The 57,671-nt window shown below is 54.1% G+C and carries 45 protein-coding genes and 3 pseudogenes (1 of these 48 running past the window's edge); 21 read left to right on the plus strand and 27 right to left on the minus strand.

Annotation, left to right across the window (positions count from 1 at the left end; genetic code table 11):
- A partial coding sequence (locus ACMZ66_RS00675; protein ID WP_416934588.1) for an FAD-dependent monooxygenase occupies nt 1-131 on the minus strand: 131 nt, incomplete at its 3' end.
- A 584-nt stretch (nt 132-715) separates the two neighbouring features.
- On the opposite strand from ACMZ66_RS00675, the gene ACMZ66_RS00680 reads away from it, so the two are divergent.
- The 6 genes from ACMZ66_RS00680 (at nt 716) to ACMZ66_RS00705 (ending at nt 9,865) form a co-directional block, all read left to right on the plus strand.
- On the plus strand, nt 716-1,054 hold the full coding sequence (locus ACMZ66_RS00680) for a P-II family nitrogen regulator (protein WP_007088725.1): 339 nt from the start codon (nt 716-718) through the stop codon (nt 1,052-1,054).
- A gap of 23 nt (nt 1,055-1,077) precedes the next feature.
- Nucleotides 1,078-2,406, plus strand: coding sequence for an ammonium transporter (locus tag ACMZ66_RS00685; RefSeq protein ID WP_416933467.1), 1,329 nt, complete (start codon nt 1,078-1,080; stop codon nt 2,404-2,406).
- Between the two features lie 337 nt (nt 2,407-2,743).
- Nucleotides 2,744-3,982 carry an ammonium transporter gene (locus ACMZ66_RS00690; protein WP_416933469.1) on the plus strand — a complete coding sequence of 413 codons (1,239 nt, stop codon included), beginning with the start codon at nt 2,744-2,746 and terminating at the stop codon, nt 3,980-3,982.
- 189 nt (nt 3,983-4,171) lie between these two features.
- The gene (locus ACMZ66_RS00695; protein WP_416933471.1) at nt 4,172-5,374 is read left to right on the plus strand and encodes an aminotransferase class I/II-fold pyridoxal phosphate-dependent enzyme; all 1,203 of its coding nucleotides are present in this window, start codon (nt 4,172-4,174) and stop codon (nt 5,372-5,374) included.
- A 56-nt stretch (nt 5,375-5,430) separates the two neighbouring features.
- A complete protein-coding gene (locus ACMZ66_RS00700; protein ID WP_416933473.1) occupies nt 5,431-7,893 on the plus strand; it encodes a DNA translocase FtsK in 2,463 nt (820 codons plus the stop codon).
- A 286-nt stretch (nt 7,894-8,179) separates the two neighbouring features.
- Nucleotides 8,180-9,865: a methyl-accepting chemotaxis protein gene (locus ACMZ66_RS00705; protein WP_416933475.1), complete on the plus strand. Its 1,686-nt coding sequence runs from the start codon at nt 8,180-8,182 to the stop codon at nt 9,863-9,865.
- Between the two features lie 73 nt (nt 9,866-9,938).
- Here ACMZ66_RS00705 and trxA read toward each other — a convergent pair whose 3' ends face one another.
- The 6 genes from trxA to tsaE form a co-directional block, all read right to left on the minus strand.
- Nucleotides 9,939-10,259 carry a thioredoxin TrxA gene (gene trxA, locus ACMZ66_RS00710; protein WP_008888557.1) on the minus strand — a complete coding sequence of 107 codons (321 nt, stop codon included), beginning with the start codon at nt 10,257-10,259 and terminating at the stop codon, nt 9,939-9,941.
- A 162-nt stretch (nt 10,260-10,421) separates the two neighbouring features.
- Entirely contained in the window at nt 10,422-13,886 is a 3,465-nt protein-coding gene (gene addA / locus ACMZ66_RS00715; protein WP_416933477.1) for a double-strand break repair helicase AddA, read from the minus strand.
- Nucleotides 13,883-17,032, minus strand: a complete 3,150-nt coding sequence (gene addB / locus ACMZ66_RS00720; RefSeq protein ID WP_416933479.1) for a double-strand break repair protein AddB — start codon at nt 17,030-17,032, stop codon at nt 13,883-13,885. Before addB ends, addA begins: the two co-directional genes overlap by 4 nt.
- The gene (locus ACMZ66_RS00725; RefSeq protein WP_416933481.1) at nt 17,032-17,808 is read right to left on the minus strand and encodes a nucleotidyltransferase family protein; all 777 of its coding nucleotides are present in this window, start codon (nt 17,806-17,808) and stop codon (nt 17,032-17,034) included. Before ACMZ66_RS00725 ends, addB begins: the two co-directional genes overlap by 1 nt.
- Complete coding sequence (locus tag ACMZ66_RS00730) at nt 17,805-18,920, minus strand: aminoglycoside phosphotransferase family protein (RefSeq protein ID WP_416933483.1); 1,116 nt, start codon at nt 18,918-18,920, stop codon at nt 17,805-17,807. The genes ACMZ66_RS00725 and ACMZ66_RS00730 overlap by 4 nt, the downstream gene beginning before the upstream one ends.
- Nucleotides 18,917-19,408, minus strand: a complete 492-nt coding sequence (gene tsaE, locus ACMZ66_RS00735) for a tRNA (adenosine(37)-N6)-threonylcarbamoyltransferase complex ATPase subunit type 1 TsaE (protein WP_416933485.1) — start codon at nt 19,406-19,408, stop codon at nt 18,917-18,919. Before tsaE ends, ACMZ66_RS00730 begins: the two co-directional genes overlap by 4 nt.
- 243 nt (nt 19,409-19,651) lie before the next feature.
- On the opposite strand from tsaE, the pseudogene ACMZ66_RS00740 reads away from it, so the two are divergent.
- Nucleotides 19,652-20,673, plus strand: a pseudogene (locus ACMZ66_RS00740) (NAD(P)/FAD-dependent oxidoreductase).
- Nucleotides 20,674-20,712: 39 nt separating this feature from the next.
- Nucleotides 20,713-21,111 carry a GFA family protein gene (locus ACMZ66_RS00745; protein WP_416933487.1) on the plus strand — a complete coding sequence of 133 codons (399 nt, stop codon included), beginning with the start codon at nt 20,713-20,715 and terminating at the stop codon, nt 21,109-21,111.
- 6 nt (nt 21,112-21,117) lie between these two features.
- Here ACMZ66_RS00745 and ACMZ66_RS00750 read toward each other — a convergent pair whose 3' ends face one another.
- On the minus strand, nt 21,118-21,627 hold the full coding sequence (locus ACMZ66_RS00750) for a heme-degrading domain-containing protein (protein ID WP_416933489.1): 510 nt from the start codon (nt 21,625-21,627) through the stop codon (nt 21,118-21,120).
- 80 nt (nt 21,628-21,707) lie between these two features.
- Nucleotides 21,708-23,513, minus strand: coding sequence for a translation elongation factor 4 (lepA, locus tag ACMZ66_RS00755; protein WP_416933491.1), 1,806 nt, complete (start codon nt 23,511-23,513; stop codon nt 21,708-21,710).
- 519 nt (nt 23,514-24,032) lie between these two features.
- Between lepA and ACMZ66_RS00760 the strand changes: the two genes are divergently transcribed.
- A complete protein-coding gene (locus ACMZ66_RS00760; protein ID WP_416933493.1) occupies nt 24,033-26,081 on the plus strand; it encodes a sensor histidine kinase in 2,049 nt (682 codons plus the stop codon).
- Between the two features lie 101 nt (nt 26,082-26,182).
- Nucleotides 26,183-26,656: a hypothetical protein gene (locus tag ACMZ66_RS00765; protein ID WP_416933495.1), complete on the plus strand. Its 474-nt coding sequence runs from the start codon at nt 26,183-26,185 to the stop codon at nt 26,654-26,656.
- A 114-nt stretch (nt 26,657-26,770) separates the two neighbouring features.
- Here the strand turns inward: ACMZ66_RS00765 and pheT are convergent, their stop codons facing one another.
- The 4 genes from pheT to rpmI form a co-directional block, all read right to left on the minus strand.
- The gene (pheT, locus tag ACMZ66_RS00770) at nt 26,771-29,179 is read right to left on the minus strand and encodes a phenylalanine--tRNA ligase subunit beta (RefSeq protein WP_416933497.1); all 2,409 of its coding nucleotides are present in this window, start codon (nt 29,177-29,179) and stop codon (nt 26,771-26,773) included.
- A gap of 4 nt (nt 29,180-29,183) precedes the next feature.
- Complete coding sequence (gene pheS / locus ACMZ66_RS00775) at nt 29,184-30,254, minus strand: phenylalanine--tRNA ligase subunit alpha (protein WP_416933499.1); 1,071 nt, start codon at nt 30,252-30,254, stop codon at nt 29,184-29,186.
- A gap of 114 nt (nt 30,255-30,368) precedes the next feature.
- Nucleotides 30,369-30,725 (minus strand): 50S ribosomal protein L20, encoded by a 357-nt coding sequence (gene rplT, locus ACMZ66_RS00780; RefSeq protein WP_101246511.1) that lies wholly within the window; start codon nt 30,723-30,725, stop codon nt 30,369-30,371.
- Between the two features lie 17 nt (nt 30,726-30,742).
- A complete protein-coding gene (rpmI, locus tag ACMZ66_RS00785) occupies nt 30,743-30,940 on the minus strand; it encodes a 50S ribosomal protein L35 (protein ID WP_044829755.1) in 198 nt (65 codons plus the stop codon).
- Nucleotides 30,941-31,193: 253 nt separating this feature from the next.
- Between rpmI and ACMZ66_RS00790 the strand changes: the two genes are divergently transcribed.
- On the plus strand, nt 31,194-32,141 hold the full coding sequence (locus ACMZ66_RS00790; protein WP_416933502.1) for an AEC family transporter: 948 nt from the start codon (nt 31,194-31,196) through the stop codon (nt 32,139-32,141).
- A gap of 77 nt (nt 32,142-32,218) precedes the next feature.
- Here ACMZ66_RS00790 and ACMZ66_RS00795 read toward each other — a convergent pair whose 3' ends face one another.
- From ACMZ66_RS00795 to ACMZ66_RS00810, 4 genes and pseudogenes are all read right to left on the minus strand, one after another.
- Nucleotides 32,219-32,623: a response regulator gene (locus tag ACMZ66_RS00795; protein ID WP_416933504.1), complete on the minus strand. Its 405-nt coding sequence runs from the start codon at nt 32,621-32,623 to the stop codon at nt 32,219-32,221.
- A 52-nt stretch (nt 32,624-32,675) separates the two neighbouring features.
- Nucleotides 32,676-33,190, minus strand: a pseudogene (infC, locus tag ACMZ66_RS00800) (translation initiation factor IF-3).
- Between the two features lie 230 nt (nt 33,191-33,420).
- Nucleotides 33,421-34,449: a glycosyltransferase family 9 protein gene (locus tag ACMZ66_RS00805; RefSeq protein ID WP_416933506.1), complete on the minus strand. Its 1,029-nt coding sequence runs from the start codon at nt 34,447-34,449 to the stop codon at nt 33,421-33,423.
- Complete coding sequence (locus tag ACMZ66_RS00810; RefSeq protein ID WP_416933508.1) at nt 34,446-35,678, minus strand: glycosyltransferase family 4 protein; 1,233 nt, start codon at nt 35,676-35,678, stop codon at nt 34,446-34,448. Before ACMZ66_RS00810 ends, ACMZ66_RS00805 begins: the two co-directional genes overlap by 4 nt.
- A gap of 39 nt (nt 35,679-35,717) precedes the next feature.
- Between ACMZ66_RS00810 and ACMZ66_RS00815 the strand changes: the two genes are divergently transcribed.
- A complete protein-coding gene (locus tag ACMZ66_RS00815; RefSeq protein WP_416933510.1) occupies nt 35,718-36,527 on the plus strand; it encodes an alpha/beta hydrolase in 810 nt (269 codons plus the stop codon).
- A 46-nt stretch (nt 36,528-36,573) separates the two neighbouring features.
- Here the strand turns inward: ACMZ66_RS00815 and ACMZ66_RS00820 are convergent, their stop codons facing one another.
- The 5 genes from ACMZ66_RS00820 to tsaD form a co-directional block, all read right to left on the minus strand.
- Nucleotides 36,574-36,909 carry a Rieske (2Fe-2S) protein gene (locus ACMZ66_RS00820; protein WP_416933512.1) on the minus strand — a complete coding sequence of 112 codons (336 nt, stop codon included), beginning with the start codon at nt 36,907-36,909 and terminating at the stop codon, nt 36,574-36,576.
- Nucleotides 36,906-37,319 (minus strand): EVE domain-containing protein, encoded by a 414-nt coding sequence (locus ACMZ66_RS00825; protein ID WP_416933514.1) that lies wholly within the window; start codon nt 37,317-37,319, stop codon nt 36,906-36,908. Before ACMZ66_RS00825 ends, ACMZ66_RS00820 begins: the two co-directional genes overlap by 4 nt.
- Before the next feature lie 3 nt (nt 37,320-37,322).
- Complete coding sequence (locus ACMZ66_RS00830; RefSeq protein WP_416933516.1) at nt 37,323-37,601, minus strand: YciI family protein; 279 nt, start codon at nt 37,599-37,601, stop codon at nt 37,323-37,325.
- Nucleotides 37,602-37,704: 103 nt separating this feature from the next.
- On the minus strand, nt 37,705-38,709 hold the full coding sequence (locus ACMZ66_RS00835; protein ID WP_416933518.1) for an NAD(P)H-dependent glycerol-3-phosphate dehydrogenase: 1,005 nt from the start codon (nt 38,707-38,709) through the stop codon (nt 37,705-37,707).
- A 51-nt stretch (nt 38,710-38,760) separates the two neighbouring features.
- Nucleotides 38,761-39,819: a tRNA (adenosine(37)-N6)-threonylcarbamoyltransferase complex transferase subunit TsaD gene (tsaD, locus tag ACMZ66_RS00840; protein ID WP_416933519.1), complete on the minus strand. Its 1,059-nt coding sequence runs from the start codon at nt 39,817-39,819 to the stop codon at nt 38,761-38,763.
- 306 nt (nt 39,820-40,125) lie between these two features.
- Between tsaD and hemC the strand changes: the two genes are divergently transcribed.
- The 4 genes from hemC to ACMZ66_RS00860 are packed head-to-tail and all read left to right on the plus strand — an operon-like array spanning nt 40,126 to nt 44,771.
- Nucleotides 40,126-41,070 carry a hydroxymethylbilane synthase gene (gene hemC / locus ACMZ66_RS00845; protein WP_416933521.1) on the plus strand — a complete coding sequence of 315 codons (945 nt, stop codon included), beginning with the start codon at nt 40,126-40,128 and terminating at the stop codon, nt 41,068-41,070.
- Nucleotides 41,071-41,094: 24 nt separating this feature from the next.
- Nucleotides 41,095-41,817 carry a uroporphyrinogen-III synthase gene (locus ACMZ66_RS00850; protein ID WP_416933523.1) on the plus strand — a complete coding sequence of 241 codons (723 nt, stop codon included), beginning with the start codon at nt 41,095-41,097 and terminating at the stop codon, nt 41,815-41,817.
- A gap of 57 nt (nt 41,818-41,874) precedes the next feature.
- Nucleotides 41,875-43,338: a COG4223 family protein gene (locus ACMZ66_RS00855; protein WP_416933525.1), complete on the plus strand. Its 1,464-nt coding sequence runs from the start codon at nt 41,875-41,877 to the stop codon at nt 43,336-43,338.
- Nucleotides 43,335-44,771 carry a heme biosynthesis protein HemY gene (locus tag ACMZ66_RS00860; RefSeq protein ID WP_416933527.1) on the plus strand — a complete coding sequence of 479 codons (1,437 nt, stop codon included), beginning with the start codon at nt 43,335-43,337 and terminating at the stop codon, nt 44,769-44,771. Before ACMZ66_RS00855 ends, ACMZ66_RS00860 begins: the two co-directional genes overlap by 4 nt.
- Nucleotides 44,772-44,845: 74 nt before the next feature.
- Here ACMZ66_RS00860 and purH read toward each other — a convergent pair.
- The 4 genes and pseudogenes from purH to ACMZ66_RS00880 all read right to left on the minus strand — a co-directional run bounded on the left by purH (nt 44,846) and on the right by ACMZ66_RS00880 (nt 51,476).
- Nucleotides 44,846-46,421 (minus strand): annotated as a pseudogene (purH, locus tag ACMZ66_RS00865) (bifunctional phosphoribosylaminoimidazolecarboxamide formyltransferase/IMP cyclohydrolase).
- A gap of 348 nt (nt 46,422-46,769) precedes the next feature.
- Nucleotides 46,770-48,176, minus strand: coding sequence for a VOC family protein (locus ACMZ66_RS00870; RefSeq protein ID WP_416933529.1), 1,407 nt, complete (start codon nt 48,174-48,176; stop codon nt 46,770-46,772).
- A gap of 201 nt (nt 48,177-48,377) precedes the next feature.
- Complete coding sequence (locus tag ACMZ66_RS00875; RefSeq protein WP_416933531.1) at nt 48,378-50,339, minus strand: polysaccharide biosynthesis protein; 1,962 nt, start codon at nt 50,337-50,339, stop codon at nt 48,378-48,380.
- Between the two features lie 123 nt (nt 50,340-50,462).
- A complete protein-coding gene (locus ACMZ66_RS00880) occupies nt 50,463-51,476 on the minus strand; it encodes an MraY family glycosyltransferase (protein ID WP_416933533.1) in 1,014 nt (337 codons plus the stop codon).
- Nucleotides 51,477-51,695: 219 nt separating this feature from the next.
- On the opposite strand from ACMZ66_RS00880, the gene ACMZ66_RS00885 reads away from it, so the two are divergent.
- The 4 genes from ACMZ66_RS00885 (at nt 51,696) to ACMZ66_RS00900 (ending at nt 55,929) form a co-directional block, all read left to right on the plus strand.
- Entirely contained in the window at nt 51,696-53,042 is a 1,347-nt protein-coding gene (locus tag ACMZ66_RS00885; protein WP_416933535.1) for an RsmB/NOP family class I SAM-dependent RNA methyltransferase, read from the plus strand.
- Between the two features lie 131 nt (nt 53,043-53,173).
- Nucleotides 53,174-53,839: a ribulose-phosphate 3-epimerase gene (rpe, locus tag ACMZ66_RS00890; RefSeq protein ID WP_416933537.1), complete on the plus strand. Its 666-nt coding sequence runs from the start codon at nt 53,174-53,176 to the stop codon at nt 53,837-53,839.
- A 194-nt stretch (nt 53,840-54,033) separates the two neighbouring features.
- Nucleotides 54,034-55,026, plus strand: coding sequence for a DGQHR domain-containing protein (locus ACMZ66_RS00895; protein WP_416933539.1), 993 nt, complete (start codon nt 54,034-54,036; stop codon nt 55,024-55,026).
- Nucleotides 55,027-55,929 (plus strand): hypothetical protein, encoded by a 903-nt coding sequence (locus tag ACMZ66_RS00900; protein ID WP_416933541.1) that lies wholly within the window; start codon nt 55,027-55,029, stop codon nt 55,927-55,929. It abuts the gene before it with no gap.
- A 9-nt stretch (nt 55,930-55,938) separates the two neighbouring features.
- On the opposite strand, the gene ACMZ66_RS00905 is transcribed toward ACMZ66_RS00900, so the two are convergent.
- The gene (locus tag ACMZ66_RS00905; RefSeq protein ID WP_416933542.1) at nt 55,939-56,202 is read right to left on the minus strand and encodes a DUF1674 domain-containing protein; all 264 of its coding nucleotides are present in this window, start codon (nt 56,200-56,202) and stop codon (nt 55,939-55,941) included.
- A gap of 248 nt (nt 56,203-56,450) precedes the next feature.
- Between ACMZ66_RS00905 and ACMZ66_RS00910 the strand changes: the two genes are divergently transcribed.
- On the plus strand, nt 56,451-57,671 hold the 5' portion of the coding sequence (locus tag ACMZ66_RS00910) for a Tex family protein (RefSeq protein WP_416933543.1). It continues 1,146 nt past the right edge of the window; the window shows 1,221 of its 2,367 coding nt (coding positions 1-1,221); its start codon is at nt 56,451-56,453; its stop codon lies off the right edge, out of view.

Below are 57,671 nucleotides of genomic sequence, written 5' to 3' on the forward strand. Positions count from 1 at the left end.
GTTTTCGGATCGGCATAATCAATCACGACAGACTTCACACCCCCATGGGCGAGTGCCAGCGCCATGGCGGCCCCATTCAAACCACCGCCCAAAATGATGACATCGGTATGAAGTGCCTGCTGATCCTGCATGTCGCGAATTCCTGTCTCAAAAGCTCTGGCCGATGCCAACCGTTTAATCCGATTGGCCGATCACCGCGTTGACCTGACGCAATATATATGGTCATGCGCAATCAGGCATCGCCATGTTTACCCTGCCAAGTACGCGGCCACAACCCGCACCGATCAGTGATCCGCGCAATTTGAAATATCCGATGTGATGCATTTGGCACCACATGGTCAAAGCGCGCATAAAACTGTCATCTGACCGCGCAATTCTGCGGGTAAGTCGGGCCGCCACAAACCGATACCCCGCACTATACCTTGATATGAAGCAGCCGCATCGCCTTGAGCTACAACAGGTTTTTGATGTTGTATTTCTTTGATTAAAAAATATGCACATTTTTTAAACAGCATCAGATTCTGTGCATATTTAATCCCGCTATTCTACAGCAATTTTTCTGCTCAACCTACGCGCACAATTATTTTTCTATTATATTTCAATTATTTAACAGATTTATTTTGAGTTTGGCACGATTCTTGGTTTGGAGAGTGCGACTGCGAAATCGTGATTACCACGTTGGTACTCAACGGATATGCCGGGAGGTCGCAATATTATGAAACTTGTTACTGCTGTCATTAAACCGTTCAAACTGGACGAAGTCCGCGAGGCGCTTAGCGCACTGGGCGTTCAGGGTTTGACGGTCACTGAAGTTAAAGGTTTTGGCCGTCAGAAAGGTCAGACCGAAATCTATCGTGGTGCTGAATACATGGTCAGCTTCCTGCCGAAGGTGAAGCTGGAAGTCGCCATCACGGATAATCTGGTTGATCAGGTTGTCGAAGCCATCACCAAAACTGCTCAAACCGGGAAAATCGGGGACGGTAAGATTTTCGTTCTTGATGTGAGCCAGGCGGTCCGTATCCGTACTGGTGAAACCGGCGACGACGCCCTGTAAGTCCAGAGACAAGGGGAGACATTATGAACATTCCTATGAAGAAAACCGGCCTTGCTGCTGTTGCAGCTACCGCCCTTCTTGCAATCGCTTCTCCGGCCTTTGCTCAGGACGCAGGCGTCTCGGCCGAGACTCAATACATCCTGAACAGCTTTAGCTTCCTGTTCAGCGGCGCACTGGTCATGTGGATGGCAGCTGGCTTTGCCATGCTGGAATTTGGCCTGGTTCGCACCAAGAACGTATCGACCATCCTGCTCAAGAACATCTCGCTCTTCTCTGTAGCAGGCATCATGTACTACCTCATCGGTTATAACCTGATGTACATGGATGTATCTGGTTGGATCGGCTCGCTCTCCATCTGGAGCGCAGATGACTCCGCAGCACTTGCTGGTGACTTCTCGGGCGGCTATTCCGCAACTTCTGACTGGTTCTTCCAGATGGTGTTCGTTGCAACCGCAGCTTCGATCGTATCGGGTACCGTTGCCGAGCGCGTCAAACTGTGGCCGTTCATGATCTTCGTCGTGGTTCTTACCGGCGTTCTCTATCCGATCACCGGTTCCTGGACCTGGGGTGGCGGCTGGCTCTCTGAAATGGGCTTCGCTGACTTCGCTGGTTCGACCATCGTTCACTCGGTCGGCGGGTGGGCTGCTCTGACCGGCGCGATTATCCTTGGCGCACGTAAAGGCAAGTACGGCGAAGACGGTTCGGTTCATCCGATGCCAGGTTCGAACCTGCCGCTCGCAACGCTTGGCACCTTCGTTCTGTGGCTCGGCTGGTTCGGCTTCAACGGTGGTTCGCAGCTTGCTATGGGCTCGGGCGCTGACGTTATCGCGATTGCCAACATCTATGGCAACACTTCGATGGCTGCTGCTGGTGGTGTTGTTGCCGCAGCAATCCTGACCCAGATCCTTTACAAAAAGGTCGACCTCACCATGGCACTTAACGGTGCGCTGGCTGGTCTGGTCTCGATCACTGCTGGTCCGGACACCCCGACCATCGGTTCTGCCATCATCATCGGCGCAATCGGCGGTGTTCTGGTTGTTGTTGCAGTTCCGCTGCTCGACAAACTGAAAATCGACGACGTCGTTGGCGCGGTTTCTGTTCACCTTGTTGCTGGTATCTGGGGCACCCTTGCGGTTCCGCTCACCAATGACGGTGCATCGTTCGGCGTACAGCTGACCGGTATCGTTGCAATGGGTGCATTCACCATCGTTACCTCGGCTATCGTCTGGCTGGTGCTGAAGTTCACCATCGGCATCCGTCTCTCGGAAGAAGACGAAGCCAACGGTGCAGATGCAACCGAACTTGGCCTGGAAGCTTACCCGGAATTCGGTAAGGGTTCCCAGCGCTTCTAAGCGATTTGATTTCCTGACGGGTATCGGGTTCGCCCGATACCCAGCCTGTCAGACCAACTGGCCCGCCCTGGATTTATCCTTGGCGGGCTTTTTGTGTCTATGCTGCCTTTTTGGGCAGCGTTTTGGTCACTTGGAAGGCAAAGCGCCTTTTGCCCCCCAAAATCCCCCTCCATCCCCGACACCCCAAATATCGAGCAACCGCCTTGGTCTGATGACCCTTGCTGTGCAAATTTTCAGCATTGGCACGAAAATTGATCTTGGCTGCCCCGAACCAGAGTCCGGCTGCCCCGACAAGACCGGACCGAGAGGAAACGCTATTTGAACAGGGGGACGCCTTATGGAGGCTTTCCAGACTGCCTCGGACGTATTTTTCGTCCTGATGGGCGCTATTATGGTGCTCGCAATGCATGCCGGTTTTGCCTTTCTTGAAGTCGGCACGGTTCGCAAAAAGAACCAGGTCAACGCGCTTGTTAAGATCATTGTTGATTTCGCTGTTTCGACGATTGCCTATTTCTTCGTCGGCTACAGTGTTGCGTATGGCGTTGATTTCTTTGCCAATGCTGGCGTTCTCAGCGGTCAGATCACACCGGAAAACGGCTCAGGCTTTGCCGCAAGCGGTTATGATCTGGTCAAATTCTTCTTCCTTCTGACCTTTGCAGCAGCAATCCCGGCCATCATTTCCGGCGGCATTGCCGAACGCGCGCGCTTCTATCCGCAGCTGTTCGCCACCGCCATTCTGGTCGGTATCTTCTATCCGCTGTTTGAAGGCATGGTCTGGAACAATAATTTCGGCTTCCAGGACATGATCGAAGCCAATTTTGGCGCGCCTTTCCATGATTTCGCCGGCTCCATCGTTGTTCACGCCGTTGGTGGCTGGATCGCCCTTGGCGCTGTTGTCAGTCTGGGTGTCCGTCGCGGCCGCTACACCAAAACCGGCGGTCTGATTGGTATTCCGCCTTCAAACATTCCTTTCCTGGCGCTTGGATCTTGGGTGCTGTGTGTCGGTTGGTTCGGCTTTAACGTCATGTCAGCACAGTCGGTGAGTGGCATTACCGGACTAGTCGCTGTTAACTCGCTGATGGCGATGGTTGGCGGCATTCTAACTGCCTTGTTAACAGGTCGAAACGATCCGGGCTTTGTGCATAACGGCGCCCTTGCCGGTCTGGTTGCCGTCTGTGCCGGGTCTGATGTGATGCATCCGCTGGGCGCGCTTGTGACCGGTGGTCTTGCCGGTGCGCTGTTTGTTTGGGGCTTTAACCAGTGTCAGGCAAAATGGAAGATCGATGACGTTCTTGGCGTCTGGCCGCTGCACGGAATGTGTGGCCTTATGGGCGGTATCGCCTGTGGCATCTTTGGCCTTGAGGCCCTTGGCGGGATGGGTGGTGTTTCGTTCACTGCACAGCTGGCCGGATCGTTGATTGGCGTTGTTTTTGCCACCGTAGTTGGCTTTGTCGTCTATGGCGCGCTCAAGAAAACCATCGGCATTCGCCTGTCAGAAGAAGACGAGTTTGATGGTGCGGATGTGTCGATTTACAAGATCGGCGCCTATCCAGAGGATGACCTTCGCGCCAGCTAAGCGCTGCACCCAATAGCTGCCACCACAATACTTAAAGCCCGGAAAGCGCGTCTTTCCGGGCTTTTTGCGTTAAATCCCCTCTCCTCTTAAATCTTTCTTTGCACTTTTGGCATAGGGGTAAAGTCAGGGGAATTTACCCATATTCTGCATAACGGCGCCGTTTGCTTGCGGCGCACAGACCAAGCTGGAATGACGACGACCATGTTTAACGAACGCCTTGATCAATTGCCTGCCTATCCGTTCCCGCGACTGGCAGCCTTGCTTGACGGTATTAAACCCGGTCAATCGCCGCTGGTTATGTCGATCGGTGAACCGCAGCACGAACCGCCTGCGATGATCACCGAGGCGATGGTTAAACATGCAAGTCTTTGGCACAAATACCCGCCGGGATCAGGCACACCGGAACTGCGCGACGCGATTAAAAACTGGCTTGATCGCCGCTATAACCTGCCGACCGATATGATCAACCGTGATGATCATGTCCTTCCGGTCGCTGGCACGCGCGAAGCACTTTATCTGATCGCAACCACCGTTATCCCGCAGGATCAACCGGGCCCGAAACCCAAGGTCCTTCTGCCGAACCCGTTTTATCAGGTCTATTGTGGTGCTGCTGTTCTGAATGACGCAGAAATGGTGCCGCTGGCAGCTGGTCCCGAGACCAACTTCTTGCCTGACCTTGATCAGATCGACACCGAAACATTAGATGCTTGTCGGTTGTTTTTCCTGTGTTCGCCTGCCAATCCGCAAGGTGCCATTGCGTCGCGCGATTATCTGGAACGCATCATTGGTCTTGCGCGCAAGCATGACTTCGTGCTCGCCATGGATGAATGTTATGCCGACATCTATGACAAAAAGGCCCCGGTTGGCGCGCTTGAGATTTGCGCAGCACAGGGCGGCAACATGGACAATGTCCTTGTCTTCCACAGCCTTTCAAAACGCTCCAGCGCACCGGGTCTGCGCTCGGGCTTCGTCGCGGGCGATGCCAAAATCGTAAAACGCTTCACAGCATTGCGAAGCTACTGCTCCGCAACCATTCCCATGCCGGTCATGGCCGCATCAACCGCCCTTTGGAACGATGATGCGCATGCCGAAGAAAACCGCGATCTTTATCGCGCCAAAATCGACATCGCCGAAGACGTCTTTGGCAACCGGTTTGGCTTTTATCGTCCGCCGGGCGGGTTCTTCCTGTGGCTTGATGTTGGCGATGATGAAGCTGCGACCAAAAAGATCTGGAAGGAAGCCGGGGTAAAGGTCATTCCGGGTAGTTATCTTTCGATTACTGATGCCAATGGCAACAATCCGGGCAAGCAGTTTATCCGCATTGCCCTGGTACACGATCTTGAAACCACACGGGACGGGTTGACCCGCATTGCCAAGGCGCTTGAAAGCTAAGCTTTCAGCAACGCGGCATCATCACCCAGCAGGACTTAAACAGAACGGATACCCAGATGAGCAGTCAGTCGAACACTCTTGGAACCGCCTTCATGCCCGGCAGTCTTGTGACACTGCTTAAGCGGAGCGGTTTACGGATTTGCGGGCTTGGCCTTGTATGTCTGGCCATTACCCTGTTCATCATGCTGATCGGTTTTCATCCCGGCGATCCGTCCTTTAACCATGCAACTGATCGCGGTGTGATCTTTAACCCGCTTGGCGTTGTTGGTGCCTATGGCGCGGATTTGATGTTGCGCACCCTTGGTCTGGCATCGGCCCTGATTACGGTTCTTCTGGTTGGCTGGGGTTTGCGCCTGATTGCGGTCAAACCGTTTAGCTGGATGTGGGCGCGTTTCCTTGTCCTGCCACTGGCCCTTTTGCTGGTTGCGACCTCGGCAGCAGCAGTTCAGCCGGGTATGCATTGGCCGCTTACGGTTGGTCTGGGTGGTTTTGCCGGTGATTTGTTGCTGGGCAAGCTTCAGGCAGGCTTTGCCATGATCGGTGTTCCCGGCGCACGTGCGCTGATCGCACTTGCCGCCATGATCCTTGGTCTGGTTCTGACGATCTTCTGCATGGCCTATTCGCTTTCCGACTGGGAACGTCTTGGTAATGTGCTGTCCTTCGCGGGTGGCAAGATCATAGCTGGCATCCGTGCCATCATCCCGACCGGCAGCAATGATGAGCCGGTCGCCAAGCGCGCACCGGGTTCGCGGCAGGAACCGTCCCTTGATAAAGGCAAGGCCAAGCTTGGTACGGCCATTTCCACCCGTCGTTCGGAACCGCAGATGGACCCAGATGATGACGGCGATGATTATGATGATGTCGAAGACCATCATCATGACAATGAACCGCCGGTCCATATCGTTGCCGCCCCTGCCGCCAAACTGCAACCAAGCCAAAAGGCCGCCGCACAACGCCAAGCATCGTTTGATCTGGGATCGGATGAATATCGCTTCCCGCCACTTGATCTGCTTCATGAGCCAGATCCAGCCGACGCCACCCAGATCGATCAGGAAGCACTGGCGCAAAATGCGCGCCTGCTTGAGACCGTTCTGCAAGACTTCGGTGTTAAGGGTGAAATCGTTCAGGTCCGTCCGGGCCCGGTTGTTACCCTGTATGAGCTTGAACCCGCAGCGGGCGTGAAATCATCCCGCGTCATTGGTCTTGCCGATGATATTGCACGTTCCATGAGTGCGATTGCCGCGCGTGTTGCCGTTGTTCCGGGCCGTAACGTCATCGGGATCGAGCTTCCCAATGCGCGTCGCGAAACTGTTCACCTGCATGAAATCCTGGCCTCCAGCGATTTCGAAAAGAACAGCGGTAAACTGAATATGAGCCTTGGCAAGGATATCGGCGGAACCCCGGTTATTGCCGATCTGGCAAAGATGCCGCACTTGCTGATCGCGGGTACCACCGGTTCGGGTAAATCCGTTGGTGTGAATGCGATGATCCTGTCGCTGCTTTATCGCCTGAAGCCTGAAGAATGCCGCTTCATCATGATCGATCCAAAGATGCTTGAACTGTCGATCTATGACGGTATCCCGCATCTTCTAACCCCGGTCGTGACCGACCCGCATAAGGCAGTTGTCGCCCTGAAATGGGCTGTGCGCGAGATGGAAGACCGTTATCGCGCCATGAGCCAGGTCGGTGTTCGTAATATCGCGGGTTATAACAAGCGCATCAAGGAAGCCGCCGCCAAGGGTGAACAGCTTACCCGTCGTGTTCAGACCGGCTTTGATCCGGAAACCGGCAAACCGATCTTTGAGGATCAGGAACTGCCGATGGAACCGCTGCCATTTATCGTCGTCATCGTCGACGAAATGGCCGACCTTATGCTGGTTGCGGGCAAGGATGTTGAAGCATCGATCCAGCGCCTGGCGCAGATGGCCCGTGCGGCCGGTCTGCACCTGATCATGGCAACACAGCGTCCGTCGGTAGATGTCATCACCGGTACGATCAAGGCGAACTTCCCGACGCGTATTTCCTATTCCGTGACCTCGAAAATCGATTCTCGTACCATTTTGGGCGAGATGGGCGCAGAACAGCTGCTTGGCCAAGGTGACATGCTTTATATGGGCCAGGGCGGCCGTTTGCAGCGTGTCCACGGCCCGTTCGTTTCAGACGAAGAAGTCGAAAGCATCGTCAAGCATCTGCGCGATCAGGGCGATCCGGCATATCTTGAAACCGTTACCGAAGAACCCGAAGAAGATCCAGTAGCGGCCTATATGGCTGGTGGTAATGCCGGGGCTGCGGGTGGTGGCGAATTGGATGATGATCTTTATAATCAGGCCGTCGGCATTGTCCTTCGAGAGAAGAAGGCATCAACCAGCTTCATCCAGCGCAAACTGTCCATCGGATATAACCGCGCGGCACGCATCATCGAACAGATGGAAGAAAACGGAGTCGTTTCCGCTGCCAACCATGTTGGGAAGCGCGAAGTGCTGATGGAGAACATGGACGGCACGCCATACGAGTATTAAGGACACCGTCCGATCCTTCTAGTCGCGAACGAATCGCAACAAAAAAACCTCCGCAATATCTGCGGAGGTTTTTTAATATCTTCAATTAAACCTGTCCGTTCAATTTCACGCTGAACATAAGTAAAACCGAAGATTTCTCATATACTTAATTATATTTCGGCGCATACTTTTGGCATAGATCAGGGCATCCGTCGCGCTATGGCGCATTATTGCCAATAACTGACTAGTTCTAAATAACGCGTCCGAAACGGCGCGTTATAACAACCAATCATAAAGTGGGTGCCAGATGAGGCTTTCAGACTATTCCTTCGCGTGGAAGTTGCGCGGTGTGATGATATTGGTGGCGATCGCGTTGGGTGCGTCGGCTGTCATCAATCTCTTTTCGCTACACAACACGATGCTCAATGACCGCAAGGTCACGCTGCGCTATGTCGTCGACCAGTCGGCAAGCATCATTGAAGATTTCGCAGAACGCGCCAAAGCAGGCGAATTCTCGGACGCAGAAGCCAAGGAACGCGCCCTTAAGGCCGTTTCAGCGCAGCGTTATGACGGCAACAACTATGTGTTCGTAACCGAACGCAATGGCACGCTTGTCATGCATCCGCTCGCCCCACAGCTTGAAGGCAAAAGTGCGACGGCCGTCAAGGATCCCAATGGCGTAACACCGATTGCTGACCTGGCCAAAATTGTTGCCCAGTCCGGCAGTGGTTATGTCACCTATGTCTGGCCCCATCCCAACACCAAGGAAAATGCACCGAAGCTTGCTTATGGCCGCTTGGTTGATGGCTGGAACCTGATTGTTGCGACTGGCATCTATACCGATGACGTTGAAGCAGCCTTTTGGAAAAGTGCCACCACCGACATCATCACCCTGATCGGTATTATGGTTGTTATTGGTGGTCTTGGCCTTGCAGTTGAACGCAGCACCACCGTACCGATGCGTGAAATCACCGCAGCCCTGTCGCGTCTGGCAGATGGCGATACGTCAGTTAAAACCGATGCGGATGACCGCAAAGACGAGATCGGTGATCTGGCCCGTGCGCTTGAGGTGTTCCGCACCAACCGCAAAGAGGCCGACCGCCTTGCCAAGGAACAGGAAGCCGCCAACGCAGCCCAGCTCAAACGTGCGAAAAATATCGATGCACGCATTGCTGTGTTCGAGCAGGAAGTCGAAAGCAACCTGACCGTTGTGAATGCGGCCCTTGATCAGCTGCGCAGCACCGCAACCGGCATGGCAGCCCAGTCCGATCAGACGACCAGTCAGGCCGCCAATGTGGCCGCCGCGACTGAACAGGCAGCAACCAACGTTGATACGGTGGCATCTGCTGCTGAACAGCTGGCATCCGCAATCGATGAAATCACCGCCCAGGTCGCCCGCAGCTCTGACATCGCGCAGGCCGGTGCCGGCGAAGCCGATGATGCCAGCGCAATCTTTGCTGAACTTGCCAATGCCTCGGACAAAATCGGTGAAGTGGTCGAGCTTATTCAGTCGATCGCCGAGCAGACCAACCTTCTGGCTCTTAACGCAACGATCGAGGCAGCGCGTGCTGGTGAAGCCGGCAAAGGTTTCGCCGTGGTCGCAGCCGAGGTCAAAAACCTCGCCAACCAGACCACGCGTGCGACCGAAGACATCGCAGGTCACATCAATGGCATTCAGGACAGCACCCAGGGTGCCCTTGGCGCGATTGAGCATCTTTCCGCGCGTATGAAGGAGCTTAATGAAGTTGCCGGTGGCATTGCGGCAGCTGTTAGCGAACAGGACGCTGCAACCGGTGAAATCGCACGTAATGTCGCCGAAGCGGCATCTGGTACCAAGGATGTTGCCCAAAACGTTGTCGGCCTTCGTGAATTGGCCGAAGAAGAACGCCGTGCATCGGGCGAAGTGCTGACCGCGTCCAACAGCCTGAGCGACAAGTCTCAGGCGCTTCTGACGCAAATCAAGCGCTTCCTTGAAGACATTCGCGCCGCCTGATTTCACATCAAACGGCACAAAGAAAAAGGCGGGCTGAAAACAGCCCGCCTTTTTAAATTCATTGATCTAATGATCAGATCGACTGGTTGATCCAGTCAACAAGTGCGCTTTTCGGAAGTGCGCCGACTTTCATCGCAGCGACTTCGCCGCCCTTGAAGATCATCAGGGTCGGGATGCCACGAACACCGTATTTCGCCGGGGTGTTCGGGTTTTCGTCGATATTCACCTTGGCGATCTTGAGCTTGCCGCCCAGTTCACCAGCGATCTCATCGAGATAAGGCGCAATCTGCTTACACGGACCGCACCATTCAGCCCAGAAATCGACCAGAACCGGGTCGTTGGAACCCAGAACGTCGGTATCGAACGAACCGTCGGAAACTTTAATCGTGGTCATACTTTCAGATCCTAGTTGTTACGAGGCAAGGGGGATAACCCGCAAACCTCGATCCGCTGTATGAGGCCAAGGTAGGCAGCACTGACGCAAACGTCAAGCGCATTGGAGGAGCAGCGGCCATGTCCCCCGCGCCAAGCCATGTCTTCTGCAGAGTTGGTTACATTAGCCAAACGTCAAAATATGTTCGGGAAGCTCCACCATCCACGGCCCGTTGGTCCAGAGGATGAAACATCTGACCTTTTTGCCCGGATACATTTGCGCCAGTGCGGCCCGATAAATCGACATCTGCCGACGATAGGCCTTTGGCGTACCTTCTACATCACGCGGCGGTGGACGATTGGTTTTGTAATCGACAATCATCACCTCGTCATCGCGCACCACAAGCCGGTCGATCTGGGCGGAAACCACATCCCCGCCAACAATGCCAACCAACGGCACTTCGGCACGTGATCCTGGCGCGAAAACCGGCGCGAAATCGGGATGATCAAAGATGCCAAGCGTTTCATCGGCGATCTCGGCCTGAATATCGGGCTCAAGCGCATGGACAGGTTGCCCCAGGAACCGTTCAGCCGCCGCACGGCGTGCGTGATCTGGTAAATCCGGCAGCAATTCCAAAAGCTTATGGATCAGAATACCGCGTTTAAAGCTTTGGCCCTGATCCCCGCCCAATGGTGACTGGACAGCCGGTTCTTCTTCAAGCGGACGGCTTGGCGCCAATGGCTTGGGCGGAAAGGCTTCTTCGGGCGCAATCGCACGGATCAGGCTGCGTTTTAATGATTGTTGCGCATCTGAAACATTATCAATCCTGTCTGGTTTTGGGGCTTCTGACTGATCCGTTTCCCAAATCCAGCCCTCCCCGTCCCAGCCTGACCCGGAATAGGCACCAAGATCAATCTGGACAGGTTTGGCGCAACCTTCCATCGCCTGTTGGCACAGATTGTACCAGCAATGCTCCGGCGCCTTACGCCTGCCCTGCCAGCCACAAATATAAAGCCGATCTTCTGCGCGGGTCAGTGCGACATAAAGAAGGCGGTTATATTCCTGATCGCGCTTAACAGCATTCGCATCACGCAGGCGCGACACAATATCGGTTTCCAGTGCCACACGCGGCAACCAGAACATCAGGTTTTTGTCTTCCTGCCAAAACAGGTTCGGCGCCTGTGTCGGAACCTGCATGGTGTCTGGCAGGAACACGATCGGGGCCTGCAGGCCCTTTGCCCCATGCACGGTCATGATGCGGACTTCATCACGTCCGCTTTGTTCAAGGTCACGCTTGATCTCGGCGTCACCCGCCATCAACCAATGCAAGAAGCCCTGAAGCGTTGGGGCGTGATCGGCCTCATAGCCCATGGCAAGGTTCAGGAATTCATCAATCGGGTCGTTGGCCTCAATCCCAAGACGGCCAACCAAACGTGCCCGAACGCCACGTGCGTCATCGCCCCGCCCGCCCAAAAGTTCGGCATACAGTTCAAACGGGCGTTCGTAATCAACCCGGCCCAACCACTTGAACAGAAACGCATAGGCACGTGCAAAGATCGAACCATCCTCGACCGTTCCTGCCCTTTCACGCAGCGCATGCCAAAGGGTTCTGGGCCGGTTATGGGCAATGTCAAACAGCTGATCATCATCAAGCCCGATCAACGGACTTTTAAGCACCTCGGCCAGTGTTAGGTCATCTTCGGGCATCAGCAAGAACCGACCAAACGCCACCAGATCCATCACGGCCAGCTGATCGGTGATCTGCATACGGTCAACACCGGCAACCGGAACATTGCGTTCTTTCAGCGCCTTAACGACTTCATCGACAAAGGCCGTACGACGGCGCACAAGGATCATGAAATCCCCCGCACGGACCGGACGGCCACGCGATGTCAGGGTTTCCTTTTCATCAATCGCATGGCGGATGCGCCCGGCAATGACGCGGGCTAACCTGATTTCTGGGTCTTCCAGACGCACAATCCGGGTTGGTGGCGTCCAGGGGTCTTCGGGGGCACGTTCCTGCGGCTCCACCGCCGGCCAAAGTTCGATCCGCCCGGCCTGACCAACGCGAAACGGGCTATGGAGAACATCTGCGCCATCATCGCCGACACCTTGCTTGGCAACCGGTCCGGCAAAGACGCGATCCACCGTTCCAAGCACCGCATCAGTCGAGCGGAACGATATGTTCATTGGCACTTCGCGCCAGTCAGCGGCAATTTCCTTTGCCCGTTCGCGGAAGTAGCTTCGCATTTCGGCAAACTTTTCCGGATCGGCACGCTGGAAGCTATAGATCGATTGTTTCGCATCGCCAACGGCGAAGATTGTGCGCGGCTTATCGGCATGCCGACCAGCATCAATAAAGAATTCTTCGGCCAGAATACGAACCACTTCCCACTGTTCGGGGTTGGTATCCTGCGCCTCGTCAATCAGGACATGATCAAGCCCTTCGTCGAGCTTGAACAGAACCCAACCGGCAATCCCGGCCTGGCGTTGCAAAAGCTGCAAGCTGGTCAGGATCAGGTCATCGTAATCAAGGCGCGCATGCAGGGCCTTTTTCGTGGCATAGCGGTCCAGCATCGCATTGCCGATGGTAATCAGGGCCGACGTCGCACCGGCCATGGCGGCGGCCTTGCGCTGTCGATCAACCTCAACCAGACGCGCGCATTCCTGTTCAAGCGCATCTGCCCCCATCGGGTGGTTTTCCGCCGCGCCCTTGGTGATCAGCTTGGCGCGCGGTTCACCTGCGGTCGTAAAGAACACGCTGCGATAATCATTAAACACTGCCAATCGGTCTGCGACCGTCGTCTTTTCAAGGAACTGGGCCAATGCCGGAACGCGGGCAATATCGGTCTTGGTTCCAGCTTCAAGCGCGGCAAGACCACGCAAAAGACCATCGCGGTCAAAGGCAGCATCCGAAAGCGCCTTGGTCAGAATGGTTTCCTCATCCAAACCAACCGGTACACCAAGCGCGCTATAAACCGCATCACGCATGCGATGCGCACCGCCAAGGTTGGCCAGCATGCGTTTCAGGCGTCCGCGTTCACGGGCAAGCTCGCTCATGACCTCGCCAAAGGCACCTTCGCGAACCTGACCGGTGACAACTGAAAGGGCCTTGGCCAGATCTTCGTCCCGGCCGGTGCGGGCAAAGGCAAGGACCTCTTCTTGCACATCGGCCATGGTTTCGGCCGCCGTGCGGTCATCCATAATCTCGAAATGCGGGGCAAGTCCGGCTTCAAGCGGGAAACGGCGCAACAGCGACTGACAAAATGCGTGGATCGTCTGGATTTTCATCCCGCCCGGCGCATCAAGAACCCGGGCAAACAATTGGCGTGCGCGCATGGTTTCATCGGAACTGGGCGATGTCCCGGCCAGATTGGCCAGATCATCATGCAATTCGCGGTCTTCCATGGTTGCCCAACGACCAAGCCGTTCATTAACACGGTTGGCCATTTCGGCCGCGGCTGCCTTGGTAAAGGTCAGACACAGAATGCGATGTGGCTCGGTGCCAGACAGCATCAAACGCAATACGCGATCAGACAGAACCTTGGTCTTACCGGCCCCGGCCGATGCAGACACCCAAACCGATGCATTCGGATCAGACGCATTGCGTTGCAGGATATTGGGATCAGTTCCGCGCATTCCGCTCATGACGCTTCCCCTTCCCTGCTATCGCCATCCGCAGCATCATCAACGTCCTCGCTGCCCATCCATTCGCGCAGGCGCGCCAGATGGACATAATCGGAATATTTCGGCGCATGATCAGGATGCGGAACACTCAGATACGGTGTCGCCGGATCAGCAAAGGCTGCGGCCAATCCATTGACCCCGTCAACGGCTGCATGGGCGAGTTCCGCCGGGGTGGTTTTCATCCGGCCTGTATTGATTTCAACAATCTCACCCGCCGGATCACCGCCCGAGAGTTTCCAGAATGCCATGCTGGCAGGCGGCCCTGCTGGCACATCGCCAAATCCGCCCTTTTCAGCAATGGCGGCTTCAAGCGGTAATTGCGGGGCGAAGCCATGGGCAACATCACCCTGACTGGGTGGTGCGCCGGTTTTATAGTCAATGATGGCAATCCCGCCATCGCGCAGCTGATCAATCCGGTCAGCACGGGCATAGACCTGAAAACCGCTGCTGGTATCAAGGGTTCCGGCCTGCTCGGTATAGGATTTGCGAACTGCGTCGCGCCGTGCGGCTTCGGTCTGGATGAACCATTTGGCAATCCGTTCAAACCGCGGCCACCAAAATGCCCAAAGGCCCGGCCGTGCAGCCAACGGCTTAAACACTTCGCGCCCAATGATCAGCAATTCATGTTCACCATCAGGTGGCAAATGATCTGGATGGCGGGCAATGAACTGATCAAGGGCATCATGGATCAGGTTACCGTAATCAGCCGCACCCGGGTCTTCGTCCACCCCATCAAGCTTGCGCAGGCCAAGGATATGGCGGGCATATATCGCATAGGGATCGCGCATCCATGTTTCGATCTGGGTGACCGACAAGCGATCAGGTCGGGCCGATACCGGCGGTTTTGGTGCGGGACGGCCGATTTTGATGCGCATATTCTCAGACGGCTCATCAAGGGTTTCGGCAAGAGCGCGCCATTCGGTTGCTTCAGGCTTCTCCATTGGAACGCCCGATTTCCGAAGAATGTTTTCAATCCGTAACAACCAGCGTGAAGGCACGGTCGGCGTACCTTCGATACGCAAAGCACGGGTCATGACCACATCTGGCGAACAAAACAGCTGCTGGAAATCATGGGCCGATTGCCCCACCCGGTGTTCGGGGGCCGGCAGACCAAAATTGCGCCGCATCGGGCGGCTCATCCACGGGTCAGCCCCGGCTTCGGGCGGCCAGACACCTTCGTTCAAACCACCCAAAATGGTCAGATCGGCCTGCTGCATCTGCGCTTCGACGGTGCCCCAGATAAACAGGCGCGGATGCTTGCCATAGCGCGGGCGGACTGCGCGGTCGGCCATCAGGGCATCCAAAAACGCACCATACCGATTGCCCGGCATCGGTGTGAATTCGCCCAAGGCATTCAGCAATTCATGAACGAAATCAGCCAAGGCCTCACCCGCTTCACCGCGCCACAGGCGATCAGCCCCCGATTGGGTATCACTGGCTGCCAAGGCCTCGGCGGCGGTGATGTGGCAGCGCAGTGCATGAACCGGCGCAAGTGTGGTATCCGCATTCAGATCCGATAGTGCATCCAGACAGGCGGCAAACCGTTCGATAAGATCGGTCAAACGCGCATGATCATCGCGGGTGCGATCGATCCGGGCCGTCGCGTTATCAGACCCGCTGGATGTCAGTCGATCAATCACCTCATCGCGCCAACCATCAAGGGCGGTTTGCAAACCATCCAACCCGGGCCCTGGACGCGCACCCCGCAAAACATTTTGTTCAAGAAGCCGGGTCAAAACGCGGAAGGTCTCCGGCGGCAGGCCAGCAGCCGACAGTGGATGCTTTAACAGTTCAAGTAACGGAACCGGGGCAAACTGTTCCTGCACTGCACGGACAACAAGGCGCAGGTAGATCGCCGGTGCCGTGTCATGCAACGGAATACCCGCTGAATTGTCAATTTCAACTTCCCAACGGCGAAGTTCGGTCGCAACGCGGCGCGCAAGACCGCGATCTGGCGTCACCAGCGCACAGGTTTTTCCGGGGTGCTCAAGGGCCTCACGCATCATCAACGCAATCGTGGTTGCTTCTTCACGTGCGCCGGAACAATCAATGCGCAACACGCCATCCATAACCGATGGCGCAAATCCGGTGATGTGACGCCAATGATGGGTGGTTTTGGCCGGGCGCAGGGCTTCGCGGGCCAGACGGCGGCGTTCAATGGTGGCGTCATCATCCATACCAATGGCTGGCCATGGCAAGACACTGTCGGCATGACGGCCAATGTGATTAAGCGTCTTGCCAAGTAAATGCTGCGGATGGGCAGCATCATCAGCAATCGCAGCCCAGTCTTCGTGATTAAGCCCCTTCATCAGGCCGGGCAGAACCACACGCCCCTTGGGCATGGCAAGAACAGCCTTCATCAAGTCGCGCAGTGCCGGAAACGGCCCGGTGGACCCGACAATCAGAACCGGTGTTTGCGGCGGATTGACTTCCCAAAGTTCGATCTGCGCCTTGATCAGGGCATTACGCCGCATCGCCCGGTCACTGACATCCTGGGAGGCCAGAATACCCGGCCAATGCAGGGTCAGGATTTGCAGGAATTCGAGTGTCAGCTGCCAATGTTCGGCGAATTCTTCTGGCACCAAACCTTCGAGATCGTCAAAGGCGCAGTTTTCCGTCTGCACCTGATCAAGGAACCGCGCCAATTCACCTGCAAGGCGCGCGGCCTGATCAGCGGTTGGCTTTTCGCCGCGGTGATCGGGCCGGTTCATGATCAACCGGGTCAAAAGCAGATTTCGTTGCAAGTCCGGAATGGATGGCGGAAGATCAAGTGCTGCCTGCTCCCCACCGGCGCCATAGATCGCCAATTCATCTTCATCTGCCTCGCCCAGCGGGCGAATGGTAGGCAGAAGCGTTACCGCGCCATTTGACTGACGTAAAAACGCATCGCGCATTACTTTGGCGGATCGACGGTTGGGCACCATCAAAACGTAATCGGGCAATTGATCAGGTTGCTCGACGGTTTCGGCCATCAGCTGCTTGGCGATCAGATTGGCAAAGGCCTCGCCCGGCGGAATGAAATACAGGTTTTCAGGCAGCGCGCCGTAATCGGCGAACGGGCCGTCGTCATATTCGGGTGCGTCCATGTAATCAAACAGGTCCGCCATTAATTGCCCCCGGACTGTGACGTGGCTTGTTTGGCGCGTTCAATCTCTAGCGCCTTGGCAATCACCGGCTCAGACGCCAAAAGGGCATCGGGTGTACCGATATGGAAATGCCCGCCATCATGGACCAGACCATAACAGCGCCCCGCTGCCAGCGCCTTATCATAAACAACATTAAGCGAAAAGGCCCCGTCTGGCGTTCCTTCAAACAAACGCGGCGAAAGCACTTGAACACCGGTAAAGAAATAGGGCGCGCTTGGCGCATCGCCTCGGCGTTTCAGCCTGCCATCGACTTGCCAGAAGAAATCACCCGCCCCGTCATAACCATAGCCATCCGCGACCGGATAGATCGCCAAAAGCGCGTCCATATGCTCCGGATCAAAGGCACTGGTCAGTCGATCAAACAGTGCATCGCGACCTTCGGTCCAAAACACATCCGCATTCGCAATCAGGATGGCGTCCTGATCCAAAAGCGACAGGGCGTTTTTCACCCCACCGCCGGTCTCTAGCAGGTCCATTTCGGGCGAGGTCAGGACTTTGGGCGCCGCGCGTTGGGCCACATGATCAATGATCTGCTGACCCAGATAGTGGCTGTTGACCACCGCCTGATCAAACCCGGCCGATGCCAGTTTATCAAGCACATGATCAAGCATCGGCTTGCCTGCAACCGACACCAATGGCTTTGGCATGGTATCAGTGATCGGACGCATCCGTTTGCCAAGACCGGCCGCGAGAACCATCGCCTGCGCCTTTTGCATATTGGCGGTTTTTCCGGTCATTGCTCTGCCTCATGCGATGCGGGGTTGGTAAGACTTGGGGCGACACGGGCGGAAAGCGGGATATGGGAATCAACCCAATCCTGAAGCACTGGCAAATCAGTGGCCGCACCGCGCAGGATAAGCTCCCAACATCTTGGAATAAAGTCAAAATACCGCGTTTTGCCCGCCTTGATCGCAAGCCAGCCAAAGCGACCCAGAATACGGAAATTGCGCACCATCGACGTCGCGACATAGGATGTTTCGAAATCAGAACGATCAATATCTGGAAAGGCTGCCAGGTAAAACTGCTTCATCCGGGTTTCCAGATCAGTACCGATATCATGACGCACATCGCGCAACAGCGACGCCAGATCATAGGGGCGCGTGGCAATAGCTGCGTCCTGAAAATCAATGATGCCGCAATCATCGCCGCCATCGCCATTTTCGACCAGCATCAGGTTATCGACATGATAATCCCGGTGAATGATCACCTCACCCGCCTGCCAACACAGCGGCAAGACATCATCAAGTAATTGATCAAACGCCGTGATTGCAGCCATGCGCTTGGCATCATCGGCAATGATCAGCGGCAGATAATCAATTTTAAAACTGGCCAGCATACGGCGGAAGTTTTCGGGCTCATACTGCACAAGGCCCGAACCATCCATACCACCGCCATCACAGAAACGATGCAAGGTGATTAGCTGCTCGACCGCACGCAAATAAAGCCCGTCTTGCCCCGTACCATCCATCATGGCACCGGCCTGAAGTGCTTCGGTAAAGGTTATATCGCCAAAATCTTCAATCAGGACCAAGCCGCGCTTTTCATCAGACGCCTGAATTTCCGGTACCCGCCATCCTGCACGCTCAAACAATTCCGTTGTGTGCAAAACCGGCGCGACTGATGCCGGGCGTTCGGGATCATCATAAATGCCATGCGGATCGACATGGATCGCACTTGGCGGGAAATCCATCAAAAGGGCTGTGTCATGACGACGTTCAAGACGGAAATATTTGCGGGCTGATGCGTCATCAACCAGTGGCGATACCTGCGCATTTTGCCAGCCGCACGCCACCAGGAAGTCCTGACGTTCAAAATTCCGGCGTTCCTGATCAGGGTTTGCGCGGCTCATTTGCCATCCCCTGCCAAAGCCACTACATCAAGCCCTTCAATGCGCGCGGTCCAGTCATCGCCTTGTGGCTTCAGCAAAAATACACGTGCATCCGGATTTGATCCGGGTTCGATATGAATGTCCAAACGGTTGTCCGGTGTCAGATATTCCAACCGATCAGGCCATTCAATCAGACTGACGGCATCGGCAAAGGCGTCTTCGATATCAAGCTCGTGGACTTCTTCGGGATCAGACAAACGGTACAGATCAAAATGCCAGACCGGCAGCGGATCAAGTTCGTAAATCTGTACGAGCGTAAAGGTCGGACTTGGGACTTCTTCATGCGGGTTATTGGCAATGGCGCGGATGAAGGCACGGCAAAATGCGCTTTTGCCCATACCCAACGTTCCATGCATCAAAATAACGTCGCCCGCCTTGGCAACAGCGGCAAGTTTGGCCGCAAGGGCCTCGGTCCCGTTTTGATCACTGACAGTGACTGTCTTGCTCATAATGTCCGTCGAAAGAGTGGTATCTGTTTGTTCTGTTGTAGGGGTACAACGCGGCGCTTCGCAACGATTTTACGAAATCACATGCAGGCACACATCAAAACAAACCAAACACGGCAATTTTGCCCGGTTTACATTGCGATTAATGCCCCCAGATGCTATTTCGCGAATAACAGATTTCCCGCACATCGCCGGGCCTAGGGTACGGACCCTACCCAAATTCGATACTATTTGGATGGATTGAGTATGTCAGACGCATCACACAGCACAGATATTGCCATTATTGGCGCAGGCCCGGTCGGGCTTTTTGCGGTTTTCGAAGCCGGTATGCTGGGGCTTAAATCACACGTGATCGATGCGCTTGATATGGTTGGCGGCCAGTGCAGTGCGCTTTATCCGGAAAAGCCGATCTTTGATATCCCGGCCCATCCGCAGATCGCCGGTCAGGACCTGATTGATCAGTTGGCAAAACAGGCCGAACCGTTTGAGCCGACCTATCACCTGGGTCAACAGGTCACCAAGCTTGAAAAGCGTGATGATGGCCGCTTCATGCTTGAAACCACTACGGGCACCGTGATCGATGCCGGTGCAGTTGTCATTGCTGCTGGTTGCGGAGCTTTTGGCCCGAACAAGCCGCCGATGGATGGCCTTGAAGATTACGAAGGTTCGGGTGGCGTTCAGTATTACGTCAAACGCCGCGCTGATTTTGCTGGCAAGAAAGTAGTGATTGCCGGTGGTGGTGATTTGCTGTCGACTGGGCGCTGTCACTTCATGATGTCGCAGAAAAAGTGATGGTGGTGCACCGTCGCCCGAAATTTCGCGCAGCCCCCGATAGCAGCGCAAAGCTTCAGGCATTGGCAGAAGCCGGCAAGATCGAAATGGTCATCCCCTATCAGCTTAAGGGCCTTAAGGGCGAAAATGGTCAGCTGTCGCACGTGGTTGTGGCAACGCTTAAGGGCGAAGAGCTTGAGCTTGAAGCAGATCATCTGCTGCCGTTCTTTGGCCTTGCCATGGAACTTGGTCCGATTGCCGATTGGGGTCTTAACCTTGAGAAGAACCATATCGGTGTAACCCAGGCGACCATGCAGACTTCGGTCCCGGGCATCTTCGCCATTGGCGATATCGCAACCTACGAACATAAACTGAAACTGATCCTGTCGGGCTTTGCCGAAGGTGCCAGCGCGATCCACGCGGCCCGTTCCTATCTGTTCCCGGACAAGGAATTCCACTTCGAATATTCGACCACCACGGGCGTTCCGAACGAATAATCGAAGCCAGTTTCAGCCACCATTTCAGGAAAGCGCACCATGACCACGAATTCCCAAATCCATTCCGGTGGATGTCTTTGTGGCGCGGTGCGCTTTGTTGCTTCTGGTGATCCGATTGGCGGCAATCACTGCCATTGTGGCATGTGCCGCAAGGACAGTGGCTCGGGCGTATCAAGCTTTGTTTGTTTTCCGACCAGTGCAGTGACCTGGGATGGCAAACCGACCGATTATGAAAGCTCGCCGGGCAAATTTCGCGGCTTCTGCCCGAAATGCGGATCAAGCCTGACCTGGCGCAATGGTGCTAAGGACAGCGAAATTGATTTCCGCCTTGGAAGCTTTGATGATCCACGCCCGTTCAAGGCCCGCATACATCTTTGGATGAGCACCGCCCTTGAAAGCTTCGCCGGGATTGACCCGGATATCGAGCATAACGACTAAGTTATCTTAGACCGAGACACCAAGATGCTCGGCCAGCACGCCAACGATCATGCCGTGATCTTCGTGGGACGCTAGACCCGATACGGTAATCGCACCAATCACACCGACACCGGCAACCCGGATCGGGAAACTGCCGCCATGATCGGCAAAGTCGGCGAAATCAATTCCGTGATCGGCCAGCGTCTTGCCCTTGGATTTCAAGGCCAATCCGAAACGCATTGAACTTTCATGTTCCCGCAGCACCAGATTGCTTTTGCGTCGTGCCCACGCGTCATTCGCCGGTTTGGCACCGGGAAGGGATGCGTGGAACAATGTGCGATCCGACGTCCGGATATTGATTGCCACAGGTGCGCTTTGCGCCTGCGCCACACCAACCAGTTTGGAGCCGATTGCCCAGGCGGTGTCTTCGTCAAAGCGATCAAACACCAAAATGTCTTCCTGTTTGGCAAGCTGGTCGAGATCCATCATCTGGCTCCTGTGATACGGGTTGGGCTTGTCCCATCCATACCCCAGCATGAGATCGCCTTAAAGCAGCAAAGAAAAAAGGCTGCATCACCAATGTGATACAGCCTTTGTTTCGAAATCGTAATTTCGGCTTACTTCTCGTCGCCCATCTTGAGCGCGTTGATAAAGGCCGACTGCGGAATTTCGACCTTGCCGAATTGACGCATCTTTTTCTTACCGGCCTTCTGTTTTTCAAGAAGCTTACGTTTACGCGAAACGTCACCGCCATAACATTTTGCCGTCACGTCCTTACGAAGGGCCGATACGGTTTCACGGGCAATCACCTTGCCACCGATGGCAGCCTGAATGGCGATGCGGAACATCTGACGCGGGATCAGGTCTTTCAGACGCTTACAGATCTCACGACCACGATATTCAGCCGCCGAACGGTGAACCATCAGTGCCAGCGCATCGACCGGCTCTTCGTTCACAAGGATGGAAACCTTCACCAGATCGCTTTCATCATAGCCCGCGATCTCGTAATCGAAGCTCGCATAGCCGCGCGAAATGGATTTCAGACGGTCATAGAAGTCAAAGACGACTTCGTTGAGCGGCAGCTTGTAAACAGCCATCGCACGGTTACCGACATAGGTCAGGTCAAGCTGAACACCACGACGTTCGGTGCAAAGGGTCAGAATACCGCCAAGATATTCGTCCGGCACCATGATCGATGCCTTGATCCACGGCTCTTCAATCGCCTTGATCTTGGTGACATCAGGGAAATCTGCCGGGTTATGCAGCAGGATTTCTTCGCCCTTGCTCATGGTGATCTTGTAAGACACCGACGGTGCGGTTGTGATCAGATCAAGTTCGAACTCACGCTCGAGACGTTCCTGAATGATCTCAAGATGCAGAAGACCGAGGAAACCACAACGGAAGCCAAGACCAAGTGCGGTCGAGTTTTCCGGTTCGAACTGGAACGATGCGTCATTGAGATGCAGCTTTTCAAGCGCATCACGCAGCACTTCATATTCGCTGGTATCAACCGGGAAAATGCCACAGAACACAACCGGGATGGACGGCTTAAAACCAGCCAGTGGCTTGGCGCATGGGCGTTTTTCTTCGGTAATCGTGTCACCGACTTCGCATTCGGCAACGGTTTTCATACCGCAATTGATAAAGCCGACTTCACCCGGACCAAGTTCATCAAGCGCGAGCGGTTTTGGCGTAAAGACGCCAACGCGTTCGATCTGATGGGTGACCTTGGCGTTCATGAAGCGAACTTTCTGGCCCTTCTTAAGGGTACCTTCCTTCACGCGCACAAGAATCATCACACCGAGATAGGTGTCATACCAGCTATCAACCAGAAGAACTTCAAGCGGTGCGGTCGCATCGCCAGTCGGTGCAGGAAGACGATGCACCAGTGCCTCAAGCACATCAGGCACGCCCAGACCGGTTTTGGCTGAGATCATCACGGCATCAGACGCATCGATGCCAATCACTTCTTCGATCTGTTCCTTGACCTGATCAGGCTCTGCTGCCGGAAGGTCGACCTTGTTCAGGACCGGAACGATTTCGTGATTGTTATCAATTGCCTGATAAACGTTGGCAAGCGTCTGTGCTTCAACGCCCTGTGCGGCATCAACCACCAGAAGCGATCCTTCGCACGCAGCAAGCGAGCGCGACACTTCATAGGCAAAGTCAACGTGGCCCGGCGTATCCATCAGGTTGAGCGTATATTCTTGCCCATCCTTGGCAACATATTTCAAACGCACGGCCTGTGATTTGATCGTGATGCCACGTTCACGTTCGATATCCATCGAATCGAGAACCTGATCGGCCATTTCACGTTCGGTAAGACCGCCGGTCAACTGGATCAAACGATCGGCCAGGGTGGATTTACCGTGGTCGATATGCGCAATGATCGAAAAGTTACGAATGTTCTTAAGGTCAGTCATTTTTGGCTGCTTCTGGCACTAAAATTGGCTGGCATTTCGCCGCGTGGCACATGTGTCTCTAAGTCCGTGATCGCCGATTACCGGTCGATATTTTCCCACAAACTGCAAAACTTCCCTGTTGCGGTCCATCCCGGTCAGCACACCATGTTATGGCAGCGACTCTGGGTCAGATCACATCCGTCGAACGGACTGGCATAAACAGGAAAACCCGCCTTGTGTGATTATCGCATCACTCGGAAAGCCGATAACGGATTTTCCGGATCAATCACCAGCCGGTTTATAGGGGTTTTTGTCCGGAATTAGAAGCGTTGTGTTGTGTTTGGGCCGCGACGAATTCACATGGCTGACAAGCAATGGGACATTCCCCGTCTGACCGTGCCGTCAAATCAATGTCGATAAAGACTTTTTGGACATATCCACCCTTGAATTCATCGGTTTGCCTCCTTTTCAACTTGGCGAAAAGAACATAGGTTTTAGATCAGCAAAACCCAAACAACCCTGACAGGGACCGCCACACGCATGTTCATGACATCCATCGAGCCATCCCTGTCACGGCGCAGCCTTGTAAAACTGCGCAAACGGCTTGCGGCATTGACCCTTACCGGTGTGTTCGTGCTGCTGTTTTCCTTCTTCTTTATCCAGAAGACGCTTTATGACAGCGCAGTTGAACATGCCAGTACCCAACTTGAAGCCACCGCCTATCGGCTTGGCTCGATGTTGCTGCTTCACGAAGACATTGATCTTCAAAAAATTGTCGAAGCCGATTCCGGGATTACGGTTGGCGTCCTGAACGGGGATCTCAATCAGGTAAAGGGCTTCATCCCCCCGCATCTGATCGGCGATCTGGGCGATTATATCAACACCACGAAGACCGAACGTGATTCGCTCCTTTGCGTTCATGGTGGCCAGGTCATGATCATGGCCTATAGCAAGCTGCCGCAAATTGATCGGGTCGTTGTCGCCTTTACCCCGCGCAGCGTGCTGATGGATAACTGGCGCGAAGCGTTTATCCTTCATGCACTGATGTTCATCATGGCGATGGTCATAATGTGCGGATTGGCCGTCTGGCTTTGGCAGCGACTGAAGCGCCAACATATGCGCGCAGCCCATCTGGCCGAACATTTCAGCGACACAGAAAACACCCTGTCGGAATGCGGATGTGCTGTGATCAGCTGGCCGGTGGATTCACAAAACGGGCAATTGTCCACACAGCTTAACTGGCCGGAAATCCTCGGCCCGCTTGATGAAAAGGTCGATGCGACCATCGCTGGTCTGATTGATCGCCTGTCGCCGGCATCGCGCAAAAAACTGCATGGCCCGTTGATCGACAATGTCTGGCCCGATGCCCGTGTCGGGGCAATGGTCGATATCAAGACAAGCGCCAATCATATGCAGCGTTTCTACCTGATGGCGCACCGATATGCCGAGGATGAACAAGATTTCATCTCGGTTCTTTTGCTGGAAACCGCTGCCCAACAGGAACTTTGCCATCCGTTTGAAACCTATTTGCGCCACACGCCCGAACCAGCCATTGCAGTTGATGAAGAAGGCATTCTGCGTGGTTTCAGCCCGGCCCTTGAGGAGCTCGTTGGCCTGCATTTGCATGATCTGATCGACAAGCCGTTCTTCAAGCTGTTCGAACCCGAAGATCAACAAGCTGCCATGACCGCGTTCCGGCCAAGAGCAGGATCACAGACCGTTGGTGACGGAAAATCAATCCTTCGCGTGCGCGACCGCAAGGACAATGTTCATTGGCTGGCATGGCACGGGATTGGCCCGTTTGACGGCATGATTTTTGGCAGCGCACGCGATGTCAGCGAGTTTGTCGAAAATGCCAACAAACTGCGCGATACGTTGGATCAGCTCAAACGCAGCAACGAAGATCTTGAACAGTTTGCCTATGTGGCATCCCACGATTTGCAACAACCGCTGCGCATGGTGGCAAGCTATACCCAGCTTCTAAAACGGCGCTATGGCGGCACACTTGATCAGGAAGCCGACGAATACATTGATTATGCGGTTGATGGCGCAAAACGCATGCACAAGCTGATCAGCCATCTTTTGGAATATGCCAAGACCGGCACCAATGAGGATTTCAGCGAGATTGACTGCAATCAGGTCCTCAATGAGGCCCAGGCAGACCTTAAAGCCGTCATTAGCCAAGAACAGGCAACCATTACCCATAATGATCTGCCAACCGTGATGGGGGATCGCATCGCGCTATCGCGTTTGTTCCAGAACCTTCTGTCTAACGCGATCAAATACCGCCGCCAGGGTGTCCCGCCACATATCGAAATCACTGTCGAACCCGACCCGGTCATAAGTGATTATTGGCGCTTTGCCATTCGCGATAACGGGATTGGTATTCATCCTGAACATGCGCAGCGCATTTTCCGTCTGTTCCAACGCCTGCATAAGGATGAGTTTTCCGGTACCGGCCTTGGCCTGTCGTTATGTCGCAAAATCGTTGAACAGCATGGTGGTCGCATCTGGCTTGATACCAGCCGCCCGATCAGCGATCCGGGAACGACCATCATCTTTACCTTGCGTGTCCATCGCCCGGATTAAAGCCCGAAAGCCATCGGCGATGTGGCAAGCATATTGCTTCTGATATCGACAGGAATTGGCAGCGGGGAAAAAGCTGCCTCGTCGCGTCGATGGAGCACTGCATGTTCAATAAACCTAACCTGTCACTGCGTTTGATCAGGAATTTTCTGGTGATGCTGGGCCTGACCGGCCTTGCGGCCTGTGGTTCGGACATGCGGACCATGAATGACAGCCACATGCAAAAGCTTGCCTTCTTCTTTGCTGAACATGAACCGGGCGAGCCCCTGCCACGTGGCTGGCGCAGGCTTGATGGTGCAGAAATCAACTATCGTTTCGTGAACGAAACTTATGCTGTCTATTCAATTGATGAGGATGAGCAGCTTCTGGTCATGCGTCTTTACGATAATGGCGAAGGCCGCCTTGAAGCGGATGACGATCGCGAACGTTGTGTCTGGAACAGCATGGCTGATCAGCTGAGCATTGAATGCGATGACACCGATATGGAATGGCATATCTTTTCCAATGGGCCGGATTTGGTCGCACTTGACCTGGACGAAGATGAATATGCCATTATGCGTAAACGCCCGGGTCGGTAATTTTGTCCCGGCATTGCCGTGGACCACACCAGTTCCTAATCCGTATTAAAAAGAAAAACGGGCCACCCAAATCATGGGCAGCCCGTTTTCGTTGATGGTTATAACCCGTCGCGATTACGCGCGCTGAGTACCACCTGTTGCTTTTTCCACAGCAGCGACAACCTTTTTGCAGACCGTGTCGATTTCTTCTTCGGTCAGGGTTGCCTTGGTCGGCTGCAACGTGATCGAGAATGCCAACGACTTCTTGCCATCTTCAATGCCCTTACCGGCATAAAGATCAAAGATCGTGACTTCACTGATCAGGTTGCGGTCGGCCGTGCGTGCAGCCTTGATGATCGCTTCGGCTTTGACATCCACATCAAGCAGGAAGGCAAAGTCGCGTTCAACAGATTGGAAGCTTGAAGCGTTCAGGGCCGGACGACCGGTACCCTTTTTCTTCGGCATCGGGACGTTTTCGACAAACAGTTCAAAGGCAACAACGCGGCCTTTCACCCCAAGCGCCTTGAGCACTTTGGGGTGCAGTTCACCGAAATAGCCAAGAACGTTTTTCGGACCGAGCTGAACAGCAGCCGAACGACCCGGATGATACCAGCTTGGCGCACCTTCGGTATTGATCTGAAGGTTTGCCGCATTGGTGCCAAGGGCATCAAACAGGGCTTCGGCATCGGCTTTGACATCAAACACATCAACATCGCGGCGCGAGCCGGTCCAGCTGCGCTCGGTCGTCGAACCGGCACGCAGGCCAGCTGCGACCAAGCGCTGATCGCCCGGCTGATCACCAAAGAATTCCGGTCCGACTTCAAACAGCGCCAGATCAGAAAAACCGCGTGCCTGATTACGACCGGCTGCTGCGATCATGTTAATCAGCGCGTTCGGGCGCATGATATCAAGATCGGAGCTGATCGGGTTTGCCAGGAACAGGCCATCCTTAAGCTCACCAAACAGTTTTGCCCAACGAGAGTCGGTAAATGACCAGGTCACGGTTTCATAGAGACCGCGCGACGCCAGAACACGCCGGGTCAGACCAACGCGCTTTTGCATCGGCGACAGGGCCGGAACCGGCAGGCTGGTTTCACGCTCCAACGGAACCGTCGGGATTTTGTCGTAACCAACGATACGCAGGACTTCTTCGACAAGATCGGCTTCGCCAATGATGTCCGGACGCCAGGTCGGAGCAACAGCAGTGATAACCGGTGTCGAACCGCTGACTTCGAAACCAAGCGATTTCAGGATTTCAATCGCACGGTCGGCATCAACAGCAACGCCACCCAGTTCCAGAATACGGTCAATGCGCAGATCAAAGGCATTACGCGGGTTCGGAACTTCGCCAGCCTTAACGACGTTGGAAACTTCACCACCACAGAGCTCGGTGATCAGGTGGGTGGCAACTTCCATGCCCCAGGCAACAGACTGCGGATCAACGCCGCGTTCGAAACGGTAACGGGCATCGGAATTGATCTGAAGTTTACGGCCAGTCTTGGCAACACTGATCGGATCGAACAGCGCGCACTCAACAAACACATTGGTCGTTTCTTCAAGGCAGCCGGTTTCATCACCACCGATGATGCCACCAATACCAAGTGCTTTTGCCTGATCGGCAATCACAACCATGGTGTCAGACAGCTCATATTCCTTGTTATCAAGGGCTGCGAGCTTCTCGCCATTGGTCGCATAACGCACATTGATGTCGCCAGACAGTTTATCTGCGTCAAACACATGCAGCGGACGACCAAGATCGTGGGTCACAAGGTTGGTGATATCCACCAGTGCCGAAATCGGACGCAGGCCAATCGCCTCAAGACGGGCTTTCAGCCAATCCGGGCTTTCGCCATTCTTAACGCCACGGATATAGCGGCCATAGAATGCCGGAACCGCATTGTTGGATGCGATATCAGAGCTGATGCCAACACCAATCGGGCTGTCAAACGAACCGGAAACTGCTTCCTGACGCGGGTCAGCCTTAAGCGTACCGATACCGGCGGCTGCAAGATCGCGTGCAATACCACGTACACCGGTGCAATCCGGGCGGTTCGGGGTCAGACCGATTTCAATGATCGGATCATCAGCACCAAGAACGGATGCAACCGGCGCACCGATCTCAGCGTCTTCTGGCAGCTCGATGATGCCGTCATGATCTTCGCCCAGGCACAGCTCACGGGTGGAGCACATCATGCCCTGGCTTTCGATGCCACGGATTTTGCCCGGCTTCAGCTTGGAACCATCAATCGGAATGATCGCACCTGGCTGAGCGAGTGCGACCTTAAGACCCGTACGGGCATTCGGTGCGCCACAAACGACCTGAATGATCTTATCGCCGGTATTAACACGGCACAGCTTCAGGCGGTCGGCATCAGGATGCTGGCCGGCCTCGATGATATGGGCGACACGGATGTCAGCAAGGGCCGCCGCACGATCAGTGACGTCTTCGATTTCAAGACCGATATCGGTCAGTTTTTCGGCAACCACCTCGATCGATGCATCGGTATCAAGGTGCTGTTTTAGCCAATTCAGTGTGAATTTCATGATCTCAGCCCCTTACCATGTTCGGTACATCCAGCGGCACGAAGCCATAATGCTTCAGCCAGCGCAGATCGGTATCGAAGAAGGTGCGAAGATCAGGAATGCCGTATTTCAACATGGCGATACGCTCAATCCCCATGCCAAAGGCAAAGCCCTGATATTCTTCCGGGTCAAGGCCGCACGCGGCCAAAACGCGCGGATGAACCATGCCGCAGCCAAGAATTTCAAGCCAGTCGTCGCCTTCACCAATTTTCAGCTCGCCGCCTTTGCGCGAACAACCGATATCCATTTCGGCACTCGGTTCGGTGAACGGGAAGAAGCTTGGACGATAGCGCACAGGCACATCATCAAGTTCGAAATAGGTTTTCACGAACTCAAGCAGGCAACCCTTCAGATGACCCATATGGGTTTTCTTGTCGATCACCAGACCTTCGACCTGATGGAACATCGGCGTATGGGTCATATCGCTATCGGAACGATAGGTGCGACCCGGCGCAATGATGCGGATCGGCGGGGCTTTGCTCTGCATCGTTCTGATCTGCACAGGCGACGTATGGGTACGCAGCACAAGGCGCGAACCGTCTTCCTGTTCAGGCAGATAGAAGGTGTCCTGCATTTCACGCGCGGGATGTTCCGGCGGAATGTTAAGCGCAGTAAAGTTATGGAAGTCGTCTTCGACGTCCGGACCTTCGGCCAGGGCAAAGCCCATCTCGCCAAAGATCGAGACAATTTCGTCAATCGTCTGGCTGATCGGGTGAATACGACCCGCAGTTTCGTCCGGGCGTGACGACAGGGTGACGTCGATCCGTTCGCCCGAAAGGCGTGCTTCAAGAGCCGCATCTTCAAGGGCCGTTTTACGGGTGTCGATTGCGCCTGCGACCTGGTCTTTGACCGCGTTCAGTGTCTGACCAAATTCACGACGCTGATCCGGGTCCATCTTGCCAAGGTTTTTCATAAGACCGGTAATGCGGCCTTTCTTGCCAAGGGCGCTGATGCGGACATCTTCAAGAGCAGCGAGATCAACTGCCTTTTCGACTTCCGCCAGAACCTCTTCGCGCAATGCTTCGATGTTTTCCATAACTTCCGACGCTTTGGCTTGGGTTTAAAAATTACAAAAAGAAAGGGGACGGCCAATATGGCCGCCCCCGATCAAATCAGGCAAGTGCCGATTAAACCTTTTAACAAAGGTTTATTAGCCGAGTGCAGCCTGCGCCTGGGTGACCAGAGCTTTGAAAGCTTCCGGCTCACGCACTGCGATGTCGGCAAGAACTTTACGGTCCAGCTCAACACCAGCCTTTTTGAGGCCGTTCATGAACTGGGAGTAGCTCAGACCGTTCTCACGTGCGCCAGCGTTGATACGCTGGATCCAGAGCGAGCGGAACTGGCGTTTCTTAACGCGACGATCGCGGTATGCATACTGCAGACCTTTTTCCACAGCCTGAACGGCGGTGCGGAAAGTATTGTTGCGGCGACCGCGGTAACCCTTGGCAGCCTTAATAACCTTGCGGTGACGAGCGTGTGAAGACACGCCCCCTTTTACACGAGCCATTTAACTCTCCTTCAACCTTAACCGTACGGCAGGAATTTTTTGACGATGCGGGCATCTGCGTCACAGAGGATCTCCGTGCCACGAGCCTGGCGCTTCATCTTGGTCGGTTTCGCAGTCAGAAGGTGGCGCTTGTTTGCCACGTTGTGACGGACCTTCCCGCTTGCAGTCAGGCGAAAGCGTTTTTTCGCACTCGATTTAGTCTTCATCTTGGGCATTTTTCTATCCTTGCATAAGCAATGAAAACGAAATCCCCTTCGGCGGCTGGGCATGCCCTGAAGGATCATAAAGAGCCTTCCAGCCTCACCACCTGTTTTGGGGACGGGTGGTTATAGACTCCGAGATTGCCTTTTTCAAGGGCCAATTCGTGCCTTTCCCCTTGCTTTTTGCGGCTCTGACCCGCCATTGTGCCTTTGCCTGACGCAACGCTGCTTGGCCCCGCATCCTGATTTCAGCTATCTGACTGAACAAATGTCGCAAATCACATCGATCATCCTGCCATTCTTTGCCCTGATCGCTTTGGGCTGGATTGGCGGTAAATTCAAGATTGTGTCCCCTGATGGCATGCGCGGCATCAATGGCTTTGTCTTTTACTTTGCCTTGCCTGCCCTTTTATTTCGCGCCCTTGCGACCAGAACCCCCGCTGAGATTTGGCAACCTGACATCATGATTGCCTATGGCGGGGCAACATTGATTGTTTATGGCGCCACGCGGCTGATTGCCGCCAAGCTCTTTGATCTTGATCCGACCAGTCAGACATTGTTTTCCTTTGCCGGGACCATGTCCAATGTCGGCTTTATGGGATTGCCGCTGATCATTGGGTTGCTTGGGCCCACAGCAATTGTGCCCCTGATCGTGGCACTGGCCTTTGATCTGATTGTGATGCTGTCACTTTCGCTTTTGCTGCTTGAAGGTGCCAAACACGCAAATGGCGCGAATCCGGCGGGCAAGATCATTCGTGGTGCCCTGACCAACCCGGTTGTTCTAGCGATTATTGCCGGTGTGATCGCAAGTAGCCTTAATATCAGCTGGCCAAAAGGATTTGATTATCTGTTGGAGCTACTTGGCCAAAGTGCCGGACCAGCCGCCCTATTTGCCATTGGCGTTGCATTGGTCGGCCGCCCGATTGCCGAAAAGCGTGCCGAGCTTGCCGCCATGTCGCTCGCCAAACTTGTTATCCACCCGCTTGCGGTGTTTGTGGGTTTTTATTTTGTCGGGACTGTTAGCGGGCTTGAGGCAAAAGCTGTTCTGCTGCTCGCGGCCCTGCCAACCGCAGGCAACGTCTTTGTCGTCGCAACGACCTATGATCGCTATATCGTGCGCAGCTCATCAATTGTGTTGGTGACCACAGCCATCGGGGTTTTCACCTTTTCGCTGTTCTCACTTTATATCGACCCGATTGTGCGCTTGCTCGACTAGATCAAACACAACAATGCCAGTGGCTGCCAACGCAACAACCAGTCTTCACCTAAATCATTGGTCGCCTTGGGAGCTGATCAAACCGCGGTTTTGATCGTGTGTGCCCGGCCGATCCATTTCTCGATTCGGCTCATAAGCTTTTCCCGATTGATCGGCTTGAGAACAAAGTCATTGCCACCCGCAGCAACACCGCCGCGAAGGTCTTCTTCGCCTTGGCGCGCGGTCACAAAAATGATCGCGCATGCAAGATCAGGGAAATAGGTCCGGACATTCAAGGCTGTCTCAAAACCGTTCATGTCGGGCATCATGATATCCATCAGAATGATGCGCGGACGCTTGGTTTTCAGAAGCTTGAGAAGGTCCTTGCCAGAGGAAACACCCTGAAACGTGAAACCGCCGCTTTCGACGATTCGTTTCAGCAAAACCAGACTTTTGGGATCGTCATCGACACCAACGATCAGAAGATCATTTCCTGCTGGCATGGCATTCCCTCTTTGGCTTGGACCTTGGGGTAAAACGGCAAAACGCCGCGTCTTAACGCGGCGCCAGCACCATAATCATAACACGGCCTTCCATCTTTGGCATCATTTCCGGCTTTGCGAGATCTTCAAGATCCCCGAGAAGCGCTGGAGCATGCCAAGACCAAGGTCCTGGTGAGCCATCTCACGTCCGCGGAAGCGCAACGTGACTTTCACCTTGTCACCGCCGCCAAGAAACTTCTGCGCGGCACGCAGTTTGACATTGTAGTCATGGGTATCGATGTTCGGACGGAGTTTGATCTCCTTGACCTCGATAACCTTCTGTTTCTTTTTGGCTTCGTTCTGCTTCTTGCTTTGTTCGTATTTGAACTTGCCGTAGTCGATCAGCTTACACACAGGCGGCTCGGCATTTGGAGCGACTTCGACAAGATCGAGTCCAGCTTCCGCTGCCATTTCAATGCCTTCACGCACCGTCATCGGTTCCGACATATTGCCTTCAGCGTCGACAACACAGATAGAACGGGCTTTGATATCCTCATTGACGCGCGGACCTTCCTTGGTCGGCTGCATCGGTTTGCGTGGTCGTGCTATGGATAATCTCCTATGGTAATCAAACAAATCGGTCAGAAACAGAAACGAAGAAATACACTGCTCCATAACGCAGTGCTTTCCTCCGGACCTGACCTAGCATATCCGCGTGCGTTCAGAAAGCAATGTTTTTAGGCAATTACGACACTGACAAAGCGCCATTTTCCGCGCGTCTGATCACATCTGCGACACAATAGCCACAACGACGCAATTTAATCGGTCAGATTAAGACGCAAGCGTACTTCATCCATCACCCGATTTACGGTCAGTTGGCGCAAATCGCTCTCGCGCACAATACTGACTGCATTCTTGCTCAGCCCGCGTGGTGCGCTGAGCTTCGGATCTGATTCCCGCGAAAACAGCACAATCGATGGCGCACCAGCCGCAGCGGCAATATGCATCGGCCCGGTATCATTGCCGATCGCCAAAACCGACCGTGCCGCAAGCGACGCGATTTCAAGAAATCCGGTCCGGCCCATCAGGTTGCGCGCTTTGGGGCACATCTGATCGATTTTGCCCAAAACATCCCCTTCCTTGTCGGTTCCGATCAGAACCGGTGTCAGGCGATAATCGGCAAGTTTCTTGGCCAACAACCCAAATCGTTCAGCAGGCCACCGCTTGGCAGGACGATGTGGCGCCCCACCTGGACAAATCAGGACAAACGGGCTTCGAATGCCAAAGCGTTCAAGATCAATATCCGGCCCTGTAATTTGGGGCAGCGGAACGTCCTTGATGCCGGCATCAAAAAGCTGCTCAGCTGTACGATCAATCGAATGCATCGAGTCACGCTGCGGATTGGCATGCGGGTGCGAACACCCGCGCGCAATACCCGACCACTCAGGCTTGGGACTCGGCCAAAACAGCTTGTAGTAAAAGCCACTACGATCCGACGTTTGAAGGTCATAAACCCGATCAAATCCGCCATTGCGCAAAAAGCGGCGCAGTGCCAGCACCTCACGTGGCTGGGTCAGCTTCGGGCGACGATCAATCGCAATCGAGTCAAAATATCCACTGGCTTTGATCAAATCGACATAAGGCCGGGTGGTCAGAACCGTGATATGCGCATCGGGATGGGCAGCACGAATGGCAGCAAACGGCCCCATGGCAAGGATCACGTCACCAAGGGCTGACAACTTGATCACAAGGATGCGCTCACGCGCATCGGCAACCGGTTGCGCAGCATCATTTTCTGCCGTGATGGTCACCCCGGCATCCTGTTTTTCCATATCCTGATTGCTCATGCTGCGTTCCTGATGACGCGCTTTAGGGCTTTCGCGTAAACATTCAAAGTCCGCTCAGCCATCTGCTCAAGCGAGTATTCATCAATCACGTGTCGGCGACCTTTTTCGGCCAGTTTCGCTCGCTTCTCAGGCGTAAGGCTAAGGACCTGAATAAGGGCGCGCGAGAGCTGCTCAACTTCATCTGGGCTAACGAGCCAACCCGTTTCGCCCGGCAACACGGTTTCCATTGCACCGCCATGAGCCGTTGACACCACAGGACGCCCCATTGCTTGTGCTTCAGAAGGAATACGTCCGAAAGCCTCAGGCTCAATTGAAGGACATGCCACAACATCTGCCAGCATGTAGGCAGCTGGCATGTCGTTGCAATGATCAACAATGTGAACGACATCTTCCAACCCGAGTTTACGGGTCAGTTGCAAAATCTCCTCGCGATAACCTGTCCGCCCTTGATCAGCCCCAACAATCAGACAGCGAACATTGCGATGAGCAAGCTCGGTCAACACAGCTGGAAGCGCCTTGATCAGGAAACTATGTCCTTTCCAACGGGTAATACGCCCTGGCATCATAATGACATATTCTTCACCATTAAGGCGCCACAGGTTGGACAGCGCAATCAGGCGTTCCTGACTTACATTTTCCGGATTGAACAGATCAACATTGGTGCCGCGCGGGACGATGTTGAGGCGATCAGGTTCAACCTTGTAATATTTGTTGATGTGATTGGCGATGTGCTTGGAGATTGCAATCACCTGATCACCCATGGTCATGATCGCGTTATAGCGACGCTTGAACGGGTTGGTGTAACCGGAATAGGTGCCGTGGAAGGTCGTAACAAACGGAATTCCGGCCTTGCGCGCAGCGAAATAGGCACTCCAGGCCGGTGCGCGTGAACGGGCGTGAATGATATCCACACCTTCTTCCTTGATCAGCTTGACCAGCGCATCAACATTGCGGCGCATGACAAAGATGTTCTTGGATTTAAGCGGCAGATTGATGTGTTTGGCACCAAATCGGGCGAGCTCACGCTCAAGCCGGCCACCTTGGGATGCGACAAGTGCCTTGCCACCACCATCAACAATCGCGCGCGCAATATCGACCGTGCCACGTTCGACACCGCCGGCATCAAGTTCTGGCAGAACTTGCAAAATTACGGCAGGTCGATAGTCCCCGCCTTGCGCTTGGGGCTCTGATCGATAGACTGTTTCTGTCATAACTTCTGACGCGCTCATGCAACTCCAACCATCAACACCCTAGGACAAACATCCCGGATGACACATGACATGCCGACGCCACAGCTTGAAAAGCCCGAATATCTCAACCGGCCTGACGGTTTAAAAATCGCATACCATCACACGCCGGGCAAGTCATCTGACGTACAGGCACCCAATCGACCGGGCGTTATTTTCCTTGGCGGTTTCATGTCCGACATGACCGGAACCAAGGCAACCCATCTTGAAGCGCACTGCATTCGGCAGGGGGTGGCTTATACCCGCTTTGATTATTCGGGTCACGGACAATCGTCGGGTAAATTTGCCGATGGCACGATCGGCCAATGGGCCGCTGATGCCATTGCAGTTCTTGATGAAATCACCATCGGACCACAGATTTTGGTTGGGTCATCGATGGGTGGCTGGATCATGCTTTTGACCGCCCTTGCCCGCAAGGAACGCATCAAAGGACTGGTCGGCATTGCCGCCGCACCGGATTTTACCGAAGACCTGATGTGGGCGCAATTTAGCGAAGATCAGAAGAAAACCATCATGAACGAAGGCGCGCTGATCGAGCCGACCGAATATGGCGATGATCCCTATACCATCACCCGTGCCCTGATCGAAGATGGCCGCAATCAGTTGCTTCTGCGCAACCCGCTTGAGCTTTCCTGCCCGGTTCGCTTGGTCCAAGGCATGCAGGACCCCGATGTCCCATGGCAAACCGCCATCCGCCTGACCGAGGCTTTGGTGAGCAATGATGTCCGGGTTGATCTGATCAAAGATGGCGATCATCGCCTGTCCGAACCTGATCAGCTTGATGTCATCACCAAACGTATCGACGAGATGCTGGCAAAAACGGCGGCCTGAGCCGCCGTCGTTTTGAGGGTTATACCCAAATCAGTTTGAAAGAGCTTCAGGCCAGAACAACATTCTGGTCCTGAACCTTAACTGCAACGGGTTCAAGCGCCTGCCCCGTGCAAGGGCCAGAAACACATTCCCCGTCTTCAATGCGAAACCGTGCACCATGCGTGGAGCAGATGATTTCATGACCAAAGTCGCTGATGAATTCATCTGGCTCCATATCAAGTGGCACCCCGATATGCGGGCAGCTGTTCACATAGCCAAAAACATCATCGCCGTTTCGCACGACAAAGATGCCCGTCCCGCCAAGGTTCAAGCCCTTGGCCCCGGTAGCATCAAGATCAGACAGGGCACACAGAACTGTCCCAGCTTCTGGCAGATCACTCATGGGGTAACACCGCCCATCTCGCAGATCGCCGACCAGGATGCATCATCGATTGGCATCACAGACAGTCGCGATTGCTTCAGCAGAGAAAGTTCGGCAAAGCGCGGGTCTGCCTTGATATCGGCAAGGGTCACGGGTGATTTCAACGGTTTGACGGTCTTGAAATCAACCTGCACAAACTTGCCGGTCGCATCACTTGGATCGGGATAGAATTCGCGCACCACTTCAACAATCCCGACAATGCGTTTTTCGTTTACCGAGTGATAAAAGAACGCCTTGTCACCGATCTTCATGGTGCGCAAGTTCTTGGCGGCCTGATGGTTACGAACACCATCCCAGCCTTCGACATCTTTCTTGACCTGGTCGTCCCACGACCAGCTTCCCGGTTCGGTTTTGACCAGCCAATATGCCATGGATCAGAAGACCTTCTTGAACGGGCGGATCACAACAGATTCAAAAAGACCTGCCTTGGCATAGGGGTCATTGGCGGCAAATTCGCGGGCATCTTCGATCTTATCAAATTCGATAATGAAGACAGAACCGTTCATGCCTTCCATGTCGGGATCAAGGGTCGGACCCGCCGCCACAATACGATCAGCAAAACCGCCTTTGATATAAGCAAGATGGTCATCACGGTTGGCTTTGCGGACATCAAGATGCCCCGGTTTATCAACACAACGGATATAGAAATGCATGGAACGTTTCCTGCTACTTTATGAGATCAATGGCCATAAAGTGACAGATGGCAAAGCCATTCTCAAGCCGAACCGACGCCGGATTAATCTGCGATGCGGAAAATCAGTCGGCGTTTTCAAGCTCATCGCGGAACGGCCGCTGCAAAAGCGCACTGATTGTGCTGCGAAGGTCAGCCCCATGATTGGCAACCTGATCAACAGCGGCACAAATCGGCATCTCAACACCATATTTCGCGGCAACCGCCGTAATTGATGCTGCGGTGTGCACACCTTCGGTGACAGATCGACGCTCTGCAAGGATATCCTGCGCTTTACGTCCTTCGCCAAGGGCAAAACCGAATGTGTAGTTACGTGACAATGTCCCCGTGCAGGTCAGGGTCAAATCACCAAGCCCGGCCAAGCCCAACATGGTTTCAACCCGCCCACCCATGGCAACAGCCAAACGCGACATTTCAGCAATCCCACGGGTAATCAGGGCCGCACGCGCATTATCGCCCAACTTCAATCCAGCAACAACGCCACTTGCAATCGCCAGCACGTTTTTGATCGCACCGGCAACCTCGACACCCGCAACATCGGTGCTGAAATACGGACGAAATTCCGGGGTTCCGATCAGATCAACCAACCGTTTGCCAACAACGCGATCCTCACAGGCAAGCGTAATGGCGGCTGGCAAACCAGCGGCAACTTCCTGCGCAAAGGTTGGACCTGAAAGAACCGCAACGGGCACATCACCAAGGGTTTCCTTTACCACCTGCGCCATCAGGGCACCGGTTTGCTTTTCAATACCCTTGCAGCAAATCACGGCTGAAAGACCATCTGTCCAATGGGCTGCCAGTTTGGTCAGGGTTTCGCGCAAATGCTGTGCCGGTGTGACCAGCAAAACCGCATCAGAATCGCGCAGGCCATCATAATTTGTGGTCGCGCGGAGTGCGCCGGGCAATGCGACACCGGGAAGATACAAATCGTTTTCACCGGTCTTGTTGATACGGTCTGCCAGGTCGCCATTGCGCAAGATCAGCTCGACATCTTCGCCCGCACGCACCGCCTGCATCGCAAGGGCCGTTCCCCAGGCACCGCCACCAACAACTGTAATGCGCTTTTTCATGATCTTTGTTCCGGCAAAAGGTGAAGTCGATGAGCAGTCAGCAGACGAAGTTTAAGCCTTTACCCCGGCACCCGGACGTTTGGGTGCTTCGGGATCAAGTGGCCAGCGCGGACGCGGCTTGAAATCAAGATCATCGCGTTCGCCCAGACGGAAACGCTCCAACCCGGCCCAGGCAATCATCGCGGCATTGTCTGTGCAAAGATCAAGCGGCGGCGCAACAAGCTGCATACCCGCCTGATCCGTTAATTCCGTCAATCGACCACGCAGATATTTGTTCGCGGCAACCCCGCCCGCCAGAACCAGCGTCTTGCCGGTCGGATAGTCGCGCATGAATTCAAAAACGGCATTGCGCGCACGATCAATCAGGGTGTCGCCAACTGCGCGCTGGAAGGATGCCGCAAGGTCGGCTTTGACTTCTTCGGTCTGTTGTTCGACCGGGAACCCATCCAGATAGGTACGAACGGCTGTCTTCAATCCCGAGAACGAGAAATCACAACCCGGACGACCGCGAAGCGGGCGCGGCAACCCAAACCGGTTCGGATCACCTTTGGCCGCGATCTTTTCCAATGCCGGACCACCGGGATATCCAAGCCCCATCATCTTGGCGGTTTTATCAAACGCCTCGCCGACCGCATCATCGATTGTCGTGCCGATACGTTTGTATTGACCCACACCTTCGACAATCAGGACCTGACAATGCCCGCCCGATACCAGCAACAGCAAATAGGGAAAGGCAACATCATCGGTCAAACGCACGGTCAATGCGTGACCTTCAAGGTGGTTAACTGCCAAAAACGGCTTTTGCGCAGCAAAGGCAATCGCCTTGGCCGTCATTGTGCCCACCATCACCCCGCCAATCAGGCCCGGGCCACCGGTACATGCCACCGCATCAAGATCATCAAACCCGACACCGGCATCATCCATGGCCTCGGCCACCAGACGATCGAGATGTTCAAGATGCGCGCGTGCTGCAATTTCGGGCACAACCCCGCCATAGGGCCGATGATCATCAAGCTGGGACAAAACGCGGTTTGCCAGAATTTCGCGCTTGTCATTAACAACAGCAGCGGCCGTTTCATCACAGCTTGTTTCGATACCAAGTACGATCATGGTTTTGATCCGGTCAGGGTCTGCCGATACGCGCGGCAATCGGAATGCAATATGGCTTGGCGATGATGTAGCGGAAACTTGGTCGGCTTTCCACCCCCAGCGGGCGCATTTGCCATATGCAGTTATCGCGCTTCACGCCATGCATGCGCGACCTTGGGTCAACATGATCATGCGCTTGGCCAGACATAGGTCAATGCAATAGATGCCATATCGCCTAATTTAGAGGTCATAAAACGCGTGAATTTTGACCCGATCCACCACTGGCAGACCTTGTTTTCAAACGGTTTTAAGACTAAGACTTCACCCATGACAGATACAGCAAAGCTTCGCATTGGCACCCGTGGTTCACCCTTGGCTTTGGCTCAGGCCCACGAGGTTCGTGACAAACTGGCAAACGCCCATCCGGAACTTTCCGAAGAGGGCGCGATTGCAATTACCGTGATCACAACAACGGGCGACAAGATCCTTGATCGTGCCTTGTCCGAAATCGGTGGCAAGGGCCTGTTTACCAAGGAAATCGATGACGCCCTGATGGGTGGAGAGATCGATATCGCGGTTCACAGCATGAAAGATGTACCGACAGTCCTGCCAGACGGCATGATTCTGCCGACCATCCTGCCGCGCGAAGATGTTCGCGATGCGTTTATTTCGCTGAAATATAAAAGCTTTGCTGAAATGCCGGCTGGTTCGGTCATTGGATCGGCAAGCCTGCGGCGTCAGGCAATGATCCTGAACAAATACCCTGATCTCAAGGTCATTACCTTCCGCGGCAATGTTCAGACCCGTCTGCGCAAACTGTCCGAAGAACAGGTTGATGCAACGCTTTTGGCCATGGCCGGACTGAACCGCTTGGGTCAGCCAGAAATCGCCACCGCACCGATTTCCGAAGACGATATGCTTCCCGCGGTCGCCCAGGGTGCAATCGGCATTACCAGCCGCGAAGATGACAGTCAGACCAACAAATGGCTTGAAGCGCTGCATTGTGAAACATCCGCCATCCGTGTTGCCGCCGAACGTGCAGCACTTAAGGCGCTTGATGGATCATGCCGCACACCGATCGCAGCCCTCGCGGAGTTCCAGGAAGATGGCAGCCTTCGTTTGCGCGTCACAATCGTGCGTCCGGATGGCAGTGAACGCCTCGATACCGAACGTATGATCGCAAAGCCTGATCTTGCCTCGGCAATTGCGGCGGGCACCGATGCGGGTGAGGAACTCAAAAAGCGCGGCGGACCGGACTTCATTTCCGCCTGATCCATTCAACTGACGGGAAAGCAGATGGGACCATTGGTTTTAAATACCCGGCCCGATACCGATTCTGCCGACCTTTTGAACGCGTTGGAGCAGCGCGGATTTCGCCATCTGTCCGCGCCAATGCTGAACATTACCTTCCCTGATCCGGAAGAACCGTTTGATATCGCCCCCTATCAGGCGCTGATATTTACGTCTGCCAATGGCGTACGGGCTTTTGCTCGCCTGACTGATGATCGAGAACTTCCCGCCCTTTGTGTGGGTGATGCCACCGCACGCATATGTGCCGATATGGGCTTCGGTACGATCCATTCAGCCAATGGCGACATCCATGATCTGGCGGAATTGATACGCGAAAAGATTGATCCGGCCCAAGGCCCGCTGTTTCACCCCGCAGCGCGGAAAACGGCCGGTGATCTTGGACAGATGCTGCGTGATCACGGTTATCAGGTTGATCGCCAGACAGTCTATGAAGCACTCGCCAGCACTGCGTTCCCCAAGGATGTTCTTGATGCGCTAACAGGGCATCATGTTGATACAGTTTTATTTTTCTCTCCCCGCACTGCGGAAACCTTTGTTAAGCTGGTTCACAGTCACAAGCTGGAGAGGGATTTGGTCGGAGTAAGTGCAATTTGCCTTAGTCCGGCGGTGCAATCGCGCTTGGCCGACCTTACATGGCATAGAACGCACGTTGCATCACAACCGACACAAGAATACCTTCTTTATGTACTTGATAAGTCCCTGTCGTGATGGCTTTCAGCGCCTGACGCCGTTTTGGGAATAACCGCAAACTGCAATGGTCCGATCGTGAAAACACCAGAAACGCCAAAAACCAATGCTTCCGACAAATCGGCCGATACCAAGAAATCGACCGAAACCATTTCCGTTGATAGCAAGGGAAATGCAAGTCCGGACGCCAAAAAGGCTGATACCGGCACCACGGCAAAATCCAGCGTTCCAAACGCAGGCAGCAACAAACCAAACGACAGCTCATCCTCAAAACCCGCTGGTGACAGCCCCGAAAAGATCACGCCTAGTGCAAGCTCTGCGAAACCAGGTGCGGCAAAACCAGCAGCTCAGGCGAAAAGCAAAGGATCAGGCGGCAAGGCACTGTTCCTGTTTGTGATTATCATCGTTGGTGCATTGGCCGCAGGCTGGCTGACACGGGCGATGTGGTGGCGTGATGCCGAACCGATCCTGACTCAATATGTGCCGAATGACATTCTGGCTGAAATTGCGCCGGACGGTTTTGATGCCGATGACGCATCCGAAACCTCGATCACGGCAACCAACAGCCCAACCACGAATGATCAGGGTGCACAAACCAACAGCATGCCAGCACCAAGCGAAGATGCTGCCATGGCGGAAAAGGATGATGCAGAAGTCGCAACCGACACCGCAGCGCCATCCGCACCAACAACTGGCATGGCTGAGGCCGCGCAAATTCCGGATGGCTCGGTTGTCATTGACCCGGACCTGACCGAACGTCTGTCACGCCTTGAAGGTACCATTGACGCCCTTCGCGAGCGCCTGAACAACGAACGTGGCGATACGCTGAATAACACCGTCGCACGCCGTATGGCCGAGATTGAAACCCGGACCGCACCGATTGAAGAACTGGCACGGGTTGAAAGCGAACTTGCCGGTGTCGCCAATGAAATGCGCGAGCTTTCCGCACGCCTGTCGACCATGGAAGAAGAAGTCCGCGCAACCAGCGGCCTTCGTGTCGAAAGCCGTGGTCAGGCGATTGCCATGGGCGTCACGATCCTGCGCGATGCCCTGCAGCGCGGTGGGCCCTTCATCATTGCCCTTAACCAGCTTGAACGCAGTGCTGGCGACGATCCGCTGATTGCACAGCAGATCGAAACTCTGAAACCGCTTGCTGATGAAGGCGCACCGACACTTGAAAAACTGCGTCAGTCCTTCCCGGTCATGGCACAGGAAGCAGTTGCTGCCGCAACCGACGATCATTCGGGTAGTGTTTTGGATGCCACATGGGCCAATATCAAAAAGCTGGTTCCAATCCGCCGTGTTGATGCTGCGGGTGAAGAGTTGCTTGAAGGCCGACTGGTTCTGGCAGAAAACGCACTGGCGCAAGATGATCTTGATGCCGCAATCGCAGCGCTTAAGGGTGTTGAAGGCGACCACGCCGCAGCAGCCGTAAGCGACTGGCTTACCGCCGCAGAACATCGTCAGGTTCTGAACAGTTCCATCGCGACACTTAACGCACACGCCATCGGCCTTCTGACCGGGGCGGAGGGTAGCCAATGATCCGCCTTCTGACCTTTATCCTGATAACGGCCGTTCTGGTTTTCTGCACCGTCTGGTTTGCAGATAATCCGGGCAGCATGACCATTGTCTGGCTGGGCTATCGGTTTGATGGTTCGATCGGGATGGTAACCCTTGGCCTGCTGGCTCTGACCGCCATTCTGGTTTTGGCATGGCGTGGCTGGACCATCATTGCCAATTCACCGGGTTGGCTCGGCCGTCTTCTGGGCAGCCGCCGCCGCAAAAAAGGCCAACAGGCTCTAACCATGGGTTTGCTGGAACTGGCATCTGGTGATGTGCGCCAGGCACTCAAACACACCCGTGCGGTTGATCGTTATCTTGAAGACGATACGCTGACACGGCTTCTGACCGCGCAGGCGGCCGAGCTTGACGGCAACAATGATGCCGCCAAACGCCAATTCGAAGCGATGCTGGAAAAACCTGACTCGGCCTTTTTCGGTCTGCGTGGTTTGTTGCAGCTTTCACTTAAGGCTGATGACCGTGAAGCGGCCCTTGATTACGCCGAACGCGCACATCGTCTGCGTCCGCGTAATCCGGCCGTCATCGTCACGCTGTTTGACTTGCTTCTGACATCCAAACGATGGGACCGTGCGCTCAGCCTTCTGGTCGATGCGCAAAAGGCATCCGTCTTTGGCGAACAGGAACTGACCCGTCGCCGTGCCCTTCTGATCACGGCAAAGGCCGAAGATGCCATTGCCGCAGGCGAAAATGCCGAAGCAATCAAACTTCTGCGTAAGGCTCTCAATGCCGCTTCCGACTTTACCGGTGCAGCCGTGCTCCTTGCGGGCCTTTATCGCGACATCAAACAGGAAAACAAGGCACGCGAAGTTGTCACACAAAGCTGGCGGGTCGCCCCGTCTGCGGCCCTTGGTGCCATTTTCCGCGAAACCCTGACCGGTGATCCACTGGCCAAGGTCAAAGCGGTTGAGAAGCTGGTTACCACCAACCCGGATCATGTTGAAAGCCAGATCATTCTGGCCGAAGCCGCCCTTGAGGCTGATCTTTGGGGTGTTGCACGCAGCAACCTTGAAAAGGCAATGGCAACCAAGGCGCAAGCCCGCCATTACCGGCTTCTTGCCGATCTTGAACTGCGTGAAAATCAGGATGGTGCAAAGGCACGTGATCTTCTGATCAAGGCAAGTCACGCCAACCCTGATCCGGATTGGCGTTGTGGTGGATGTGGTGCAGAAACCGATCGTTGGGTGGTTTCCTGCCCGTCCTGCCATTCCTTTGGCAGTGTCGAGTGGCGTGCACCGCTGCGCGTCCATCAGGATCCGGCCGCCAAAGCCAAACCGAATACCGAGGCACCAGCTGCAATCGAACAAGACGGTACGGTTATCGAACACAGCAATGATGACGATGACAACCCCTCGACCAAGGACAGCACCGCCAAGGGAAGCCAACCGGCTGTGTGATTTCTTGTGGCATTAAGAATGCAAAAAACCCCGGGGAATTTCCCCGGGGTTTTTGTTTTCGATATCAGCAGGTTTTAGTGGCGGAAGTGACGCATACCGGTAAAGACCATCGCGATGTCGTGCTCGTCAGCAGCAGCGATGACTTCCTCGTCACGCATCGAACCACCCGGCTGGATAACAGCAGTAGCACCGGCCTTAACCGCTGCCAGAAGACCATCCGCAAACGGGAAGAACGCATCAGACGATACAACCGAACCCTTGGTGCGCAGTTCGTCCTCGCCAGCGTTTTTGCCAGCTTCTTCTGCTTTCCAGGCTGCAATGCGCGAGCTGTCAACGCGGCTCATCTGGCCTGCACCAACGCCAACGGTCTTGCCGTCTTTGACATAGACAATGGCGTTTGATTTGACATGCTTGCCAACGCGGAAGGCAAACAGAAGATCATCAAGTTCGGCATCAGACGGCTTGCGCTTGGTGACGACTTTGAGTTCTTCGCGCTTCACACGGCCTGCATCGCGGTTCTGCAGCAGGTAACCACCCGCCAGCGAACGAAGGGTCATGTCTTCGCCTTCCGGATCGGCCATGCCGCCGGTGACCAGAAGACGCAGGTTTTTCTTCGCAGCCAGAACTTCCATGGCCGCGTCATCTGCATCCGGGCAAATCACGACTTCGGCAAACAGCTTGGCGATTTCTTCGGCGGTTTGCTTATCAAGGGTACGGTTAACCGCAATGATGCCACCAAATGCCGAAACCGGGTCACAAGAAAGCGCCTTGTTATAGGCTTCAATCAGGGTTGCGCCTTCGGCAACGCCGCACGGGTTGGCATGCTTGATGATCGCAACAGCGGGCTTTTCGTCAAACTCGGACACCAGTTCAAACGCGGCATCGGTGTCGTTCAGGTTATTGAACGACAGTTCCTTACCCTGAAGCTGGGTCGCGGTTGCAACACCCGGACGGTTTTTGCCGTTGGTATAGAACGCTGCCTGCTGATGCGGGTTTTCACCGTAACGAAGGGTCTGTTTCAGTTCAGCCGAAACATTCAGACGCTGCGGGAAAGTTTCACCAAGCTCACCGGCAAACCAGCTGGAAATTGCCGAGTCATAAGCACCAGTACGGGCAAATGCCTTGGCAGCCAGAACGCGGCGGGTTTCAGCAGTGGTTGCACCACCATTATCATTCATCTCGGCAACGACACGGTCGTAATCGGACGGATCAACAACAACCGTGACCGATTCATGGTTCTTTGCCGCAGAGCGGATCATGCTCGGACCACCGATATCGATGTTTTCGATGCAGGTGTCGAAATCCGCACCTTTGGCAACGGTTTCTTCGAACGGATAAAGGTTCACACAAACCAGATCGATCGGGGAAATGTCGTTATCTTCCATCGCCTGCATATGGCTGGAAAGAGAACGGCGGCCCAGAAGGCCGCCGTGAATTTTCGGATGAAAGTCTGACACGACCGTCCATGATTTCAGGAAAACCGGTATGATCGGCAACTTCCTTAACTGGCACACCAGCAGCTTCGATCGCCTTGGCGGAGCCGCCAGTCGACAGAATTTCGACGCCCTGGGCGTGAAGGGATTTGGCAAATTCGACCAGACCGGTCTTGTCGGAAACGGAAATAAGCGCGCGCGCAATACGAGCAGTCATTGGGTTCGCTTTCATGCATCAATGTGATGAAGGTACCGGACCCATTGATGATATATCGGCCCACAAAATCAGAAATGCGCATGGCTGCTCGTACATGCGAAAGTGACAATGTTGCGGGCAAGACCGGCCTTTTAACGGGGTCAAAATACAATCATTCCAACCCGGCCGACACATGATCAATGAGTTCCGAACCATGTTTCGCGCGGAGCTTTAGCATGTGCGACGCAAAAAGTGGACCCCGAATTCTTGCATGGCGGCCTTTTGCAATCGCGCCAGCTTATCCAATCTGCCGTAGCGAAAACGGGGTGGCCCTGTGACCTCCCCATGCAAGATTTTATAAGCCTAGGATCAGGCGACTTTTTTCTTGATCCCAAGCTGCGTCAATGCGTCCGTAAGCGAGCTTTGTTCAAGCTCTGCATAAAGGGCAAGTTCATCTGAAACCTTCGCGCCAAGGCATTCTTCAAACACGTCCTGATTGGACTGTTCGGCGTAGTTTTTCTGCTCGTCACTGCCAAGATTCGATTGGAAAATCCCCGCAGCACTGACCGGCAGGAAGTCTTCGTAGATAATCGGATCAGCACGCAGGAAACCGCGATCAACCAGCTCATTGACAGAGTTTGCGATGTTTTCCTTGTTCATGCCGTTTTGGCCCGCTTCGGTCACGCTATAGCGGAAGAAAGCCAGTTTCTCGACGCGAAGGGTTTCATAATCATCGGGGAACGCCGCAAAGCGATCGGCAAGTTCGGTTTCATAATCGCACGCGTTTGAGCCGCCTTCATTGATCTGCACTGCATGACGGGTTGCCGCCAAAAGCGTGTCATAAAGCTTGCGCCCTTCAGCCGTCAGGGCAATGCCGCGCTGCTCAATCTCGCCAAAGCGTGCGGTGTGCGTTCCGACCGTTCCCTTCGGGCTACCGCCAACGAAATGGACCTGTTCTTCAAGCGCCTTGAAACTGGTTTGGCGCAAAAGGATCGGGCAGTTACGCGCTGGCGGACCTTCGACGATGGCCTTGGGCGAAATGCCGCGCTTGGGCATATCGCGTTGAACCGCATCGATATCCAAAGTACGCGGTGTCAGATGATTGATATGCGGCCCTTTGAAGCACACCACATCGGCAATCAGGCGATGGGCGTCATGCAGTTTCTGATAAGTCTCAAGGCTTACCGTCGCGTCACTGTGCCAGCGGAAGGTTTCCAGTGCCTCGGCGACAAACTGTTCGGCCTGCACACGATACAGACCACCGTTCTTTTCTGCCAGATAAATCAGTTTTAGCGCGTCCGGCGTAAAGATTTCGCGCTCCGCCAAAATCTGTTCGGCTTCGGTGCGAAGCGCTGCGTCTTCGATCAACTCGAGCCGCAGAAGCGATGTGAAGACCCGAAACGGATTGCGTTTAAGTGCTTCGTCATCAATCGGACGGAAAGCCGTGGAATGTACCGGCACACCGGCAACCGACAGATCGTAATAGCCAACCGGATGCATGCCCATCACGGCAAACAGGCGGCGCATATTATAAAGCTCTTCGGATTTGCCCAGACGGATCGCGCCGTGACGTTCAAGATCAATGCGATCAAGCTCGTCATTATGTTCAAGGCGGTCGCGCAGCTTGGCGTCAGTTTCAAGCTTGCCCTGATTGATCTCGGCAACCAGTTCCATCAGGGTGCCGTATTGCGGAACTTCGGCGCGATACATGTCTGACATCGCAGTGGAAAACATCGAACGGATTTCATCCGCCGGAACAAAAGCGTCTGTCGACATGCGGCCTCCAATAGACGGGATCGTAATGGTCAGTCGAACAACCCGATGCTTGGGTCATTCCTATTTGTCATTCTGATCGCAAGATATTGCCGGGTTTTGGCAATGACAAACGACAAATCCGCACGAGTTCATTCTTTGGGGGAATGAACAAGCTGCTAGAAGCTGCATAGAGGATGGAATTTTCAGAGATCAGGTTGGCGCTTAAGCTGACCCACCCGCTGCCTTATCAAGTGCCGCGTCTCTTTCGACGGCAAAGATCGACTTCACGCCGATCTCGGGCGGCTGGAATTCCGGGACCAACTGGCCGATCAGTTCCAGGGTTTTGTGGGTATTGCGGCTGGTTGCACTTTCTTCCAGTGCATCAAACACCTGCTTGATCAGGTCGTAGTCGACCACGCGCGGGCTTGCCAACATCACACCATCGGTGTTGGTTGGAACAGGCGGTTCGCTATCATGGAACAACTCCTCATAAAGCTTTTCGCCCGGGCGAAGGCCCGTCACCTTGATCTCGACATCCTTGCCCGGCTGAAGCCCCGAAAGCAGGATCATCTGACGCGCCAGATCAACGATTTTAACCGGCCGCCCCATATCAAGAACAAAGATCTTGCCGCCATCGGTCACCCCGTGACGCCCAAGTTCGGCCGACTGCAAGACAAGCTCAACCGCCTCGGCGATCGTCATAAAGTATCGCGTGATGCCTTCGTGGGTCACAGTCAACGGGCCACCCGCTTCAAGCTGGCGCTTGAACAATGGCACCACCGATCCGGTTGACCCCAGGACATTGCCAAAACGAACCGTGACAAAACGGGTCGGACCGCGCAAATCGGCTGGCAAGGTTTCAAGTGCCTGGCAGTAACACTCCGCCAATCGCTTGGATGCCCCCATCACATTGGCCGGGTTCACCGCTTTGTCGGTCGAAATCAGAACCATGGTCCCAACACCCGACGCGCGGCAGGCTTCGGCCACATTGCGCGTTCCAAGCGTGTTGGTCAGGATACCTTCATTGGGGTTATGCTCGACCAAGGGCACATGCTTGTAGGCTGCTGCGTGGAAAACAATTTCCGGCTCAAACCGATCAAACACCTGACCAATCCGGGTCCGGTCACGAACATCCCCCAGCACACTTTCCCGCAGCAAATCCGGGAACTTTTCTGCCATCTCCATATCGATGGCATAAAGGTTATATTCCCCGGCATCGACCAGCGTTAGGCTGGCGGGGCCATAAGACGCAATCTGACGAACAAGTTCTGAGCCTATCGATCCGCCTGCACCCGTCACCAGCACACGCTTGCCACCAATCATCTCGCGAACCTTGTCGCGGTCCAGACGCGCCTGCGGGCGCCCTAACAAATCCTCAATCGCCACTGGACGAATCTGCAGCGGATCAGCAAGTCCTTCGCGCAAATCACCAAGCTTCGGCAACCGGGCGAGTGTCATGCCATACCGATCAGCAATCTCGACCCATTTGACATTGTCTTCGTGACGCAACGCATCTCCGGAAAGCACCAAACGCCTTGGCAAGCCAAGCTTGCCTTTTTCGAGTTTCTGAATGACGTCTTCAAGCTTATCGACAGTCGCCAGAACATCCACACCATGCATGTTCCGCCCAACGCGGCCAGCTGTCAGCGACACGATGCCGATCACTTTGAATGGCGTATTTGCCGAACGTTCGGTTTCACGGATGAAAGCCTCGGCTTCGTCACCCGCGCCAATCACAAGAACATTCAGGCGCGTCGTGCCCTGCCGGGCGAATGCACGTGCCGTCGATTTGTCTTTGGCAATTCGATAGCCTAGTCGCGACCCACCCAATAATGCCATCAACAAGAACCACTGAATGATCGGTGCCGAACGCGGCATCCAGTCAAGACGGGTGGTTAGGAAAAGAACAAGGAAAAGAACCGCAACAGCAACCGAAACGGCCTTTGCAATGCGCATCAGATCATTGAGCGACGCATACCGCCAAATGCCTCGATAAAGCCCGAAATACCAGAACGAAACTGCCGCAACTATCGTGAACACACCGGCAGAAAACAGAATGTTTTCAAGCGCATAAAACTGAACGCCGTCACCAACGCGCAAATAGAGCGCTAGCGGAAAAGACAATGCCGCCATGATGATGTCATGGATGGATGCGATCTGGCTTCGCGAAAGTAAGCGCGGCATGCGGTCCCTTAGCAGCAGTTTTCTGTTTTTATAAGGATATACCCGCTTACGAGAAGACGGATAAGGGTTTCTTTTCGCGCCCGCCCCCAAACAAGTCAAGCGCAGGCGAATATCGCCATCACCTTAAGCGTTCGGATCGCCTTTGACCGGCATGCGAACCATCATACCAATCAGCCCAAGCACGACAAAGAGGGCGGCAATCACGCGCATCCAGTCCGGCGTATCATTTTGCGCAAAACAAACCCCGATCAGGATCAGGTTGCTGATCAGGATCATGGATGAGACGCGGGCATGGGAAAAGCCGCGCTGGGTTGCGAGCTGATAGAAATGTTCGCGGTGCGCCTGCCAGATTTTTTCGCGGCGCATGGCACGCTTGATCAGCGTAAAGGTCGCATCAAACAGATAATAGGACGGCAGGATAAGCGCCACGACCCACGCACCGTTCGATGCCACATCAAGCAACACCCAGCCCAGAATAAAGCCTAGCGGAACCGATCCAACGTCACCCAAGAACAACTTGGCCGGATGCCAGTTCCAGATCAGGAAGCCGATCATGATCGCCAGAATGCCAAGCCCGATATAGCCAAGGCCAATGAATTGCGGCAAGGGCACCAAAAGCGCCAGGATAAAAACGCCAAGCCCGATCGAACCCGCCTCCACCCCGGAAATGCCATCAATCCCGTCCATGAAATTAAACAGATTGATGAACCAGACCCAGGCAAAGACCACCAGAACATGATCAAGCCAGACCGGAACCAATCCACCCAGAACCGGTTGATCAAGGGCAAAGACCCCAATGATCACGGCAACGAACTGCAGGGCAAAACGCACAGCAGCAGAAAGATCATGCTTGTCATCAAACCAGCTGAGCAAGCCAAGCCCAGCAGCGGCGGCCAACATCAACCAATGACTGATCGCGGTTACGCCGGTAAAGACAAACACCACCGCAACAAGAATGATCAAAAGCGGGGTTACCGCAAGCCCGCCACCACGCGGTGTTGGCACCGCATGGCTTGAGCGGTGATTGGGCATATCAAGGATCGCCTTGCTACGCAGGTAGTTCAAAACCACCCAGGTCAGCAACATCGATGCAACCAGAAAGATGCTTGAAAAGGTCGCAAGTCCGGCGAAAGTCATCGTTTGGGCGTCCCTGTCGCTGTCCCATAAATTGATCCGTCTGGATTAGCCGGACCCTGCCCCCATCGCAAGGTTTTTCAGGTCATCACCATCCCACCTTCATCCGCGCTGTGGCCGATCACACAGGGCTGCCATGCTGCGCGGATGGACGCTTGGTGCTTTACACTTGGCTATCGCGGCCTTAACTACACCACATAACACGAAACCGGAGATATCCCTTTGACAGAACGCCGTTCCCGTCCCGCGCATCGCAATGCTCCCCGCAAACAGGCGGTCGAGACACCCGATCCGCGCATGCTTGCGCTTAAAACCCTGCAGGAACTGCGCGGTGGCGAAGTGACACTGGACGAACTTCTGTCAAAACATGGCTACGGCCTGCCGTCGCTTGATCGCAATTTCCTGCGTCAGCTTCTGGGCACCACGCTTCGCCATCTGGGCGAGATTGATGCTGTCTTGGCCCCGCGCTATCAACCGCCACAGGATCGCGTTGCCGCACGCCTGACCAACATCTTGCGTCTTGGCGTGGCACAGCTGTTCTTTATGGATACCTCTGACTATGGCGCTGTCGATAGTACGGTCAATCTCGCGCGTGATGCGGGTCTGCACAAATACACCAAACTGATCAATGCCGTTCTGCGCGGTTTGCAGCGTGATGGTTTTGAATGGCCAGAAGGCGTTGAAGACTGGCAGCTCAACATCCCGGCTTGGCTTCGCGGGTCGTGGAAAAAGGCCTATGGCGCTGAAATCGGTCAGGCAATTGCCGAAGCAAGCCTTGGCCACGCCATGCTGGATCTGTCGATCAAGGATAAAGGCCAGTCTGAAAGCTGGGCCGAACAGGTGGACGGCCTTGTCCTGCCAACCGGATCAGTCCGCCTTGAAAGCGGTCGCCGTATTCGCGACCTTCCCGGCTACAAAGATGGTGAATGGTGGGTTCAGGATGCGGCTGCCGCCATCCCGGCCACCCTATTCACTGCCTATCAGGGCAAAACGATCTATGATCTGTGCGCAGCCCCCGGTGGCAAAACCATGCAGTTGGCCGCACGTGGTGCAAGCGCCATTGCTGTTGATAAATCCGAAGGTCGCCTGAAACGCGTATTTGAAAACCTTGAGCGCGTGTCACTGGGTGCAGCCGTCGTCACCGGTGATGCCACTGATCTGGCACCCGACACCCCGCGTGCCGATGCAGTTCTTCTCGATGCGCCGTGTTCTGCAACCGGTACCATTCGCCGTCACCCCGACATTCTGCTGCGTCAGAATGACAAGCTGATGAAATCCTTGCTGCCGATCCAGACCAAGCTTCTGAACCAAGCAGACAAGCTTTTGAATGTCGGTGGCGAGCTGATTTATTGCACCTGTTCGCTGCAGCCCGAAGAAGGCGAACATCAGATCAAATCCTTCCTGGCCGATCATCCGAATTATCTGCGCAAAGCCATTACCGCTGATGAGCTTGGCGGCTGGAGTGAGGCCATCAACGACGCCGGTGAATTGCGCGTTCTGCCGACCCATATGGCCGATTTCGGCGGCATGGACGGCTTTTTCTGCGCCCGTCTTGTCAAAAAGGCCTGATTTCAGGTCGAAAAGACACGACAAACCGCACACAAGGCAGCCATGAGTCCCATTCGGGTGACATGGGGGGTAATTTGGGTTAAGAGAAGCCCGAATTTCCTAATCCCGTATCGCTTCAGGACCCGTGACGCATGACCACGTCGAACATTAAAATCGCACCTTCGATCCTTTCGGCCGATTTCGCTCAGTTGGGCGTTGACGTCCGCGCTGTTGACGCAGCTGGCGCCGACTATATCCACATTGATGTGATGGACGGCCATTATGTGCCCAACATCACCATTGGCCCGGACGTGGTAAAGGCGTTGCGCCCGCACAGCGACAAGGTGTTTGACGTGCATCTGATGATTGCGCCGGTCGATCCCTATATCGAAGCATTCGCCAATGCCGGTTCTGATATCATCACCATACATGCCGAAGCCGGCCCGCACCTGCACCGTTCGCTGCAGCTGATCAAGTCGCTTGGCAAAAAGGCTGGCGTATCGCTGAACCCGTCGACCCCGGAAAGTGTAATTGAATATGTCATGGACATGGTTGACCTTGTTCTGGTCATGACCGTGAACCCGGGCTTTGGCGGTCAGAAATTCATTCCAAGCCAGCTTGAGAAGATCAAACGCATCCGCAAGATGATCGATGCGACCGGCCGTGACATCGACCTTGAAGTCGATGGTGGCGTAAACCCGGAAATCGCACCCAAGGTGATTGAAGCTGGCGCCAATGTTCTGGTTGCTGGATCTGCCACCTTCAAAGGCGGCCCGTCTGAATATGCCAACAACATCAAGGCAATCCGCGGCGCATAATCTGCGACAGCGTTGATCGCCCAAACAAAAAGGCCGGTGCAAATTGCGCCGGCCTTTTTTATCACTAAAACACCTAACGGCGAACCAGCACACCACTCTTGCTAGAACACTACTTTTATCGCACTATCTATGATCAAAAAGGAATACATACAAAGTTCAACCGTTCGCAGCCGGATCAAAGGTAAAGAATTCTCATGTCTAATGAATTCACTGCACAAGCAATCGACATCGGAAATAACGAAGTACATTGTTACGTAACTGTAATTGATGCCGGAACTTTGCGAAAATGCTGCACGGTTTCTCGTGCATGTGATGATAAAGAGACTGGATACCAACGTCACATTGACAAAAATCGATCAAAACAAATTACTAGATACTTGGACGAAGGAAAAATCATTCCTGGCGCAATAATTTTATCCTACAGGGATGATCGTAAGATTTTTGATGAAGAAAATAGATCAATAACCTTTGACACAAGACAGCAAGAGTTTTTTGTCATCGATGGGCAGCATAGACTTTTTGGGGCAAGCGAAACTGAAACCCCCGAAAAAAGAATGCTCCCTGTATGTATTTTTACAGGTCTTGAGCTCAAACAAGAAGTTCAGTACTTCCTCGATATTAATTCAACTCAGAAAGGCGTCCCCGCAACTTTGCGAATTGAACTTACAAAATTCTTAGTGGACTTAGACGATATAGACCAGACACGTCTAAAGCTATTCAAGGACCTTAACTCAGAACCTGACTCCCCACTAAAAGGAAGATTGATTGACACCCATAGCGCGCCAGGAAAAATATCGCATGTCCCATTCAAGAATGCACTCGATGGGGTACTAGCAAGTGAACTAATGGAAACGTTGGACTATGATCAGAAAAAAAAGGTAATTAAGAATTTCATTAATGCTACATCTGATGTCTTATTTGAAATAAATGGCGACAATAAAAAATTATTCACCTCCGCGTTCTTCCAAGCCATTTGGAAATCTTTTGATGAAATCGCCCAAAAAACATCTTTATACAAAAAGAACTACAAACAAGAGTCTTTCTCGGAAATACTACAAGCTCTGAAATATGCAGAACTGGATCGGTACGAAGGATCTAACGAGAAAACGATTAATGACCTATCAAAAGCAATAAACATTCGAGTAAAAGAACTTAGTATTGGACTCGACAAGGATGACTTATTCTAGATGTCGGTTTCTCTTTTTGACATATCTATAAGGAGATCAGGTTTTATCGATGAATTTGAATCTCTAATAAAAACCTCCGATAACTCCTTCAAAAACTCTCTTGTCTCTGGAAAAATTTCCTATCAAAGCTTTACTGCAGACTTTAACAAAGTAGAAATAGGCGCTTCAAATCAAGAAATATCTTCCAAGATTAAGACTGACTTATTTTTGGGAGCAGAGAGGGTCAGAAGGCAAAAGATTGCATTAGATAATGCACTTTCGAAGCCAACCGAAAATGGACCTTGGGCCTTAATAACATCTTACTATTTTAGCTTCTTCTGCGCCATTGAGATATCAAAGTATTGTGGAAGATTTACAGTCAACCTTTCGCCAGAAAATGTAACTGACTTAAAGGCACAGTGGGACGCTCAATCGTCTGATCATATTCTCAGAAACATTCAACAAGGCCAAAATCTTACGTTACACTGTAAAATCTCAAACGACACAAAGTTCAACACTTCTAATATTGAAATTACGAGATGTGGTTCAAAGCCTCACGATGTCGTTTGGCAGGTATTATCTGGCATACTACAAGCGCATAAATCAGGCCTCAAAAACGAGAACCAACAATCAGATGCTGATCTTTTCTTGAAAATATTGGGTTTCCCCACGAGATGGCCGAAACCCAATAGCATACGCAACAGTTGGAACTACCAAAGATCTGAATATTTCCAGAAAAGCAATTATCAGTATCTATTGGACCAATTTTTCAAAAACAGTGGAAACCTAAATCAGTCCTATGCTTGGCTGAGGCAACATAGTATTTCCCCGAACGACCCTACCCAACAAACTGCACGAATATCGGTTTTGTCGAATACCCTCGAAGCATCATCCAATAAAGTTTTTGAACTGCTGGAGCTCTGAGCTTCAGAGTCAAAAATCGATGCAGCGGCCCTTGTTTTCCCAATCACCAAAGCGGGTCGGTTCCGGGCCTTTGGGTCCGCCGATTTCACGCGCCTTGGCGGCCGCTTCCTTGAATGCCTTGGCTTCAGCCAGCGCATTGATTGCATCTTGCGAAAGCGCGGGTGCTTCTTCTGCCCCGGCAATTTCGTCAGATACCGGATTGGCTTCTGCCTGCGGCTCTGCCTTTTCCTTGGGGACTTCATGAATGACGGTCTCGCGGAACTTTCCGGCCATCCGAATTTCTCCTGCTGGCGGGCTCAATCCCCGCAAAATCACATTTGCCAAAGAAATAACGTCTATCGCCATCCCTCGCAAGCCTTGGGCCTGCCCGCCTGAAGTGCGCAAAACGCATGGGATTTCAGTCCTTTGGAATCAAACACGGAATCCTGATATGGCCGTGCGCGAAAATTTGGAAAAACAGGCCCTTTTCCATCACGCCCAAAGCCGCTATTTCAGGCATACGAGCAAAACAAGGAGAAACCATGCGTCCAATTCCACAGCGTATCGCCGAAGAACTTTCGGTTCGTCCGGAACAGGTCATTGCCACCATCGAGATGCTCAATGAAGGCTCTACCGTTCCGTTTATCGCCCGTTACCGTAAGGAAAAGACCGGCGGGCTTGATGACACCCAACTCCGTACGCTGGAAGAACGCCTGCGCTATCTGACCGAGCTTGAAGAACGCCGTTCCTCTGTGCTTGAAAGCATCCGCGAACAGGAAAAACTGACGCCGGAACTTGAAGCCCAGATAAACGAGGCCGATACCAAGACCCGTCTCGAAGACCTTTATCTGCCCTATAAGAAAAAGCGCCGCACCAAGGCACAGATCGCGCGTGAAGCGGGGCTTGAACCGCTGGCAGACAGCCTGTTTAACGATCCGACCCTTGATCCGGAAATTGAGGCCGCCAAGTTTGTCGATGCCGAAAAAGGCGTCGAAGACACCAAGGCCGCCCTTGATGGCGCGCGTCAGATCCTGATGGAACGCTTTGCCGAGGATGCAGACCTTGTTGCCAAGCTGCGTGCCCATCTGTGGAATGAAGGCGAAATCACCGCATCCGTGGTCGAAGGCAAACAGGCCGAGGGTGCCAAATTCTCGGATTATTTCGAGCATTCCGAAAAGATCAAAACCTGCCCATCGCACCGTGCGCTTGCGCTGTTCCGGGGTCGTAACGAAGATATCCTTCAGCTGAAACTCACCCTTGGCAAGGAAGACGAAGACCGTCCGCGCAGCCAGCCGGGCCGGGCTGAAATCATGATCGCCGCCCATGTCGGCATTGTTGATAAAGGCCGCGCAGCAGATAAATGGCTGGTCGATACGGTGCGCTGGACCTGGCGCGTCAAACTGTCCCTGTCGATCGAACTTGATCTGTTTGGCACCCTTCGCGACAGCGCCGAAGAAGGCGCGATCAAGGTATTCGCCGATAACCTCAAAGACCTTCTGTTGGCGGCACCGGCCGGACAAAAGGCCACCATGGGTCTTGATCCGGGTGTTCGTACCGGCGTTAAGGTCGCGGTGGTTGATGCGACGGGCAAGCTTGTTGATACCGCAACGGTTTATCCTTTCCAGCCGCGCAATGACGTCGAAGGTGCGCTCAATACCCTCGCCGCATTGGCCGCACGTCACAAGATCGAACTGATCGCGATTGGCAATGGCACCTTCTCGCGCGAAACCGATGATCTTGCCGGTCAGTTGCTCAAACGCTTC

The organism is Thalassospira sp., from assembly GCF_048059015.1.
GTDB lineage: Bacteria > Pseudomonadota > Alphaproteobacteria > Rhodospirillales > Thalassospiraceae > Thalassospira.

Coding starts and splice junctions, on each gene's coding strand:
- ACMZ66_RS00680 (WP_007088725.1), top strand. CDS start 716: ATGAAACTTGTTACTGCTGTCATTAAACCGTTCAAACTGGACGAAGTC.
- ACMZ66_RS00685 (WP_416933467.1), top strand. CDS start 1,078: ATGAACATTCCTATGAAGAAAACCGGCCTTGCTGCTGTTGCAGCTACC.
- ACMZ66_RS00690 (WP_416933469.1), top strand. CDS start 2,744: ATGGAGGCTTTCCAGACTGCCTCGGACGTATTTTTCGTCCTGATGGGC.
- ACMZ66_RS00695 (WP_416933471.1), top strand. CDS start 4,172: ATGACGACGACCATGTTTAACGAACGCCTTGATCAATTGCCTGCCTAT.
- ACMZ66_RS00700 (WP_416933473.1), top strand. CDS start 5,431: ATGAGCAGTCAGTCGAACACTCTTGGAACCGCCTTCATGCCCGGCAGT.
- ACMZ66_RS00705 (WP_416933475.1), top strand. CDS start 8,180: ATGAGGCTTTCAGACTATTCCTTCGCGTGGAAGTTGCGCGGTGTGATG.
- trxA (WP_008888557.1), bottom strand. CDS start 10,259: ATGACCACGATTAAAGTTTCCGACGGTTCGTTCGATACCGACGTTCTG.
- addA (WP_416933477.1), bottom strand. CDS start 13,886: ATGAGCGGAATGCGCGGAACTGATCCCAATATCCTGCAACGCAATGCG.
- addB (WP_416933479.1), bottom strand. CDS start 17,032: ATGGCGGACCTGTTTGATTACATGGACGCACCCGAATATGACGACGGC.
- ACMZ66_RS00725 (WP_416933481.1), bottom strand. CDS start 17,808: ATGACCGGAAAAACCGCCAATATGCAAAAGGCGCAGGCGATGGTTCTC.
- ACMZ66_RS00730 (WP_416933483.1), bottom strand. CDS start 18,920: ATGAGCCGCGCAAACCCTGATCAGGAACGCCGGAATTTTGAACGTCAG.
- tsaE (WP_416933485.1), bottom strand. CDS start 19,408: ATGAGCAAGACAGTCACTGTCAGTGATCAAAACGGGACCGAGGCCCTT.
- ACMZ66_RS00745 (WP_416933487.1), top strand. CDS start 20,713: ATGACCACGAATTCCCAAATCCATTCCGGTGGATGTCTTTGTGGCGCG.
- ACMZ66_RS00750 (WP_416933489.1), bottom strand. CDS start 21,627: ATGCTGGGGTATGGATGGGACAAGCCCAACCCGTATCACAGGAGCCAG.
- lepA (WP_416933491.1), bottom strand. CDS start 23,513: ATGACTGACCTTAAGAACATTCGTAACTTTTCGATCATTGCGCATATC.
- ACMZ66_RS00760 (WP_416933493.1), top strand. CDS start 24,033: ATGTTCATGACATCCATCGAGCCATCCCTGTCACGGCGCAGCCTTGTA.
- ACMZ66_RS00765 (WP_416933495.1), top strand. CDS start 26,183: ATGTTCAATAAACCTAACCTGTCACTGCGTTTGATCAGGAATTTTCTG.
- pheT (WP_416933497.1), bottom strand. CDS start 29,179: ATGAAATTCACACTGAATTGGCTAAAACAGCACCTTGATACCGATGCA.
- pheS (WP_416933499.1), bottom strand. CDS start 30,254: ATGGAAAACATCGAAGCATTGCGCGAAGAGGTTCTGGCGGAAGTCGAA.
- rplT (WP_101246511.1), bottom strand. CDS start 30,725: ATGGCTCGTGTAAAAGGGGGCGTGTCTTCACACGCTCGTCACCGCAAG.
- rpmI (WP_044829755.1), bottom strand. CDS start 30,940: ATGCCCAAGATGAAGACTAAATCGAGTGCGAAAAAACGCTTTCGCCTG.
- ACMZ66_RS00790 (WP_416933502.1), top strand. CDS start 31,194: ATGTCGCAAATCACATCGATCATCCTGCCATTCTTTGCCCTGATCGCT.
- ACMZ66_RS00795 (WP_416933504.1), bottom strand. CDS start 32,623: ATGCCAGCAGGAAATGATCTTCTGATCGTTGGTGTCGATGACGATCCC.
- ACMZ66_RS00805 (WP_416933506.1), bottom strand. CDS start 34,449: ATGAGCAATCAGGATATGGAAAAACAGGATGCCGGGGTGACCATCACG.
- ACMZ66_RS00810 (WP_416933508.1), bottom strand. CDS start 35,678: ATGAGCGCGTCAGAAGTTATGACAGAAACAGTCTATCGATCAGAGCCC.
- ACMZ66_RS00815 (WP_416933510.1), top strand. CDS start 35,718: ATGACACATGACATGCCGACGCCACAGCTTGAAAAGCCCGAATATCTC.
- ACMZ66_RS00820 (WP_416933512.1), bottom strand. CDS start 36,909: ATGAGTGATCTGCCAGAAGCTGGGACAGTTCTGTGTGCCCTGTCTGAT.
- ACMZ66_RS00825 (WP_416933514.1), bottom strand. CDS start 37,319: ATGGCATATTGGCTGGTCAAAACCGAACCGGGAAGCTGGTCGTGGGAC.
- ACMZ66_RS00830 (WP_416933516.1), bottom strand. CDS start 37,601: ATGCATTTCTATATCCGTTGTGTTGATAAACCGGGGCATCTTGATGTC.
- ACMZ66_RS00835 (WP_416933518.1), bottom strand. CDS start 38,709: ATGAAAAAGCGCATTACAGTTGTTGGTGGCGGTGCCTGGGGAACGGCC.
- tsaD (WP_416933519.1), bottom strand. CDS start 39,819: ATGATCGTACTTGGTATCGAAACAAGCTGTGATGAAACGGCCGCTGCT.
- hemC (WP_416933521.1), top strand. CDS start 40,126: ATGACAGATACAGCAAAGCTTCGCATTGGCACCCGTGGTTCACCCTTG.
- ACMZ66_RS00850 (WP_416933523.1), top strand. CDS start 41,095: ATGGGACCATTGGTTTTAAATACCCGGCCCGATACCGATTCTGCCGAC.
- ACMZ66_RS00860 (WP_416933527.1), top strand. CDS start 43,335: ATGATCCGCCTTCTGACCTTTATCCTGATAACGGCCGTTCTGGTTTTC.
- ACMZ66_RS00870 (WP_416933529.1), bottom strand. CDS start 48,176: ATGTCGACAGACGCTTTTGTTCCGGCGGATGAAATCCGTTCGATGTTT.
- ACMZ66_RS00875 (WP_416933531.1), bottom strand. CDS start 50,339: ATGCCGCGCTTACTTTCGCGAAGCCAGATCGCATCCATCCATGACATC.
- ACMZ66_RS00880 (WP_416933533.1), bottom strand. CDS start 51,476: ATGACTTTCGCCGGACTTGCGACCTTTTCAAGCATCTTTCTGGTTGCA.
- rpe (WP_416933537.1), top strand. CDS start 53,174: ATGACCACGTCGAACATTAAAATCGCACCTTCGATCCTTTCGGCCGAT.
- ACMZ66_RS00895 (WP_416933539.1), top strand. CDS start 54,034: ATGTCTAATGAATTCACTGCACAAGCAATCGACATCGGAAATAACGAA.
- ACMZ66_RS00900 (WP_416933541.1), top strand. CDS start 55,027: ATGTCGGTTTCTCTTTTTGACATATCTATAAGGAGATCAGGTTTTATC.
- ACMZ66_RS00905 (WP_416933542.1), bottom strand. CDS start 56,202: ATGGCCGGAAAGTTCCGCGAGACCGTCATTCATGAAGTCCCCAAGGAA.